Raw genomic sequence first — 54,986 nt, 5'->3', positions numbered from 1 at the left:
ACGGCCCGCTCGACGAGCTGCGGGAACGCGCCGCCACGCGGGTAGCCGCGCTGCACGAGCGGGGTGTGCCGGAGGCACGTCTCTACGGCCACGACCCGACCGACGGCGTGGGCGGGGACGGCGCGTTCTTCCTGCTGCTCGACGAGCCGGAGGTCTACGGGCTGCCGCCCGACCCGGTGGTCACCACCCGGGACCTGCCGAAGATGTGGAAGCGGGCCGGGCTGGCCGCGCTGACCATGGCGGCGGCCGCCGTCGCCGCGTTCGTCGGAGGATCGTCGTGAGCCCGGACCGCCCGGTCGGTGACCTGTTCCGCCGTTTCCGCGAGCGCCTGTCCGCCGAACGCCCCGCCGGGCCGCACGGCGGTCTCGAGCGGCTGAGCGCGGGCCGCGGCAGCGCCGCCGAGCGGGAGAACGGCAGCCGGGCCACCGCGCCCGGTCCCGGGATGGGCCGCACCGACGCGGGCTCCCGCGACGCCGGCCTGCCCCCGCACCCGCCCCGCGACGCGGCACCACGCCGACGCCGCGGCAAGGGCGGCAAGGGCGGCAAGGGCGGCGGGGAGCAGCTCACCGTGCCGCCGGCCGAGTTCACCTCCTACTACGGCCGGCCCGTCCTCAAGCCGCCGGTGTGGCGGTGGGACATCGCCGCGTACCTGTTCACCGGCGGCCTCGCCGCCGGCTCGTCGCTGCTGGCCGCGGGCGGGCAGCTCACCGGCCGTCCGGCGTTGCGCCGCGCCGGCCGGGTCGCCGCGCTGGCCGGGGTCGGCGCGAGCACCTACTTCCTGATCAACGACCTGGGCCGGCCGTCGCGCTTCCACCACATGCTGCGGGTGGCGAAGGTGACCTCGCCGATGTCGGTGGGCACCTGGATCCTCAGCGTGTTCGGCCCGGCCGCCGGGGCCGCCGCGGTCGCCGAGGTGGCCCCGCTGCTGCCCGAGCACGGCGTGCTGGGGCTCGGCCGCCGGCTGCTGCCCCCGGCCGGGCACGCCGCCGGTGTGGTGGCCGCCGTCACCGCGCCGGCGCTCGCCACGTACACCGGGGTGCTGCTGGCGGACACGGCGGTGCCGTCGTGGCACGAGGCGTACCCGGAACTGCCCGCCATCTTCGCGGGCAGCGCGCTGGCCAGCGGTGCCGGTGTCGGGCTGGTGGCCGCGCCCTGCCCGCAGGCCGGCCCGGCGCGGCGTCTCGCGGTCGCGGGCGCGGCGATGGAACTGTGGGGTTCGCACCGGGTGGAGAACCGGCTCGGCCTGCTCAGCGAGCCCTACACGCAGGGCACACCGGGCAAGCTGCTGCGCGCGGGCCGGGCGCTCACCGCCGCCGGTGTCGTGGGCGCGCTGGTCGGCCGCCGCAGCCGGGTGCTGTCCGCGCTGTCCGGCGGCGCGCTGATCGCCGCGTCGGTGTGCACCCGGTTCGGGATCTTCCACGGCGGCGTGGCGTCCGCGCGCGACCCGCGCTACACGGTCGTGCCGCAGCGCGAACGCGCCGACCGGCGGGCCGCCGACCAGGTCTGACACCTCCCCGGGCGGCCGCGCGGCGGCTGTGGTTGACTGCTGCGTGGAGGCGTTCAGGCGGCTGGTGCCCCTCCCGGTCTTCAAAACCGGTGTGGTCCGGGACCCGGGCCAGGCGGGTTCGATTCCCGTCCGTCTCCGCCAAAACCGTTCCCGGGAGTGCACCGATGCGTGAGGTCGACCCGCGACGGCGGGTGCCGCGCACCGACGCGCTGCTCGCCGATCCCGCGCTGGCCGCCGCCGCCGCGACGCTCGGCCGCGACCGGGTCAAGGCCGCGATCGTCCGCGCGCAGGACCGCGCCCGCCGGGGCGAGCTGACCCCCGATCAGGTACGCGACGCGGCGCTGGCCGACCTGCCCGGCCGTACGCCACGCGCGGTGCTCAACGCCACCGGCGTCGTGCTGCACACCAACCTGGGCCGCGCCCCGCTCGCCCCGTCGGCGGTGGACGCGCTGGTCGCCGCCGCCGGGCACACCGACGTGGAGCTGGACCTGCGGACCGGGCGGAGGGCCCGGCGCGGCCGGGAGGCGCTGGACGCGCTCGCCGCCGCGGTGCCCGACGCCGGGGCGGTGCACGTGGTGAACAACGGCGCGGCGGCGCTGGTGCTGGCCGCGACCGCGCTCGCCGCCGGCCGGGAGATCGTGGTCAGCCGCGGTGAGCTGGTCGAGATCGGCGACGGGTTCCGCCTGCCCGACCTGCTGGCCAGCACCGGCGCGCGGCTGCGCGAGGTGGGCACCACCAACCGCACCACCCGCGCCGACTACGAGGCGGCGATCGGCGAGCGGACCGGGTTCGTGCTCAAGGTGCACCCGTCGAACTTCGTGGTCACCGGCTTCACGTCGGCGGTGCCGGTGGCCGAGCTGGCCACGCTCGGCGTACCGGTGGTGGTCGACATCGGGTCCGGGCTGCTCGCGCCGGACCCGCTGCTGCCCGCCGAGCCGGACGCCGCCACCACACTGCGCGCGGGCGCGCACCTCGTCACCGCCAGCGGCGACAAGCTGCTCGGCGGACCGCAGGCCGGTCTGCTGCTCGGCGACGCCGACCTGGTGCAGCGGCTGCGCCGGCACCCGCTCGCGCGGGCGCTGCGGGTCGACAAGCTCACCCTCGCCGCGCTCGCCGCCACCCTGTACGCGCCCACCACACCCACCCGGGACGCGCTGCACGCCGACCCGGTCCGGCTGCGGGACCGGCTGGAGCGGCTGCGGGACCGGCTCGGCGAAGACGGCTGCAAGGCCGAGGTGGTGCCCAGCGCCGCGGTGGTCGGCGGCGGCGGGGCGCCTGGCGTGGAGCTGGACTCGTGGGCGCTGAGCCTGCCCGAGCGGTACGCCGAGCCGCTGCGCACCGGCGAGCCGGCGGTCCTCGGGCGGGTGCTGCAGGGCCGGCTGCTGCTGGACCTGCGCGCCGTGCCGGAGGACGCCGACGACCGGGTCCGCGCGGCCGTGCTGAGCGTGGAGGACTGACCGGCATGTGGGTGGTGGCGACCGCCGGGCACGTCGACCACGGCAAGTCCACGCTGGTGCGGGCGCTGACCGGGATGGAACCGGACCGGTGGGCGGAGGAACGCCGCCGCGGCATGACCATCGACCTCGGCTTCGCCTGGACCACACTGCCGTCCGGCGGCACGATCGCCTTCGTCGACGTACCCGGGCACGAGCGGTTCGTGCCGAACATGCTCGCCGGTGTCGGCCCGGTCCCGGCCGCGCTGATCGTGGTGGCCGCCGACGAGGGCTGGATGCCGCAGTCCGCCGAGCACCTGGCCGCGCTGGACGCGCTGGGCGTGTCGTACGGCCTGCTCGCGGTCACCCGCGCGGACCTGGCCGACCCCGGGCCGGCGACGGCACGCGCCCGCAAGGAGATCGCCGCGACCTCGCTCGGTGAGGTGGAGGCGGTGCCGGTCTCCGCGGTCACCGGCGCCGGGCTGCCCGAGCTGCGCGCAGCCCTGGACCGCCTGACCGCCCGGCTGCCCGACCCGGCCGCCGACGCGCCGGTGCGGCTCTGGGTGGACCGCGCGTTCACCGTGCGCGGCAGCGGCACGGTGGTCACCGGCACGCTCGGCGGTGGCCGGCTGCGCGTCGGCGACGAGCTGGAACTGGCCGCCACCGGGGAGACGGTGCGGGTACGCGGACTGCACTCCCTCGGTGTCGCGCATGCCGAGGTCGAGGCGGTGGCCCGGGTCGCGGTGAACCTGCGCGGCCTGTCCCGGGACCGGGTCGGGCGCGGCGACGCGCTGCTCACCCCGGGCCGGTTCGGGCGCACCGACCTGCTCGACGTGCGGCTGTCCGGCGACCCGGCCGCCGACCTCCCGGCCACGCTCACCCTGCACGCCGGCTCGGCGGCGGTGCCCGCCCGGGTCCGGCCGCTGGGCCCGGACACGGTACGGCTGCGCCTGGACCGCCCGCTGCCGCTGCTGATCGGGGACCGGGCGCTGCTGCGCGACCCCGGCCGGCACCACGTCGCGGGCGGCGTGACAGTGCTGGACGTGGACCCTCCGCCGCTGCGCCGCCGGGGTGCGGCGGCCGCCCGTGCCGCGGTGCTGGCCGGCCTGGACGGACGGCCGGACCTGGCCGGGGAGCTGCGCCGGCGGCGGCTCGTCCGCGCCGGTGACCTGACCCGGATGGGCGTGCCACCGACCGCGACCCCGGTGACCGGGCAGTGGCTGGCCGACCCCGAACACTGGCGGGACCTGGGCCGCCGCCTCACCGAGGAGGTCACCCGGTACGCCGCCGAGCATCCGCTCGCCGCGGGCGTACCCGTCGACGTGCTGCGCCACCGCCTCGACCTGCCCGACCGTGCCCTGGTCACGGCGCTGCTGCGCGCACCGCTGCGGCTGCGCGACGGCCTGGTCACCGCCGCCGGGCAGAACACCCTGCCGGAAGCGGTGGCCCGGGCGGTGGACCGGGTCCGGGCCGAGTACGGCGACCGCCCGTTCCAGGCCCCCGAGGCGCACCACCTGGCCGACCTCGGCCTGGGTCCCCGCGAGATCGGCGCCGCGGTACGCGCCGGCGCGCTGCTGAAGCTCGCCGAGAACGTGGTGCTGCTGCCCGGCGCCCCGGACGACGCGGTACGCGTGCTCGCCGGGCTGCCGCAGCCGTTCACGCTCAGCGCCGCCCGGCAGGCGCTCGGCACCACCCGCCGGGTGGCGGTGCCGCTGCTGGAACTGCTGGACCGGCGCGGCGCCACCCGGCGGCTGCCCGACGACGCCCGCGAGGTGGTCCGCCCGCCGGGCTGAGCCATCCGGCGCCACCGGCCCGAGCCGTCACCTACCGTGACGCCATGGACCCTTCCGCGGTCTGGCGGGACAAGAACCACAAGTGGCGGATCGAGGCGTACCGGGCACCGGATCTGCGGTTCGCCATCTACGCCACGAACGGCCCGACCGAGTCGGCGCCGCTGTGGCTGTTCGGGATGGCCGCGCTGGCCCGCTGGCTGATGACCCACGCGATCTCGCTGGACGACCTGGAGACGGACTGATGGGTGTCCAGGTCGCGCTGGTGCTGGTGCTGATCCTCGTCAACGCCGCCCTGTCCGGCAGCGAGATGGCGCTGGTGAGCCTGCGGGAGGGGCAGTTGCGCCGGCTGGCGCGCTCCGGGCGGGCCGGTGCGCGGCTGGGCCGGCTCACCCGCGAACCCAACCGCTACCTGGCCACCATCCAGCTCGGCATCACGCTCGCCGGGTTCCTCGCCTCGGCCGCCGCCGCGGTGACGCTCGCCGAGCCGCTCGTCGGCCCGCTGGGGTTCCTCGGCGGGGCGGCCCGCCCGGTGGCGGTATTCCTGGTGACGCTGCTGCTGACGTTCCTCACCCTGGTGGTGGGGGAGCTGGCACCCAAGCGGCTCGCCATGCAGACCGCGGAACGGTGGGCGCTGATCAGCGCCGGGCCGCTGGACCTGCTGGCGCGGCTGTCCCGGCCGGCGGTGTGGCTGCTCGGCCGCTCCACCGACCTGCTGGTCCGGCTCGCCGGTGGCGACCCGCGCGCCAGCCGGCAGGAGGTGACCGAGGAGGAGCTGCGGGAGATGCTGGTCAGCCAGCGCGGCCTGTCCGCCCAGCAGCGGGAGATCCTCGCCGGGGCGTTCGACATCGCCGGCCGTACGCTGCGGGAGATCCTCGTCGCGCGCCGCGACGTGACCACGTTGCCCGCCGACCTGCCGGCGGCCGACGCGATGCGGCGGCTCGCGGCCACCGGCCGGTCCCGGGCTCCGGTGATCGGACCCGGCGGGCTCGACGACGTGTGCGGCACCGTGCACATCCGCGACCTGGTCGACGCCGACGGGGCGCGCGTCGGCGACCGGGCCCGCCCGCCGGTGCTGCTGCCGGGCACGTTGCCGGTGGCCGACGCGATGCGGCAGCTGCGCCAGCGGCACGAGCAGCTCGCGCTGGTGGTCGACGAGTACGGCGGAGTGGACGGCCTGGTCACCATGGAGGACCTGCTCGAGGAGGTCGTCGGCGAGCTGTACGACGAGACCGACCGGGACGTGCGCCGCGCCGTGCGGGAGCCGGACGGCGCGCTGCTGCTGCCGGGCGACTTCCCGCTGCACGACCTGCCCGACGTGGGCGTACGGGTCACGTTCCCGCTGTCGCGCGAGTACACCACGGTGGCCGGCCTGGTGCTGGCCGGGCTGGGCCGGCTGCCCGAGGGCTCGGGGGAGCGGGTGCGACTGCCCGGCCTCACCGTCGAGGTGGTCGAGGTGGCCGGACGGGCGATCCGCCGGGTCCGGCTGCGCGGCCCCGCCGTCGGGCGCACCCCCGACTGACACCCGGACGGGGGACAACCGCCCGATCCGCGTCCCGGCCCGCGCCGCCGGTCGTACGGTGCGGGCGTGAAGGACCGAGGAATGCGGACGTTCATCACCGTGCTGGCCGGGCTGGCCGTGATCTACTTCGGCTTCACCGGAAGCCGCGACAGTGGCGGTGAGGGTGGCGTCTCCGGCGGCGTGGTGCTGCTCGCGCTGCTCGCCTCGCTGCTGGCCTGGAACCTGACCAAACCCGGCCCGGCCAAGTAGTCACCGGGCCGTGGCGGCGCTGCGGCTCACCTCGCCCGCCGACTCCTCGCCCAGGGCCACCCGCACCAGCGCCGACGCGAGCCGGCCGAAGTCGGCCTCGCCGACCAGCCCGACCAGGTCGCCGGGGCTCGCCGGCAGGCCCAGCCGCTTCGCCCCGGCCAGCGTGCGCCGGTCGGCGTACGGGCACACGTCCGGCCACACCGACTGCGCCTCGCGCAGGAAGATGTCCGCCCCGGTGGGGCCGATGCCGGGGAATTCGGTGAGCAGCCGACGCAGCACGGCCCGGTCGGCGCCGGCCTCCTTGTGCAGCCGCCGCAGGTCGCCGTGCCAGCGGTCCAGGCAGAGGCGGGCGCCGGTGCCGAGCATGGTCGCGGTCCGCTCGTCGTAGCGCCGGTAGTGGCCCCGGCCCAGCGCGTCGACCCGGTCCTGCCAGCTCGCCGCCTCCATCGCCTGCGGGGTGCGGTAGCCGGCCGCGAACAGCTCCCGGGCGGCGGCCACTGCCACCGAGGCCCGGATCCGGGTGCTCAGCAGCGTGGTGAGCACCAGCAACTGGTAGAGCGGGCCGGGCCGGTCCGCGAGGGCGATGCCGGCCTCCTCCGCGTACGTGCGGGACTGCCGGTCCAGCAGGGCCCGTGCGACGTTGCGATCGTCTGGCATCCACCCGGATTACCCGCCCCGGCCCCGGCCAGACCCCCGGGCCCGTCCGGAATGCGCGGGGCGGCGGCGGGTACGCGGGCGGGGTGCGCGGTCGACGGCCGTGCGCCCCACCGGAAGGAGAGACCCGTGGTCAAGCCGCAGCAGGAGGAACTGCGCCGGAACGACCTCGGCGCCACCAGCCAGGACAGCCGCAAGACGGCCACCCAGGCGGGCGGCCGTTCGCGGAGCCGGGGCACGTCGAACGCGGATGCGGGACGGCCCGTCCCCAGGGGACAGGTGTCGCCGTACGGCCCGGCCGGTGAGCCGGTCGCCGACGACGAGAGCTAACCGCGAGCCGACGTCGGCCGCAGCCGCCGCCAGGTGGCTGCGGCCGACAGCCCGTACGCCAGGTGCGGGATCAGGTCGGAGACCCAGTCGGCGCGGCGCCACGTGCGCGGATCGGTCACGCCGAGCACCGTCATCGAGCCGTCCGAGGTCGCCATCACGCCGCCGCCGAGCAGCACCGTGGCCACCGGCAACGGAATCCGCCGACTCGCCGCGATCACGCCGAACGCGGCGCCGGCGGCGATGCCGGTGGCGTACCCGAGCAGTGGTCCCAGACCGGAGCGGCGGTTCGCCGCCTCGTCGCCGGGGCCCAGGTCGACGTGCGTGACGTCGGCCAGCCGTCCGGCGACCGATTCCGGGGTGCTGCTGGCCGGCCGGGCCCGCAACGCCATGTCGAGGTACGAGACCGCGTTGAGGACGGCGCTGCCGACGGCGCCCGCGATGGCGCCGTCGACAACCGCTGCCGTCCTCACTTCGGGTCACCCGGTTCCCGGTTGCCCTTGGGGCCGTAGGTCCGTTCGCCCCGGACCACGCCGCGTTGCCCCCTGTCGTCCTGGAGGATCCGGTTCGCGACCTGGTTCGCCTCCTTGTCGGACGCCCGTCCGGACTGCTCGACGAGGTCGCGAAGGCGTGCCCGCTGCTTGTCGTACGCGTTGCTGCCCGGCCGTGGTCCTGGCATCTCTGCCTCCTCCGGATCGCTGTCGGCTGACTCAGGCGTCTACCCGCCCGGGCCGGGACCAACCGTTGCGGGCGGACCCGCCGCTCGGCCGGCCGGCGGGTCCGCCGCTCAGTCCGGGGCCCGGACCACCGCTACCGGGCAGGCGGAGCGGTGCAGGATCCCCTGGCTCACCGAGCCCAGCAGCAGCCCGCCCAGCTCGCCCCGGCCCTGCCGGCCCACCACGACGAGCTGGGCCCCGGCCGACGCCGCGGTCAGCGCCGCGACCGGCTTGGCGCGTACCGCCTCGGTGCGTACCGGCAGGTCCGGCCACCGCTCGCCGATCCCGGCGAGCGCCTCGGCGAGCACCCGCTCGCCCTCCTCGGCCTCGTCGTCGCGCCCGCGCCTCGCCGGGCGGGCGTGCACCACGTGCAGCGCGGCGCCGCGCGCGGACGCGGTCTCCGCGGCGAACTCGACGGCGGCGCGCGACAGCGTGGAGCCGTCCACGCCGACCACCACCGGGCCGCCCTCGTGGTCCGTGCCGCGCGCGATCAGGACCGGGCAGTCGGCGTACGAGGCGACCTGCACCGCCACCGACCCGACCACGAGCGCGGCGAATCCGCCCAGGCCCCGGTCGCCGAGCACGACCACGGCGGCGGTGGGGGACTCGCCGAGCAGCACCGCTGCCGCCTCCCCGTCGATGATCTCGCCGGTGATGCGCAGCCCGGGCGACTCGGCCTCGGCCGCCGCGACCGCGTCGGAGACCAGTTGCTCGGCCTGGTTGCGCAGGCCGGCGCCGGGTGGTGACCCGGCCGGCGCGGAGACCGGTACGCGCAGCAACGGCCAGATGAAACCGTGCACCACCCGCAGCGGGCGGTTACGCCGCCGGGCCTCCCGGGCCGCCAGGCGCACCGCCCGGGTCGCCGGTTCGGAGCCGTCCACCCCGACCACCACCGCGGCCCCGTTCGCCGAGTTCACCCGTACCTCCTCGTGGCCGGCGCTCCCGCGGCCAGTATCGCGGCCCGGGTGGCCGGCCCGGGGCGATACCGCGCGGGGTCGCCCGGTGGGTACGCTCGGGTGCAGCGCCCAGGGGAGGGAGCCCCGTCGATGGATCAGCCGGACGGACCGAGCACCGCCCGCATGATCGACTACTGGCTCGGCGGCCGGCACCACCGCCCGGTGGACGTGGCGGCGGCCGCCGCGTTCGAGGCGGCGTACGGGCCCTGTGCGGCGATCTTCCGGTCGTTGCGCGGCTTTCTCGGCCGTACCGTGCGGGCGATGGCGGCCGACGGGGTGAACGGCTTCCTGGTCTTCGGCGCGGGCGTCCCCACCTGCGGCAACGTGCACGAGGTCGCGCCGGAGGCGACGGTCCTCTACACCGACGTGGACCCGGAGACGGTCCGGCTGGGCCGGAGTCTGCTCGCCGGCAGCGACCGGGCCGGGTACGGCTACGGCGACGCCACCGACATCGGGACCGTCGACCGGGCGCTGCTGCACCGTTTCGTCCCGGGCTGGGGGAGACGGCCGGTGGGCGTGGTCTTCCTCGGGCTGGCGGCGTTCCTGGACGACGAGACGCTCGCGCGTACGCTCGACGAGCTGTACCAGGCGGTGGCGCCGGGCAGCCGGCTCGCGATCGACTTCGACACCGAGGAGCTGGCCGGGCACCCCGAGGCGCTGGCGATGATGGGTCCGGCGTTCCGGATGCGGGCGCCCGAGCGGTTCGCGCCGCTGCTGGGCCGCTGGCAGCCGACCGGCGACGGCATCGTGCCGGTGGCGCGGTGGCGGCCGGCGGGTGAGCCGGAGCCGGTGCCGGACGCGTTCCACGGCGCGCTGGCGTTGCGCGAGGCCGGCTGAGCCGGCTGAGCCGGTCGGGTCACGCGCGGCCGAGGCGGGGCGTTCACCGTTCGGGCACCTTCGTATGATGTTTGCCCTGTAGCAATAGTCGTCATCGGAGGATGAGCATGCCGGAGGCGTCCGGATCGGTGTCGCGTGCCCTGCGCACGGCGTCACCCGACCAGCTGGCGGAGACCGCGGACGCGGTGCTGCGCCAGACGCTCGGGGCCGCGCGGGCGGAGGTGTTCGTCGCCGACTACCGCGCCAGCGGGCTCTGGCCGGTGCTCGACCCGGACGTGCCCGACGGCGGCCCGCTGCTGGCCCACAGCGTGGCGCAGCGCTGTTTCAGCAGCCAGGAGCCGGTGCTGGACGTCGTCGAGGACGGCCGCTGCCGCGCCTACCTGCCGCTGTCGGTGTGGGGGGAGCGGCTCGGCGTGCTGATGGTGGATCTGCCCGGCGACCCGGACGCGGCCACTGTGGAGGCGGCCCGCGACGCCGCGGGGGAGCTGGCCGTGGCGATCCGGGCGGCCGACCGGGAGACCGACCGCTACCGGCGCGCCCGGCGGCGGGAGCGGCTGAGCATGGCCGCCGAGATGCAGTGGGATCTGCTGCCGGGGCGCAGCGTACGGATCGGCGACGCGCTGCTCGCCGGGCAGCTCGAACCGGCGTACACGGTGGGCGGCGACCACTTCGACTGGTCGGTGGACGGCGACCGGCTCACCCTCACCGTGCTCAACGGCACCGGCATCGGGCTGGCCGCGTCGATGCTCACGGCGATGACGGTGAACGCCATGCGCAACGCCAGGCGTTCCGGCGGCAGCCTGGTGGAGCAGGCGGAGCTGGCTTCGGACACCATCTACTACCAGCACCGGGGCAGCCGGCACGTGGCCACGCTGCTGCTGGAGCTGGACAGCCGCCGGGGCGTGATGCGGGCGGTGGACGCCGGTTCACCGCAACTGCTGCGGCTGCGCGGGGGCCGCGTCACGCCGATCGCGCTGGAGCAGCAGCTGCCGCTGGGCATGTTCGCCGAGACGCGTTACGACGTGCAGGAGTTCACTCTGGAGCCGGGCGATCGTCTCTTCGTCGTCAGCGACGGGGTGTACGCGGCGGAGCCCGACGACCAGGAGCCGTACGGTATGCGGGCGATGGCGCGCGCGATGCGGTCGACTCGGCTGCAGCCGGCGACCGAGGCAGTTGGTACGGTGATGCGCGAACTGCATGCGTACCATGCCGACGCGGACCTCCGTGACGACGCGGTCGTCGTCTGCCTGGACTGGCGCGGCTCCAGCCGGTCCGGCGACGTGACGGGGCAGTGACGGGGGCGGCGGAGCGGACACGAGCGGGACGATCGCAGGGGACAGCGAGTGGAGCGACCTCCGAATCTTGCCGCGGCCATCGAATCGGCTGCGGAGGCGCTCATCGGTGTGCTCGACTCCGCGACGTCCCGGCACACCGTCAGCGTCTCGCCCACGCAGCTGCGGGTGCTGTCGCTGATCGTGTCGCATCCGGACACCAACGTGAACCGGCTGGCCGAGCTGCTGGACGTGGTCCCGTCGTCGGCGAGTCGGCTCTGCGACCGCCTGGAGGCGGTCGGCCTGCTGCGCCGGGTGGCGGACCCGCGCGACCGGCGGGAGGTGCGGCTGATCCCCACCGCGGCGGCGGAGACGCTGCTGCGCGACCTCCAGGACCGACGGCACCGGGCGGTGCAGGCCGTGCTGGACCGCATGCCCAACCGGGTGCAGCACGAGCTGCTGCTGGCGCTGGTGGCGTTCAGCCAGGCCGCGACGATGACCACCCCGCAGGCCGGCTCGGACTCGACCGCCCGCTCCGCCTGACCTCACACCCCGCCACGCGCACCGTCCCCAGCCGCTCGACTAGTGTCCTAGGATGCCCTAGCGGGTGTGACGGTCCCCACCGTGACACCACTGAGCAACGACGCAGCACGGCACCCGGGGGAGAAGGACGAGCCCGATATAGTGGCAGCGCAACTGGGCGGTCCGTGATCACGACGAGGGCGGGCCGCGTCGGGGAGGTCCCAGCCCGGGATCACAGAGGGCGCCGGCGTCTGACCGGCCGGCAACGCGCACGTCCCTCCAGCGGCCGTTCATCCGGCTGCCGGACCGTGCTGCGAAGGGAGGGTTCGGTGTCGCGTCGGCCGGCTCCATCGGAGCAACCGGATTCCGGGACCACTGTCGTGGGAGACCGCGTCCTCACGCTGCCCAACCTGATCAGCTTCGTCCGGCTCGTCGGCGTGCCGATCTTCCTCTACCTGTTCCTCGTGGTCCGAGCCGACGTCGCCGCCATCGCGGTGCTCGCCGTCGGCGGGACCAGCGACTGGGTGGACGGCTGGATCGCCCGCCGCCTGGGACAGGTGAGCCGGCTCGGCGAGCTGCTCGACCCGCTGGCCGACCGCCTCTACATCCTCGCCACGCTGCTCGCGTTCACCGCCCGGGAGGTGGTGCCGTGGCAGTTCACCGGGGCGCTGCTGGCCCGGGAACTGCTGCTGCTGGTGTCCCTCGGGGTGCTGCGCCGCTACGGCTACGGCCCGCCGCCGGTGCACTACGTGGGCAAGACCGCGACGTTCCTGCTGCTGGCGGCCTTCCCGATCCTGCTGCTGGCCGACGCGGTGCCGGACGCCGGCACCGCTGCCGGGGCGATCGGCTGGGGTCTGGCGTGGTGGGGCCTCGTCCTCTACTGGGTCGCCGGCGCGATGTACGTGGTGCAGGCCGCCCGCCTCGTGCGGGCGCAGCGCGCGGAGGCGGCGGCATGACCACCGCGCCGTCGCGGGACGGGGAGAAGGAGCGCGACCCGTCGACCCGGGTGTACGCGCCGGACTTCCTGACCGAGCTGTTCCGCAATCCGCTGGACCCGGGGTACGGGGACGCGGCGGCGCGCCGCGCGACGGGCTCGGTGTCGCGGGTACGCCAGGTGCTGGGCCGGCCGGTGAGCCTGCTGGTGCTGGCGGTGATCGGGTTCCTGTTCGCGGTGGCGTACCGGGAGACGGTGGCGGATGAGCCGAGCCGCGCGACGGCGCGGGCAGGGCTGGTCGCCGAGATCAAGGGCCGGGAGGCGGAGACCGACCGGTTGACCGAGCGCGCCGAGCAGTTGCGTGAGGAGGTCGGGCGGCAGCGGGACGCGACGTTGAGCGGTTCGCAGGCGTCCCGGTTGCGCACGCTGGAGGCGGGTACCGGCCTGGCCCGGGTGCGCGGGGACGGCGTGGTGGTGCGGCTGGCCGACGCGGCGGCGGATCAGGACGGGGTGACCACCGGTGACGCGGGTCCGTCCCGGGTGCTGTATTCGGATCTGCAGAAGGTCGCGAACGCGTTGTGGGCGGCGGGTGCCGAGGCGGTGGCGGTGAACGGCCAGCGGTTGACGGCGACGTCGACGATCCGGTCGGCGGGTGAGGCGATCCTGGTGGACTACCGGCCGGTGACGGGTCCGTACGAGGTGCAGGCGATCGGGCCGCGGTCGATGCGGGACCGGTTCGACCAGAGCCGGGCGGCGGCGTTGATGCGTGAGGTGGCGCGGACGACGGGTCTGTCGTTCGGGGTGAAGCGGGCCGACGACCTCACCCTGCCGGCGGCGCCGCAGCCGCGGCTACGCTACGCCGAGCCTCCGGCGACCCCGAGTCCGAGCGCGAGTGCGCGTCCCTCGGGTTCGGGTGCCGCCGGTTCGTCGAGTCCCGGGTCGTCCGGCCCGGGTGGTTCTTCCAGCCCCTCGGGAGGTGGCCGATGATCGCGGTGCTGGCGTTGCTCGCCGGTGTGGTGCTCGGGGTGTATCTGGACCCCACGGTGCCGGCGGCGTTGCAGCCGTATCTGCCGATTGCGGTGGTGGCCGCGTTGGACGCGGTGTTCGGTGGGGTGCGGGCGAAGCTGGACCGGATCTTCGACGACAAGCAGTTCGTGGTGTCGTTCATCTCGAACGTGCTGGTGGCGGGGCTGATCGTGTATCTGGGTGACCAGTTGGGCGTGGGCGGTCAGTTGTCCACCGGTGTGGTGGTCGTGCTCGGGGTGCGCATCTTCGGAAATGTGGCGGCGATCCGCCGGCACCTGTTCCGGGCGTAGGTTTGTGGCGATGAGCGAGGAACACAGGGAGACGGGTACGGGGTGGCCGCGGCCGGGGGAGCCGGCGCGGCCGTCGGGTCCGGCCGGTGAGCCGGATCCGCGCCCGGACGCGCCCGATCCGGACGAGTTGAGCCCGTTGGCGCCGGTGGAGCCGATGCCGGACGAGGCGGCGGAGCCCGCGGAGCGGGAGGCGGTGCCGGAGTCCGAGCCGGAGCCGGGTGCGTCGGCCGGGGCGGCGGCGCCGTCGGCGGCGCGGCGGTTCTCGTCGGCGGGCGCGATGATCGCGGTGTTGCTGGCGTTGCTGGGTTTCACGCTGGTGGTGCAGTTCAAGACGACGTCGACGGATCCGACGCTCGCGGCGACGCGGGAGGAGGACCTGGTGCGGATCTCGTCGGATCTGGATTCGCGGGAGCGGCGGCTGCGCCAGGAGATCGAGTTGCTGGAGGAGAGCCAGCGGCAGTTGCGCTCGGGTGAGCAGGGCCGGCAGGCGGCGCTGGAGGAGGCGACGCGGCGGGCGGACGAGCTGGGCATCCTGGCGGGGACGTTGCCGGCGGTGGGTCCGGGTCTTGAGGTGCGGTTCACGGGGCCGGCGAAGGCGGTGTCGTCGACGCGGATCCTGGACGCGGTGCAGGAGCTGCGGGGTGCGGGCGCGGAGGCGATGCAGATCCAGGGTGCGGACGGTACGGCGGCGCGGATCATCGCGTCGACGTATTTCGTGGACGGGCCGGACGGTGCGCTGGTGGTGGACGGGCGGCGGTTGACGGGTCCGTTCACGATCATGGTGATCGGTGATCCGGCGACGATGCGTACGGCGTTGAACATTCCCGGCGGGGTGGTCGCATCGGTGCGGGACGGCGGCGGTAACGTGACGTCCGAGGATCGTGAGGTTGTGGAGGTTTCGCAGCTGCACGCGCCGATCAAGCTGGACCACGCCCGGCCGGTCTCCTGACCGGTCGCGGCCGCGCCGGTTTCTCCGGTGCACCGATGACGAAGGACGCAGTTGGTGATTCCTGAGGATCTGCGGTACACCGCCGAGCACGAGTGGGTGGTCGGTGGTGACGGTGGTGTCGTCCGCGTCGGTATCACGCACTTCGCGCAGGACGCCCTGGGTGACATCGTGTTCGTGCAGCTGCCGGAAGCCGGTGCGGTGGTGGCGGCGGGTGAGTCGCTGGGCGAGATCGAGTCGACGAAGAGCGTGTCGGAGATCTACGCGCCGTTGAGTGGCACGGTGGCGGCGCGCAACGAGGCGCTGGCCGACACCCCTGAGGTGATCAACACGGATCCGTACGGTGCGGGGTGGTTGGTGGAGATCACTCCGGACGATCCGGCGGCGGTCGAGGGTTTGCTGACCGCCGATGCGTACCGCGAGCTCACCGAGAGCTGAGTTCGTGCTGTTCCGGGCGGCGGCGCGGTTCCGCGCGTCCGGTTGCCCTGCATTTCGGCGCTGGCTAGGCTCGCCCAGTCGACCGAGAACCAATAGTTTGAGCGTTGCGGAATGCGCCTTCCCGGGCACGGGGAGCCAGCCGCCGGGTGTGGTGTTGCCCGGCGGCCAGTCCCGCCATTCCCTGACGCCGACCGAACAGATCCGTGAGGTGGTCCCATGACGCGCCCAGACGACGAGTTCCCCCCGCTCGACGTCACTTCGACGCTCAATCTCGGTTCGCTCGACGAAGTGCTGGAGGGGCCGGACACCGATGTGGTGCCGAGCCGGATGTCCGGTTCGTTGCCGCCGGGTATGGCGTTGCTGGTGGTTCGCCGGGGTCCGAATGCGGGTGCCCGGTTCCTGTTGGACCACGATGTGACGACGAGTGGGCGGCACCCGGACAGTGACATCTTCCTGGACGACGTGACGGTGTCGCGGCGGCACGCGGAGTTCCACCGTGACGGTGGGACGTTCACGGTGCGGGATGTGGGCAGCCTGAACGGCACGTACGTGAATCGTGAGCGGGTCGAGGCGGCGACGTTGAGCAACGGTGACGAGGTGCAGATCGGCAAGTTCCGGGTGGTGTTCATCGCCGGTCCGCGCCCGGAGGAGGAGGCCGGCCGGGGGTGAACGAGCCTGCGGCTTCGACGCCGTCCGGGGCGGCGCGTGCGCCTGCGCTGATGAGTATCGGCGAGGTGCTGGCGCAGTTGCGGCCGGAGTTTCCGGACGTCACGATCTCGAAGTTGCGGTTTCTGGAGGCCGAGGGCCTGGTGGAGCCGCAGCGGACGCCGTCGGGTTATCGGAAGTACGGCTGGGACGACGTGGCGCGGTTGCGGTTCGTGTTGACCGCGCAGCGGGATCAGTACCTGCCGTTGCGGGTGATCCGGGAGCAGTTGGCCGAGTGGGACGGGTCTGGTCCGTCGCCGGGGCGGGGGCGGCCGAATCTGGTGGCTGTGGGTCCGGGTGGTGAGGTTCCGGGCCGGGAGCCGGCGGAGTCGGCCGAGTCGTCGGAGGTGCGGCTGGACCGGGCGGGTCTGATCGCTCGTAGTGGTGTGGACGAGTCGACGCTCGCGGAGTTGGAGCGGCTGGGTGTGCTGGTGCCGGATCCGCCGGGGTGGTACGACGCGGATGCGTTGATCATCGCGAGTGCGGTGGCGGGTCTGGCGGCGTACGGGTTGGAGCCTCGGCATCTGCGGGCGTTCCGGTCGGCGGCGGATCGTGAGGTCGGGTTGTTCGCGCAGCTTGTGGCGCCGTTGGCGCGGCAGAGCGATCCGGCGGCGCGGGCGCGGGCGGCGGAGACGGCGCGGGAGTTGGTGGCGTTGTCGCAGCGGTTGCACGCGGCGTTGGTGCGGGTGGGGCTGCGGTCGACGTTGGGCCGGTGAGGTCGGTGCGAGGGGCCGGGTGCTGTGGGCGCCCGGCCCTTCGTCGTGGGTGGCGCGGAAAGATCTGGTCGGCGGAGCGTGTCGTAGGCTTGCCGGGGTATGCCCGTCCGGCGAGGCGTGGTGCACGTAGCGCGTGGGACTCCCGTGTCCTGGTCCGTGTACCGTGCAGGGAAGGGCGCGGTGCAAGGTGACGACGACACGGAGGCGGCGGTGCGCGAGCTGAGCGTGGTCGGAGTTCGGGTGGAGTTGCCCAGCAACCAGCCGATCGTCCTGCTGCGGGAGGTCGAGGGGGACCGCTATCTGCCGATCTGGATCGGTGCGGTCGAGGCGACGGCGATCGCTTACGAGCAGCAGGGGGTCAAGCCGGCCCGGCCGTTGACGCACGATCTTCTGCGGGATGTGCTGGCGGCGTTGCAGGCGCCGTTGCGGGCGGTGGAGATCACCGAGTTGAAGGAGAACGTGTTCTACGCGGATCTTCTCCTCGGTGACGGTGTGCGGGTGTCGGCGCGGCCGAGTGACTCCATCGCGTTGGCGTTGCGGGTGGGTGCTCCGATTCGTTGTGCGGAGCAGGTCCTCAGTGAGGCGGGGATCGTGATCCCGGACGAGCAGGAGGACGAGGTGGAGAAGTTCCGGGAGTTCCTGGAGCAGGTGCGTCCGGAGGACTTCGCGGGTTGAGGTGTCCCGCCCGAGTGGTGGCGCGGCGTGTCGCGGTGTTTCCTGCGGGTGAAGTCCGGGGGGCGGCGTTAGGGTTGCCGTGTCGAGTGGTGCGCGTACGGGGAATCGACGCGGCACCGCCACGGGCGCGGGGAGGTTGGTCCGATGCACGAGCCGCGGGATTCTGGTCCGGGTGCGGAACGGCAGGCGGGTGTGGGGGCCGATCCGGCCGGTGACGGCGAGGTCGGTTACCGGGGTGTGACCGCGTGTTCGGCGGTGGGGATCAGTTACCGGCAGCTCGACTACTGGGCGCGTACGGCGCTGGTGGTGCCGAGTGTGCGCGACGCGTCGGGTTCGGGGACGTCGCGGTTGTACTCGTTCCGCGACCTGGTGGTGTTGAAGGTCGTGAAGCGGCTGCTGGACGCCGGGGTGTCGTTGCAGAACATCCGTAAGGCGATCGAGGCGTTGCGGTCGCGTGGGGTGGACGATCTGGCGGGCATCACGTTGATCTCCGACGGGACGACCGTGTACGAGTGCCGGTCGCCGGAGGAGGTGGTCGACCTGTTGCAGGGTGGCCAGGGCGTGTTCGGCATCGCGATCGGTGGCGCGTTCAAGGAGATCCAGGGTTCGTTGTCGCATCTGCCGGCGGAGCCGGTGGGCGGGCAGGAGCCGGCCGTGCCGGCGGTGGAGCCGGAGCCGGAGTCGGTCGGGGACGAGCTGGCGGCGCGCCGGGCGCGGCGCCGGGCCGGGTGACCTGCGTCGCGTCTCGTTGACGGGATCGCGCCGCGCCCGAAAAAGGGTGCGGTGCGATTCGTGTTTTGGTGACGGGGTGTGGTCCTCCGCCCTGGGTCGGGGCCGGCGGGGAAAGCGGTTCGGGGTGGCCGGGAATCTGCGCAGGTCACGGCATGCGCGCGGGCGATGTCCGAAAAGGACCGTACGCCGTTCGCGATGACGGTTCGTGTCCGGTCTGCCGCGATACGTCAATCGGCTTCGGCCGTTTTGCTCACTGTCCGTGGTTGACAGTTGTCGGGATCCGGACAGGGCGGGCGTGAAGTGCCGTGGCGGGCGCGCTATGGTCCGTTCCGGTCGTCGGCGTGTCGGGATCACGGCGGAACGCTGTGTGACGCCGCGCCGGACGGCGAGCCCCTGCCGCGGCGCTGCCCGCGGACCCCTGGTGGAAGGACCGAGCATGACGGTGACGAGCGAGACCACCCCGATCTCCCACTACGAGCGCATCGGCGGCGCGGCGGCGGTCAAGGCCGCGGTGGAGCTGTTCTACGACAAGGTGCTGGCCGATCCGGATCTGGCCGGCTACTTCTCCGACGTGGACATGGTGGAGCAGCGGCGGCACCTGGCGCTGATGCTGGCGGTGGTGCTGGGTGGTCCGAACGAGTACGCGGGCCGTGGGCTGGCCGAGGCGCATCAGCCGTTGCGCATCACCGGGGAGCACTACGCGAAGGTCGGTGAGCACCTGACCGCGACGCTGGTCGAGCTGGGTGTGCCGGCGGACGTGATCGCCGACGTGCAGGTCGTGCTCGGGCAGGTGCGGGAGCAGGTCGTGTCGGCGGGAGACGCCTGAGCGTGGACGTCGCACGGCTCAAGCAGAGCTGGTCCCTGGTCGCCGCGCACGGCGACCAGGTGCCGCTCTACTTCTATTCGACGCTGTTCCTGGCGCATCCGGAGACCCGGCAGATGTTCCCCACGAACATGGCCGGGCAGCGGGACCGTCTGGTGGCGGCGCTGGGGCACGTGGTGTCCCACGTGGACCAGGTTGACCGGCTCGTCGGGTTCCTGCGGGACCTGGGCGCGGATCACCGCAAGTTCGCGGTGCGCGCCGAGCACTACCCGGCGGTCGGTGAGGCGCTGCTGGCCACGTTGCGGCACTTCTGCGGTGACGCGTGGACCGAGGAGCTGGCCGCCGACTGGACCGCGGCGTACGGGCTCGTGGCGCAGGTGATGACCGAGGGTGCGCAGGCCGCGGAGTCGCAGTCACCGCCGTGGTGGGTGGCGGAGGTGCTGACGCACGAGCAGCGCACGTTCGACGTGGCGGTGCTGACGGTGCGTCCGCAGTACCTGTTGCCGTTCACGGCGGGCCAGTCGATCGGGGTGTCGCATCCGGCGGTGCGGTCGTGGCGGTACTACTCGCCGGCGAACGCGCCGCGCCCGGACGGCACGGTGGAGCTGCACGTGCGGGCCGCGCCGGGTGGTGTGGTGTCGTCGCGTCTGGTGTACGGGTGCGCGGCAGGTGACCAGCTGCACCTGGCCTCGCCGGTGGGGGACCGGTTGACGTTGTGGCAGGCCGGGTCGTCGGATCTGCTGCTGCTGGCCGGTGGTACCGGCTGGGCGCCGGTGAAGGCGCTGGTGGAGCAGGTCGCGGCGGAGGGCTCGGGGCGGCGGGTCGACCTGTATGTGGGTGCCCGTTCGCGGGCGGAGTTCTACGACAGCGAGGCGATCGACAAGCTGGCGGCGACGCATCCGTGGCTGCGGGTGTCGTACGTGGCGGGTGCGGATCCGGTCCGGCCGGGGGAGTCGGTGCGGATCGCCGACCGGGTGCTCGCCGACGGGGACTGGCGGTCGCGGCACGTATACGTGTGCGGGTCCGACGAGATGGTGGGTCATTCGGTGGCGGCGTTCACCGGCGCCGGCTACCAGCCGGGCCAGGTGCATCACGAGGGCTACGGCAAGCACTGGTACGGCCCGGCGTGGCGGACGATGACCGGCGCCGAGGGGCCGGGAACAACGGAGGTGGGCCGGTGAGCGCGAGGAGTGAGCCGGTGAGCGCGGGTCCGATCAGCAGTTACGACGCGCAGCAGGTGTCCGGTCCGGTGCAGGTGCGGTTGACCTCGGACCGGGTCCGGCGGTGGGAGTTCGGGTCGGCGGCGTTCACCCGGCGCGGCTACGACCAGACCGACGTGGACCGGTTCCGGTTGCAGGTGGCCGACGAGCTGGATCTGCTGGCGGCGCAGGTGGCGAACCTGCGGGCGGAGAACGAGCGGCTCAACGACCATCTGGAGCTGCATCGGCACGGGGTGATTCCGAGCGCCGAGGCGGCGGTGGCGCCGGCGGCGAAGGAGGTCAACCTGTTGTCGGCGGCGCAGCGGGAGGCCGAGCAGATCATCGCGCAGGCCCACGACTACGCCCGCCGGGTCGCCGAGTACGCCCGTACCCAGTACGAGAGTTACATGCGGGCGGCGGCGGAGGAGGCGAAGCGGGAGGCGGAGCGGGCGGTGACGGAGTACCGCAGCGCCGCCGGCAGCGGCTTCGACGACTCGGTGGCGACGCGTGAGGCGTTGCGGATCTTCGGCGAGATGATGATCTCGCACATGCAGGCGGCGGCCCGGCACCTCGACGACGGCAGTGAGCAGTTGTCGCGCACGATGGAGCGGATCGCCCGGGAGTTGCCGCAGGGCGGCGGGGGCGCGCCGCAGCCGGCGTTGTCGCGCCACCAGCGCTGATCCGGTGTCCCGGTCCGCCGCGGCGGGCGGGCCGGGACGTACCCGGTGGGTCAGGCGTCGACCGCGGCGACGGCCTCGGCGATGGGGGTGTCTCCGCCGACGAGTTCCAGGGTGTGTCCGGCGGTGGCCGGGGCGTACAGCAGGGCGAGCAGCACCCGGGCCACGTCGGCGCGGCTGATCGCGCCCGATCCGGCGTGCCGGGTCAGGGTGATGCGGCCTTCGGGTTCGTCGTCGGTGAGCCGGCCGGGCCGCAGGACCGTCACGTCGAGGTCCCGCGCGGTGACGTCGTCCTCGGCGGCCTTCTTGGCGCGCAGGTAGGCCGCCCACACGTCGTCGGTGCCCTCGGCGGGCGCGTTGTCCACGCCCATGGAGGAGACCAGCAGGTAGCGGCGTACCCCGGCGCGGACGGCGGCGTCGGCGAGCAGCACGGCGGCGCCGCGGTCGACGGTGTCCTTGCGGGCGGCGCCGCTGCCGGGTCCGGCGCCGGCGGCGAACACGACCGCGTCGGCGCCGGTGAGGTGGCCGGCGAGGGTGGCGACGTCGGTGTGTTCCAGGTCGCAGACGACCGGTTCGGCCCCGGCGGCGCGCAGCGCGGCGGCGTGGTCGGGGTTGCGGATCAGTCCGAGCGCGGTGTCGCCGCGTCCGGCCAGTTCCCGCTCCAGCAGTTTGGCGATCTTCCCGTGCCCTCCGGCAATCACGACGCGCATGCACCCAACGTAGCCCGGGCCCGGCGGCCTCGCCGGACGACCGGCCTCGTCGATCATGAGGTTGGCGGTACGACACGCCGGGCCGGACCGCCGCCAACCTCATGATCGACGGCACCGGGCGGGCGAGCGGTCGGGTGAGCGGGTGGGAGGCGCGGGGCCGGCGAGGGACCATGGACGGGTGAGTGAGGCGTTCGAGGAGTTGACACGGCTGGTGGCCGCCGGTGACGTGGTGGTGCTCAGCGGCGCGGGCCTGTCCACCGAGTCGGGCATCCCGGACTACCGGGGGCCCAGCGGCGCGGCCCGCCGGCACACCCCGATGACGTACCAGGAGTTCACCCGGGATCCGCTGGCGCGGCGGCGGTACTGGGCACGCAGCCACCTGGGCTGGCAGATGATCGCCCGGGCGGAGCCGAACGACGGGCACCGGGCGGTGGCCCGGTTGCAGGCGGCCGGGCTGCTCGGCGGCATCATCACCCAGAACGTCGACGGGCTGCACACCGCCGCCGGCGCCACCGGTGTGATCGAGCTGCACGGCCGCCTCGACGAGGTGACGTGCCTGGACTGCGGCAACGCCACCGGCCGCGACGAGCTGCACCGGCGCCTGTCGGAGGCGAACCCGGGATTCGACGCGCGGGTGGCGCGTGTCAACCCCGACGGCGACGTGGACCTGCCCGACGAGGCGGTGACCGGGTTCCGCACCGCCGACTGCGGCCTGTGCGGCACCGGCATGCTGAAACCGGACGTGGTGTTCTTCGGCGAGACGGTCCCCGCGCCGCGGGTCGCCGACTGTTTCGCGCTGGTCGAACGGGCCCGGGCGCTGCTGGTGCTCGGGTCGTCGTTGACGGTGATGTCGGGGCGGCGGTTCGTGCTGCGCGCGGCCCGCCACGGCATCCCGGTGGCGATCGTCAACCAGGGCGTCACCCGCGGCGACGGGTACGCGGCGCTGCGCCTGGACGCGCCGCTGGGCGCCACCCTGCGGGCGCTGGCCGACCGGTGCGCGGCGGCCCCGGCGCCGGTGTGATCAACCCCCGGGACATGAGCCGGAAACACGCCCGCTGGTAGCGTTGGGGGTGCCGGTACCACCCACGTGGGAGAGACCGTCGATTCGACGGCGCCGAAGGGGCAGATTCTCCCCGGAACCTCTCAGGCAAAAGGACCACGTGGGCAGGCGCTGTGGAGCGCGTCAGCGCGACTCAGGGGGAGGCCGACCCGTCGACCTCGCCCCCATCAAGGAGCGCAGCGCATGACCGCAGAGCAGTTCGCCGACCGGCACATCGGTCCCGGCCGCGACGACGAGCGCCGGATGCTGGAGACCGTCGGATACAGCTCCGTCGACGAGCTGATGGACGCCGCGATCCCCGAGGTGATCCGCTGGCACGGCACCCTGGACCTGCCCGCCCCGGCGAGCGAGCGGGAGGCGATCGCCGAGCTGCGCGCCCTGGCCGCCCGTAACACCGTCGCCGTGTCCATGATCGGCCTGGGTTACCACGGCACGCACACCCCGGCGGTGATCCGCCGCAACGTGCTGGAGAACCCGGCCTGGTACACCGCGTACACGCCGTACCAGCCGGAGATCAGCCAGGGCCGGCTGGAGGCGCTGCTGAACTTCCAGACCATGGTCACCGACCTGACCGGTCTGGCGACCGCGAACGCGTCGATGCTCGACGAGGGCACCGCCGCGGCCGAGGCGATGACGCTCGCCCGCCGCGCGTCCAAGAGCAAGAGCCCGGTGTACGTGGTCGACGCCGACGCGCTGCCGCAAACCATCGCGGTGATCGCCGGCCGGGCCGAGCCGCTCGGCATCGAGGTGCGCGTGCTCGACGTCGAGCGCGACGAGCTGCCGGCGGAGTTCTTCGGCCTGCACCTGCAGTACCCGGGCGCGTCCGGCGCGGTCCGTGACCACCGGGCGCTGGTCGAGGCGGCGCACGGCGCGGGCGCGCTGGTGACGGTGGCGGCGGACCTGCTGGCGTTGACGCTGCTGCGCCCGCCGGGCGAGATCGGCGCCGACATCGCCGCCGGCACCACCCAGCGGTTCGGCGTGCCGATGGGCTTCGGCGGTCCGCACGCCGGTTACCTGGCGGTGCGCTCCGGTCTGGAGCGGATGCTGCCCGGCCGGCTGGTCGGGGTGTCCCGCGACGCCGACGGCAACCCGGCGTACCGGCTGGCGTTGCAGACCCGCGAGCAGCACATCCGCCGGGAGAAGGCGACGAGCAACATCTGCACCGCCCAGGTGCTCCTCGCGGTGATGGCCGGCATGTACGCCGTCTACCACGGCCCGGACGGGCTGCGCGCGATCGCCCGGCGTACCCACGAGGCGGCGGCGCGGCTCGCGGCCGGCCTGCGCGCCGGCGGCGTCGAGGTCGCGGACGTCGCGTTCTTCGACACCGTCACCGCGACCGTGCCGGGCCGGGCCGCGCAGGTGGTGGCCGCCGCGGCCGAACGCAACGTGAACCTGCGGCTGGTCGACGCCGACCGGGTCGGCATCTCCTGCGACGAGACCACCACGCCCGCGCACCTGCAGGCGGTGTGGGCGGCGTTCGGCGTCGACGGGTTCGACGGCGACACCGACGCGGCCCTGCCGGACGGTCTGGCCCGCACGTCGGACTTCCTCACCCACCCGGTGTTCCACAGCCACCACTCGGAGACGGCGATGCTGCGCTACCTGCGCCGCCTGGCCGACTTCGACTACGCGCTGGACCGCGGCATGATCCCCCTGGGGTCGTGCACCATGAAGCTCAACGCCACCACCGAGATGGAACCGATCACCTGGCCGGAGTTCGCGCACCTGCACCCGTTCGCGCCGGACACGCAGACCGCCGGGTACCGGGAGCTGATCGCGCAGCTGGAGGGCTGGCTGGCCGAGGTCACCGGCTACGACGCGGTCAGCGTCCAGCCGAACGCCGGGTCGCAGGGCGAGCTGGCCGGGCTGCTGGCGATCCGCGCCTACCACCGGGAGCGCGGCGAGGGGCACCGCGACGTGTGCCTGATCCCGTCGTCGGCGCACGGCACCAACGCCGCGTCGGCGGTGATGGCCGGCATGCGGGTCGTGGTGGTCGGCTGCGACGCCGACGGCAACGTCGACCTGGTCGACCTCGACGCGAAGATCGACAAGCACCGGGACGCGCTCGCCGCGATCATGGTGACGTACCCGTCGACGCACGGCGTGTACGAGACCGGCATCGCCCAGCTGTGCGCGAAGGTCCACGACGCGGGCGGGCAGGTGTACGTCGACGGCGCGAACCTCAACGCGCTGGTCGGGTTCGCCAAGCCGGGCCGGTTCGGCGCGGACGTGTCGCACCTGAACCTGCACAAGACGTTCTGCATTCCGCACGGCGGCGGCGGCCCGGGCGTGGGCCCGGTGGCGGTGCGGTCGCACCTGGCGCCGTTCCTGCCCGGTGACCCCCTCGGAGCGCGCGCCGACGGGAGGCCGGCGATCGCGGCGGCCAAGCACGGGTCGGCGGGGATCCTGCCGATCCCGTGGGCGTACCTGCGGATGATGGGCGCCGACGGGCTGGCCCGCGCCACCGGCGTGGCGGTCCTCGCGGCGAACTACGTGGCGGCGCGGCTGCGGGCGCACTTCCCGGTGCTGTACGCCGGCAACAAGGGCCTGGTCGCGCACGAGTGCATCCTGGATCTGCGGTCACTGACCAAGGCGACCGGCGTGAGCGTCGACGACGTGGCGAAGCGGCTGATCGACTACGGTTTCCACGCGCCGACGATGTCGTTCCCGGTGGCCGGGACGCTGATGGTGGAGCCGACCGAGAGTGAGGACCTGGCCGAGCTGGACCGCTTCTGCGACGCGATGATCGCGATCCGGGCGGAGATCGACAAGGTCGGCTCGGGGGAGTGGCCGGCGGGGTACAACCCGCTGTCCAACGCGCCGCACACGGCGGCGATGGTGTCGGCCGACGAGTGGCCGCACCCGTACCCGCGGTCGGTGGGCGCCTACCCGGCGGGGGTGGACCGGGCGGGCCGGTACTGGCCTCCGGTGCGGCGCGTCGACGGCGCGTACGGCGACCGGAACCTGGTCTGCTCGTGTCCCGCGCCGGAGGCGTTCGAGGACTGAGCGGCGGACGCCGGGGCGGTGGGCTGTCGCCGCCCCGGCCGGTGCGCGCGCCGGTCATGACCGGCGCGTACGCTCACTGACGCTGCGTGATCGCTCAGGCGACGAGGGCGTGGCGGGCCGGACCCCGGTGCGGGGCGATGGTGCGCCCGTCGGGGAGCAGCTCACCGGTGTCCTCGAAGACGATGACACCGTTGCAGAGCAGGCTCCAGCCCTGCTCAGGGAAGCAGGCGAGGACGCGGGCGGCCTCTCGGTCGGTCGCGTCGGCGGAGGGGCAGGTGGGCTGGTGCTGACACATCGGGTTCTCCGGACTGTGGGGGCACTGTGTCATGGTTCACATGACCAGTGACGCACAGTACCAAGGAAAACTGAGCGGCAACGAGCAAGGATGCGTCTTGTTCACCCAGAATGGGCTGAACGGATGACCCGTAACCGCCCGGACGTCGTGGAAGCGCTCCCACTGGTGGAGGTCGATGCTCCCGGCGCGCCTCCCGGATGCCGCCGGCGGCTCGTCGAGACCGCCCGGCTGCACTGGTCGATCGGCGACGGCGGCGACCCTGCCGACCTGGCACAACGCTTCCTCGCCGCACACGGCGTCGACCGCGACGACCTCGCCCGGCCCGGCCACCACGACCCGGACGCCGCGGTGTGCGGTGCCGCGCTGTACCTGTCCGCCGCCGCCGGCGCGTACGCCATCGGCGTGTCGCCCGGCGCGCCGAGCCCCGCGCCGGCGCTGCCCGACCTGGTCGTGGTCGTCTACCACCACACCGACCGCCCGGCTGCGCCCCGGCCGGCGGCCCCGGCGCCGTGGCGGCTCGGGCCCTGGCGCGACAGCTGGACCCCGGCCGCGCACGCCGACGCCGTCGGCGCGGTCCGCGCCGCCATCGCCCGCGGCGACGTCTACCAGGTCAACGTCGTCGGCCACGCCGCCGCCGGCTACAGCGGCGACCCGCGCCCCGCGCTGGCCCGCCTCGCCGCGCTACCCGGCGCCCGCTACGGCGGCACCCTGCACGGCCCCGGCTGGGCGCTCGGCTGCGCCTCCCCGGAGACCCTCATCGCCGTCGAGCACGGCCGGCTGGTCACCCGCCCGATCAAGGGCACCCGCCCGGCCACCGCCGCCGGACGCCGCGACCTGCTCGCCTCGGCCAAGGAACGCGCCGAGCACGTCATGATCGTCGACCTGGAACGCAACGACCTGGCCCGGGTGGCCCGTACCGGCTCGGTGCGCGTCGACGAGCTGTTCGCCGTACGCCGCTGGTGTGACCTGTGGCAGGCGGAGTCGACGGTGTCGGCGGCGCCCGCCGACGGCCTGGGCCTGGCCGACCTGCTGCGCGCGGTGTGCCCCGGCGGGTCGGTCACCGGCGCACCCAAACACGCCGCCCTGGCCCGCATCGCCGCGCTGGAGCCCGTCGGACGCGGCGCGAGCATGGGCGCGCTCGGCTGGGTCGGCCCCGACCGCCTCGACCTGGGCCTGACCATCCGCACCGCCGCCGCCGACGGTGACCTGCTGCACCTGTGGGCCGGCGGCGGCATCACCTGGGACAGCGACCCGGCCGCCGAGGTCGCCGAGGCCGCCGCCAAGGCCGCCCCGATCCGCGCCCTGCTCGCCGGCTGACGGGCTGTCCGGCGGCTCGGCCTCCGCGGCGGCGGCCCGGGCGCTGGCGGGCGCGCGCGGCGGCTCGGGAGCTCGCGGGCCGGTGGCGGCCGCGTGCGGCGGCTCAGCCGGCGGCGGCGAAGGAGTCCAGGGCGGCGACCACGCGCTCGCTCATGCCGTGCCCGCCGCCGTGGCCGCCGGACTCCACGATCTCCAGCCGCGCGTCCGGCCAGTCCCGGGTCAGCTGCCAGGCGATGTCCGGCGGGCCGCTGACGTCCAGCCGTCCCTGCACCAGCACCCCCGGAATGCCGGCGAGGCGGCCCGCGTCGCGCAGCAGCTGCCCGTCGGGCAGGAAACCCCGGTTGGCGAAGTAGTGCGTCACCAGTCGGGTGAACCCGTACCGGAAGACCGGGTCGGCGAACCGGGGGCTCGGCGCGTAGCCGCCGGCCAGGGACACGTGCACGTCCTCCCAGTCGCACCAGTCCCGCGCCGCCTGGTCCCGCACGCCCGGGTCCGGGTCGGCGACCAGCCGGGCGTACGCGGCGGACAGGTCGCCGTCGTGGTCGGCCTCGGGCGCGCCGTCGCGGAACCGCGCCCACTCCTGCGGGAAGACCCGGCCCATGTCCCGGGTCACCCACTCGATCTCGCGGGTGGTGTTGGCGACCACGCTGAACAGCACCAGCGCGCTGACGCGATCCGGGTGCCGCTGCGCGTACGCCAGGGCAAGGGACGACCCCCACGACGCGCCGCACAGCAGCCACCTGTCGATCCCCAGGTGTACGCGCAGCGCCTCCATGTCGGCCAGCAGATGCGCGGTGGTGTTCACCGACAGGTCGGTGGCCGGATCCGACGCCGGGGGAGTGCTGCGCCCGCAGCCACGCTGGTCGAACAGCACGATCCGGTAGGCGGCCGGGTCGAACAGCCGCCGCCAGGACGCGCCCGCCCCGGAGCCGGGCCCGCCGTGCACCACGAGCGCCGGCCGCCCGTCCGGGTTGCCGCACGTCTCCCAGTACACGCGCTGCCCGTCGCCGGCGTCCAACATGCCGTGCGCGTACGGCTCGATCGGTGGATACATCAGTGGCCTCCTCGAGTCAGATACAACAGCGCTGTTACATTAGTGGACGTGACCGCCCCCGACCGCGACGCCCTCGGCACCCTGCTACGCCACGTCCTGGACGTCCTCGACGGCGACGTCGCCGCCGTCCACGACCGGCTCGGCCTCACCGACTACCGGCCCCGCTACTCACCAGTCGTGCGCGCGCTCGTCGCCGACGGCCCGCTGCCCATCCGCGACCTCGCCGCCCGCGTCGGCGTCACCCACTCCGCCGCCAGCCAGACCGTCGCCCAGATGCGCCGCGCCGGCCTCGTCGACCTGCGCCCCGGCACCGACGCCCGCCACCGCATCGTCACCCTCACCGACCGCGCCCGCGCCCTGCTGCCCGCCGTCGAAACCGAATGGGCCGCCACCACCGCCGCCGTACGCCACCTCGACACCGAACTGCCCGTGCCGCTCGCCGACGAGCTGTACGCCGTCCTCGACGCCCTGCGCCGCCGCCCCCTGCGCGACCGCATCGCCGACACCGGACTCCTCGACACCCCACCGGACACCCGGAACCGGTAAGCAACGGATAGCCTTCCGGACATGACTATGCGCCCCATCCGGATCATCGGCGACCCCGTGCTGCGCACCCCCAGCGAACCCGTCACCGCCTTCGACGCCGAACTGCGCGCCCTCGTCACCGACCTGATGGACACGCTGCTCGGCGCACCCGGCCGCGCCGGCGTCGCCGCACCCCAGATCGGCGTCAACGCCCAGGTGTTCGTCTACGACGCCGACGGCCACCGCGGCCACATGGTCAACCCCACCCTGGAGGTGTCCGACGAACTCCAGGACGACGAGGAAGGCTGCCTGTCCATCCCCGGCCTGTACTTCCCGACCCCCCGCGCGCTGCACGCCACCGTCCACGGCTACGACCAGCACGGCGAACCGCTCACCGTCACCGGCAGCGGCTTCCTCGCCCGCGCCCTGCAACACGAGACCGACCACCTGCGCGGACGCCTCTACGTCGACACCCTGCGCGGCGACACCCGCCGCCGCGCCCTGCGCGAGATCCGCGCCGGCCGATTCGACTCACCCAGCCGCGGCCGCTGACGTCAACGCGCACTCGGTGAACCCGGCCACCCGGGAGAACCCCAGCCGCTCGTACAGCCGCACCGCCGCCGCGTTGTCCGCCCGCACGTTCAACGTCACGTGATCCACCGACGCGCGCAGCCGGGCGCACAACGCCGCCACCACACCCGCACCCAGACCCCGGCCCCGCACATCCGGATGCGTCGTCACGTTCCCCAGCGCCGCCACCCGCCAGCGCGGCGAGAACACGTGCACCCCCGCCACCGCCACCAGCCGGCCCCGCTCCCGCACGCCCACGTACTGGCCCGTCTCCAGCATCCGCGCATCGAACCAGTTCCCCGGATACGCCAACGCGTACAACCCGGAAAGCTCCGCCGCGTCCGCCGGACCCAACGGCTCACCCACCGCCGGCACCGCCGCCAGCCGCCCCGGATCCGTCAGCACCATCCGGTGATGCGCCGCCGCCTCCGACACCACGAACCAGCGCGACACCACCGCCTCCAGCCCGGGGGACAGGTGCGCCCACATCCGCGCCGGGAACACCGGCGCCGCCTCCGCCAGCAACCCCGCCAGATCCGCCACCCGATCCGGCGCCGCGAACGCCAGCAACGTCGGCAACTCCACCCCGTGATACAGCAGCACCACCTGGTCGTCACGCCGGAACCACGACGTGCACGGCCAGAAGAAGTCGTCCAGATCACCCAACTGGTACGCGTGCAGCACCGGATCCCGGCCCAGCAGACCCGCCAGCACCGCCCGGTCGTGCTCCGCCCGCACCGCCACCGCGATCAGCCCGCCATCCACTGGTCGTAACCCAGCCGGGCCACCAGCGCCAGCACCACCACCAGCAGCACCACCCGCACGAACCCGGCACCCCGCCGCAACGCCATCCGCGCGCCCACCGCCGCCCCCACCACGTTGCACACCGCCATCGCCGCGCCCAACGCCCACCACACGTGCCCGGTCAACCCGAACACCACAAGCGCACCCAGATTCGTGCCCGCGTTCACGACCTTCGCCATCGCCGAGGCGTGCACGAAATCCGAACCCAGAATCGCCGTGAACGCCAGCACCAGAAACGTCCCCGTACCCGGCCCGATCAACCCGTCGTACAGGGCGATCCCCACACCGGCCACCGCCACCGCCACCACCACCCGCTTCGGGGTCCGCCGCTGCGGCGACGCCACCACACCCAGCGACGGCCGCGCCAGCACGAACACCGCCACCGCCACCAGCACCACGAGCACCACCGGCCGGTACGCGCTACCCGGCACCGCACCCGCCAACGCCGCACCCAGGCCCGCCGTCAACACCGCCAACCCGGCCGCCGGACCCGCCACCGCCCAATCCAGCTTCGTACGCCGCGCATACGTCACCGCCGCCGTCGACGTACCGAAGATCGCCGCCAGCTTGTTCGTTCCCAACGCCGTCGCCACCGGCACACCCGGCGCCGCCACCAGCAACGCCGGCAACAACAACAGACCGCCGCCACCCACCACCGCGTCCACCCACCCGGCCAGCAGGGCAGCGCTCAGCAACGTCGTCAACGACAGGGCATCCACCGCCGCATTCTGCCCACGCCACCACCAGCCACGACGCCGCCTGTGGCCAGCCTCACCGCCCCCGGCGACGCCGCAACCACACCCCCACCGACCCCACCGCCACGAACACCAGCATCGAACAGCACAACAGTTTCAGCACCCGGCAAGACTCCCACGACGACGTAGGGTGTCCAGGTGCGCCTGGCCACCTTCAACCTGCTGCACGGCCGATCCCTCACCGACGGGCTCGTCGACCCCGACCGGCTCACCGCCGCCGTCACCGACCTCGACGCCGACGTCCTCGCCCTGCAGGAAGTCGACCGCGACCAGACCCGCAGCGGCAAACTCGACCTCACCGCGGTGGCCGCCCGCGCCCTGCACGCCGACCACCACCGCTTCGCCGCCGCCGTCGTCGGCACCCCAGGCGAACAGTTCCGCCCCCTCACCCACGACGACGACGGCCACGGCGAACCCCTCTACGGCATCGGCCTCATCAGCCGCCACCCCGTCCGCTCCTGGCAGGTCACCCGGCTGCGCGCCGCCCCCGTCCGCTCACCCATCTACGCACCCGGTCCCGGCGGCGGACTCGTCCTGCTCCGCGACGAACCCCGCGTCGTTCTCGCCGCCGTCCTCGACACCCCCCACGGCCCGCTCACCGTCGCCGCCACCCACCTGTCCTTCGTGCCTGGCTGGAACGTCTGGCAGCTACGCCGCGTCGTCCGCGTCCTGCGCACCCTGCCCGCACCCCGGATCCTGCTCGGCGACCTCAACCTGCCCGCCGGGCCCGCCGCCGCGATCACCCGCTGGCAGCCCCTCGCGCGGCGCCCCACCTACCCGGCCGGACAACCCCGCGTCCAACTCGACCACATCCTCGCCGACCGGCACGCCCTCGACCGGCTACCGGCCGTCACCGCCGTCCACACCCCGCTGGCCACCATCTCCGACCACCGGCCCCTCGTCGTCGACCTCGGCTGACCACTCAGCCCAGACCACTCTGCCGCCGCGCCGCCTCCACCGCGTTACGGAACAACATCGCCACCGTCGTCGGACCCACCCCGCCCACACGCGGCGTGATCGCCCCCGCCACCTCGGCGCACGACTCGTCCACGTCCGGCAGCAGCCGCCGCCCCTCGTACCGCACCCCGCCGCCGACCACCACCGCACCCGGACGCACATGCTCCGGCCGCACGATCCCCGGCACCCCCGCCGCCGCGATCAGGATCTCCGCCCGCCGCGTGTACCGCGGCCAGTCCGCCACCCCCGTGTGCACCACCGTCACCGCCGCGTTCGCCGTCGGCCGCTTCTGCGCCAGCAACATCGCCAACGGCCGCCCCAACGTCGCACCCCGGCCCAGAATCACCACCTCCCGGCCCGCCACCGGCACACCATGGAACGCCAGCAACGCCTCGATCCCCGCCGGCGTACACGGCAACGGACCCGGCAACCCCAACGCCAGCCGGCCCATGTTCACCGGGTGCATCCCGTCCACGTCCTTGTCCGGATCCAGCACCGCCAACGCCCGGTCGTAGTCCAGATGATCCGGAATCGGATACTGCACCAGCACCCCGTGCACCGTGGCGTCCGCGTTGAAATCCGCCAGCACCGCATGCAGATCCGCCTGCGACGCCGACGCCGGCAGATGCACGTGCGGCGACGCGAAACCCAGCTCCGCCGCCTGACGCTGCTTGATCCGGATGTAACCCGCGCTCGCGTCGTCGTCACCCACCAGCACCGTTGCCAGCGCCGGCGTCACCCCCGCCGCACACAGCTCCGCCACCGACGCGGCGACCTCCGACAACACCCGCTCCGCCACCGGAGCACCCGGCAACAACCGCGCAGAAGACATACGACACCTCGCCCGCGGAGGCCCAGGCGGTCGACCCCCACGACGAGCTCCCCGATGGTTCACCCATCCCCGTGCCGCCAGTCGCGTTCCCCCTCAGCCTGCCACAGCCTCCGCCGCCACCGCATCCACCACCGCCTGCCACCCCGGCAACGCCGCCAGCACCGCGTCCGCCCGCCGCCGCCGATCCGCCGCCGACGCCACCCCCAGGTCCGCCAGCACCGCCCCGAACGCCCGCTCCCGCTCCGGCGCCACCGCTCCCAACACCACATGACACCGCGCGTACGTCACCAGCACCCAGAACATCGCCTCCCGATGCCGGCCCGCCGCGATCAGCTCAGCCGCACCGTCGAACACCACCGGCCGGCCCGCCGCACCCAGATCCGCCCCGAACGCGAACCCCTCCCGCGGCAACCGCGACGCCTCGTCGAACACCACCGCCAGCCCGTCCAGGTGCTCCCGCACCCGCGACGCGTCCACACCCGCCCCGCCACCGTCGAGCGTGTCCAGCAACCCCGCATACCGATCCGCGAACCCGAACCGCGACAACACCCGATCCGCCCGCACGTACCGCCGCCGCACCGTCGGATCCGCCAGCCCCGCCACCGCCGGCCACACCGCCAGCAACGAGGTCGGAAACACCCACGCCAGCACCTGCTCCGCCACCGGCGCCGAACCGCCCACCGCCCCCAGCCCGCCCTCGATCCGCCGCCGCACACCCGCACACCGCGCCCGCACCCACACCGGATCCGCGAACCCCGCCGCCACCCGCTCCCGCACCGCACCCAGCCGGCCCGACGGATCCGCGATCACCCCATCGGTACGGAACATCGGCGCGAACACCCACGACCCCAGCACATCCTCCGGGCCGCCCAACTCCTCCCACGTGACCGTGCTGACCTCCAGCAGCACCCCCCGGTGCACGAACTTGCCCACCTTCACACCGGGCTCCCGGCGCACCAGCAACACGTCCACGTCCGACCACACCGGCAGCAGCGCGTCGCCCGGCAACCCCACAGTCGACCCGCTGAACAACGCCCCCTCGATCGACGGATCCGCCCGCATCCGCTCCCGCACCCACCCGACCGCCACCGCACGCGCCGCATCCACCCGCATCCGGCCGATCCTGCCAGCGCACCACCCCTCGCGCCGACCGTCCCGCCGCGGCGCCAACCCCGACAACGCCCGATTGGTACGGTTCGCCGCCACCGCCGCCCGCTGCTGACCCGCCGTCACCTCGATGTACGTCTGCGACGACGCCAACGACGCATGCCCCAGCAACCGCATGATCTCCGCCGCGCTCGCCCCGTCCTCCGCCAGCCGCGTCGCGAACGTGTGCCGCAACGCGTGCAACCGCGCACCCCGCGGCACCCGGTCACCGATGCCCGCCCGCCGGTAACACGACTCCACCAGGTACTGCAGACCGCCCCGCCGCAACGCCTCACCCTGACGGTCCACCAGCAACGGCGAGTCCGGCCGCACACTGCGCGTCCCGAACCGGTGCCGCCGGCTGTCCAGGTAACCCGCCAGCACCCGGTCCACGGCGTCGTCGATCGGCACCGTACGCGGCCGCCCGCCCTTACCCGCCACGTCCACCCGCCGCTCGCCGTCGCGCCCGGCCACCGACGACACCCGCAGCGCCAGCAGCTCCGACAGCCGCAATCCCGCGCACAACGCCAGCGCCAGCACCGCCAGGTCGCGCTCCGGCCACGGATCGCGCTGCCGGCCCTCCGCGCGCGCCACCGCCGACAGCAGCTCCTCCGGGGTGTCCTCGCCCCGCAACGGCTTGGGCCGGGGGAGAGGCGTGCGGGGCCGCCCCACCGCCGGCATCGGATTTCCCGGTACGACACCCTCGGCCACCAGGAACGTGAAGAAGCTGTTCCATGTCGACCAGGCGCGGTGGACCGACGCGGCGGCGCGGGGAGCGGCGAACCGCGCGAACGCCGCGCGCATCACGCGGGGGGAGAGGGCGCTGACCGCCAGCCGGTCCAGGGGGAGGGGAGTGGTGTCACCGTCCGCCGCGACCAGCTCGGCCACCGTGGTCAGATCCCTGCGGTACGCGGCCAGGGTGTGCGGGGAGGGCTTCCGGGTGGCCCGGGCGGTCAGGAACTCCTCGATCAGAGCACTTACCGTTTCGTCCGGTTTGTCATGCATAAGGGATATTATGCATGATTCTCGCGTTCCCGCCAGAAGTGGCCGCCGGGGGAGAGTGGCCCAATCCCGCCTTCGAGTCGACGCGCCCGTTCGGTGTCAGCAAGAGGGAGGTGGGGACCCCAATGCGGGCGGTCGCGCAGACAGTGCCCGGACCAGCGTCGACCCGGCACCCAGTCACAGCGCAACCGCCACCGGGGCAGGTGCGGGTCAGGCACCCTCCGCCCGCCTCGCCGGCTCGCCCGACCCGTCGATCATGAAGTTGGCGGTGACAAAGTGGACGCCGACTGCCGCCAACCTCATGATCGACGAGGCGTGGGGGCGTGCGAGAGGCGTGCCGGCCGCGGTGCGCGTGACCGAGCCCGACGCGTGGTTCGTGCTGCGACAGCGCTACGAGCACGCCAGCGGCTCGACGTCGCCGACCGGCCACACGTCGGTCCGGATGTCCCTGCGCCGACGGCATGCGTTCACCGCGGTCGGCGGTCGCACGCTCCGGGTGCGCCCGGGGAGGCCCTCACACGGGTTACTTGACATAATGTGCATTATCGAACCTGGACGCCGGAGGGGCTCAGGAGGGCTTGGCGTCCTCGTCCGCGGCGCTGAGAGCGTCCGATATCGCTTTGAGGACGTCGTCCAGCCGGGGCTCGCCGTCTCCGGCCGGCGCTGCGGGCCGTCGTCGCGCGAGTGCCGCGTCGACCTCTGCCTTGAGCGCCTGCCGCTGCGACGCGTCGCCCGAGTCGAGCGCCTTCTGCGCTCGCGGCATCAGCTCGGCCAACACGTTCAGCCCATCCAGGTCCGGCGGGGTGCCCGGCGCGTCGTGCCGGTGCGGAACTTGCTGCCGCGCGTCGGTGAAGCGGCTTCCCCCGAAGTGGGCCAGGGCGGCTGCCACCTCACCCGGCGGCTGCCGCACCTGGTCGAGATGGATGAGCACCAGAGCCGGCCGGCCGTCGACGGGGCTGCGGCCGGTGAGCCTGCGGTCGATGGTCGATGCGGTGGCCGGCACCAGCACTACCGATGCGGCTCTCTGTTTCCGGCCACCGGACGGCAGCGGCTGGTCGAGGACGACCGAGTCGATCTCGGCCCACGCCACCAGCCGGTTGAGCCCGGCGACGCGCAGGTCCAGTCCGTCGGCTCCGATGCGGAACCGGAACGGCCTGAGCTGGTAGGCGACGAACACGCCGGCCGCCAGCAGCCAGAGAAGGACGAGAACCCACCTCACGGTTGACGAGGGCGTCAGGTACAGCAGCGGGGCCACGCCGACGGCGAAGATCGCGAGGCCGCTCCACAGCGTCTGTCGGGTCTTGTGCAGCTCCATGCCGGACCTCATCCCTTGTGGCCGGTGACGGGAAGGGCCCTACATGGTGGCACGGGCGCGGTGTTCTGGTGATCATCCGAACGTCCCGGCGCGGTTCGGAGGAACAGAACCGGCGCCTCTCCCCTCCTCCCCCTCCCGGGCGTCCTCGACCGGCCGCAGGTCCGGCATGGCGCGCGCGGCGGGCACGGTGGTCAGGCGCCGACGTAGTCGGCGAGGTGTTCGCCGGTGAGCGTGGAGCGGGCGGCGACGAGGTCGGCCGGGGTGCCCTCGTAGACGATCCGTCCGCCGTCGTGCCCGGCGCCGGGACCGAGGTCGATGATCCAGTCGGCGTGTGCCATGACGGCCTGGTGGTGCTCGATGACGATGACGGACTTCCCCGCGTCGACGAGCCGGTCGAGCAGGCCGAGCAGCTGGGCCACGTCGGCCAGGTGCAGGCCGGTGGTGGGCTCGTCCAGGACGTACACGCCGCCCTTGTCCCCCATCCGGGTGGCGAGCTTGAGACGTTGCCGTTCCCCGCCGGACAGCGTGGTCAGCGGCTGACCGAGCGTGAGGTAGCCGAGGCCGACGTCGGCGAGCCGGTCGAGGATGGTGTGGGCGGCCGGGGTGCGGGCCTCGCCGTCGCTGAAGAACGTCTCGGCCTCGTTGACGGACATGGCGAGGACCTCGCTGATGTCTCGGCCGCCGAGGCGGTATTCGAGGACGGCCGGCTGGAAGCGCTTGCCCTCGCAGTCCTCGCAGGTGCTGGCGACGCCGGCCATCATGCCGAGGTCGGTGTAGATGACGCCGGCGCCGTTGCAGGTCGGGCAGGCGCCTTCGGAGTTGGCGCTGAACAGGGCGGGTTTCACGCCGTTGGCCTTGGCGAAGGCCTTGCGGATGGGGTCGAGCAGGCCGGTGTAGGTGGCCGGGTTGCTGCGGCGGGAGCCGCGGATGGCGGTCTGGTCGACGCTGACGACGTCCTCTCGCTTGGCCAGTGAGCCGTGGATGAGGCTGCTCTTGCCGGAGCCGGCGACGCCGGTGACCACGACCAGGACACCGAGGGGGATGTCGACGTCGACGTCGCGCAGGTTGTGGGTGCGGGCGCCGCGGATCGGCAGGGCGCCGGTGGGCGTACGCAGCTTGTCCTTGAGGGTGGCGCGGTCGTCGAGGTGGCGGCCGGTGGTGGTGTCGCTGGCGCGCAGCCCGGCGACGGTGCCTTCGTAGCAGATGGTGCCGCCGGCGGTGCCCGCGCCGGGGCCGAGGTCGACGACGTGGTCGGCGATCGCGATGGTCTCGGGTTTGTGTTCGACGACCAGGACGGTGTTGCCCTTGTCGCGCAGCTGCAGCAGGAGGTTGTTCATGCGGGCGATGTCGTGCGGGTGCAGCCCGATGGTGGGTTCGTCGAAGACGTACGTGACGTCGGTGAGGGACGAGCCGAGGTGGCGGATCATCTTGGTGCGCTGGGCCTCGCCGCCGGAGAGGGTGCCGGCGGGGCGGTCGAGGCTGAGGTAGCCGAGGCCGATCTCGACGAAGGAGTCGAGGGTGTCCCCCAGTGCCTTGAGCAGCGGGCCGACGGAGGGTTCGTGCAGGTCGCGTACCCAGGTGGCGAGGTCGCTGATCTGCATGGCGCAGGCGTCGGCGATGTTGATGCCGTTGATCTTCGAGGAGCGGGCTTCCGGGGCCAGGCGGGTGCCGTCGCAGTCGGGGCAGGTGGTGAACGTGACGGCGCGTTCCACGAAGGCGCGGATGTGCGGCTGCATGGCGTCGACGTCCTTGGCGAGCATCGACTTCTGGATGGCCGGGATGAGGCCGGTGTAGGTGACGTTGATGCCGTCGACCTTGATCTTGGTGGGTTCCTTGTGGAGCAGGTCGCTCAGCTCGCGCTTGGTGTAGTCGCGGATGGGCTTGTCCGGGTCGAACAGGCCGCTGGAGCGGAAGATGCGGCCGTACCAGCCGTCCATGCTGTAGCCGGGGATGGTGATGGCGCCCTCGTTGAGCGACAGCTTCTCGTCGTAGAGGACGGTGAGGTCGAAGTCGGTGACGGCGCCGCGGCCCTCGCAGCGGGAGCACATGCCGCCGAGGCGGTTGAAGGTGCCCTTCTGGGTCTGGGTCTTGCCGGGGCCGCGGTCGACGGTGATGGCGCCGGCGGCGCGGACGGAGGGGACGTTGAACGAGTAGGCGTTGGGCGGGCCGATGTGGGGGTCGCCGAGGCGGCTGAACAGGATGCGCAGCATCGCGTTGACGTCGGTGGCGGTGCCGACGGTGGAGCGGGGGTCGGCGCCCATGCGTTCCTGGTCGACGATGATGGCGGTGGTGAGGCCTTCGAGGACGTCGACCTCGGGACGGGACAGGGTGGGCATGAAGCCCTGGACGAAGGCGCTGTAGGTCTCGTTGATGAGGCGCTGGGACTCGGCGGCGATGGTGCCGAAGACCAGCGAGCTCTTGCCGGAGCCGGACACGCCGGTGAAGACGGTGAGGCGGCGTTTGGGTATTTCGACGTCGACGTTGCGCAGGTTGTTCTCGCGGGCGCCGTGGACGCGGATGACGTCGTGGCTGTCGGCGTGGTGCAGGCCGGTGGTGGCCTTGCTCATGGTGTCTCCGTCCGGTGTTGCGGGTGTCAGTCGAGCCAGCGGCCGTCGCGCATCAGGGTGCGGCCGGGCAGCTCGTCGGCTTCGCGCCAGGCCTGGATGCGGCGTGGCGTGACGCGGTACCAGCGGTAGGGCGTGGTCAGGGTACGGGGATCGAAGCCGGTCCGGGTGGCGAAGCGGTCCCCTCGTTCGGTGGGCAGGGCGTCGATGGCGAGGGTTTCCACGTCGCCGTCGATCATGGTGACGTCGCGGGTGGGGCCGATGCCGATGCGGACGCGGCCGGTGGCGAGGTTACGGCCGGTGGGGCTGTCGGCCGGGGTGGCGACCAGCAGCGTGTCGCCGTCCCAGTCGAACGACAGCGGCACGAGGTACGGGGTGCCGTCGGGGTCGGCGGTGGCGACCCAGCAGTCGACGTCGTGGTCGAGGCGGTGGGTGGTGTCCTTGCGGCGCTGGGCGCGGGGGCGGGGTGCGTCGGTCATGGTTCAGCGCAGCTCGTTGATGCGGATGAGGTTGCCGGTGGGGTCGCGGAAGGCGCAGTCGCGGACGCCGTAGGGCTGTTCGGTGGGTTCCTGCACGACGTCGGCGCCGCTTGCCTGGAGGCGGTCGAACAGGCTGTCGAGGTCGTCGGTGGCGAGGGTGAGCGCGCCGTAGCTGCCCTTGGCGATGAGTTCGAGGATGGTGCGGCGTTCGTCGTCGGTGATGCCGGGGTCGGCGGCCGGCGGGTGCAGGACGATGCTGGTCCCGGGCTGGTCGGGTGGGCCGACGGTGAGCCAGCGCATGTCCTGGTAGCCGACGTCGTTGCGCAGTTCGAAGCCGAGGACGTCGCGGTAGAAGGCGAGGGCGTCGTCGGCGCCTGTGTGTGGCAGGAACGCGTAGTGGATGGTGATCGTCATGGTGGTCACGCTAACGGTGGGCGGCCAGGGCGGGCTTCTCGATTTCTGATCGGTCGGCTGGCCTGCTTGATGAGGCACGGGGGTGGTTCGGCGGTGTCGGGCACGTGGCGGGCGCGGTAGGCGCTGGGTGGTTCGCCGACGAGTTCGGTGAAGCGGGTGCTGAAGGTGCCCAGGGACTGGCAGCCGACGGCGAAGCAGACATCGGTGACGCTGAGGTCGCCGCGGCGCAGCAGGGCCATGGCGCGTTCGATGCGGCGGGTCATCAGGTACGCGTACGGGGACTCGCCGTAGGTCTGGCGGAACTGGCGGCTGAGGTGCCCGGCGGACATGTGTTCGCCGCGGGCGAGGGCTTCGACGTCGAGGGGTTTGGCGTATTCGCGGTCGATGCGGTCGCGGACGCGGCGCAGCCGGGTCAGGTCGCGCAGGCGCTGGGCGAACGCGGGGTCGTCGGTGACCGGGTCCGGTGGCACGTCCGCATCTTGCCTGCTCGCCGGTGGGGTCGTCCACCTGTTCGAGCGGCGAGTCGCCGCCGGGTGCACCCGGCGGCGTCGCGGCGACGGCGGGTGCACCCGGACCGGGGTCAGCGCAGCCGGCGGGCGGTGAAGCGGGTGGGCGGGTCGGCGATGGCGTCCTGGGTGGCGACGAGTTGCAGTTCGCGGGTGCCGGCTTCGAGGGTCGCCTCGAGTACCGCGTAGATCGAGTTGGTGGTGCGTTCCAGCGCGGTCGGGGGTGAGCCGGTGGTGGCGAGGTGGGCGAGGTAGAGCGCGGCGGTGACGTCGCCGCCGCCGTTGGGGGCGATGGGCAGCAGCGGGGTGGTGACGGCCCAGGCGCCGTCGTCGGAGACGGCGATGACTTCCAGGTGCCCGGCGGGCAGGTCGCCGTGCAGGACGCTGGTGACCAGGACGTGGCGGGGGCCGGTGGCGCGCACGGTGTCGACGGCGGCGAGCAGGTCGTCCAGGGTGTCGGTGGTGCGGCCGGCGAGGAACTCCAGCTCGAACTGGTTGGGGGTGACGATGTCGGCGTGCGGGACGACGGTGTCGCGCAGGTACTCGGGGATGCCGGGGCGGACGAACATGCCGCGGCCGACGTCGCCCATGACCGGGTCGCAGCAGTAGACGGCGGCCGGGTTGGCGGCCTTGACCTGGGCGACGGCGTCGAGGATGACGGCGCCGACGGCGGGGTCGCCCTGGTAGCCGGAGAGCACGGCGTCGGCGGTGCCGAGCACCCCGCGGTCGGCGATGCCGGCGATGACGTCGGCGACGTCGGTGGGGGCGAGCAGGGGGCCGCGCCAGGCGCCGTAGCCGGTGTGGTTGGAGAAGTGCACGGTCAGTACCGGCCAGACCTCGTGTCGGAGGCGTTGCAGCGGGAACACGGCGGCGGAGTTGCCGACGTGGCCGTAGGCGACCGACGACTGGATGGACAGGATCTTCACCCGGTCATCGTCGCATCTCCCGGTGTGGTGACGGGTAGTCGTGGTGCGATGACGGGCGGGCGCGGCGGTGACCGTTCGGCTCACGGTTCCGACCGCCGGGCGCGGGGCGGGTTTGGGCGCAGCGTGTGGTGGGGGCATGAACTCCGGTGGTCTCGCCTTCTGGACGGAGGAAGCAACGATGCTTTCCGCACTCGATCGTCGGCACACCGTCGCGCCGCCGGGGTACAGCCGCTGGCTGATCCCCCCGGCGGCGCTGGCGATCCATTTGTGCATCGGGCAGGTGTACGCGACGAGCGTGTACAAGAACTCCCTTATCGCGCATTTCGACACGAGTCAGACGGCGATCGGGGTCATCTTCAGCATCGCGATCGTGATGCTGGGGCTTTCGGCCGCGGTGGCCGGTACGTGGGTGGAGGCGAACGGGCCGCGTAAGGCCATGTTCGTCTCGGCGTGTTTCTGGGCGGCGGGGTTCCTGGTCGGGGCGCTGGGCATCGCGACCGGGCAGCTGTGGCTGCTGTACCTGGGGTACGGGGTGCTGGGCGGGGTCGGTCTGGGGATCGGGTACATCTCCCCCGTCTCCACGTTGATCAAGTGGTTCCCGGACCGGCCGGGTCTGGCGACCGGGTTGGCGATCATGGGGTTCGGTGGCGGGGCGATGGTGGCCTCTCCCCTGTCCCGGCAGCTGTTGTCGTTCTTCGACTCGGGTTACGACCCGTCGAACAGCGGTTCCACGGCGTCGGGGTCGGCGCTGGTGTGGCTGTTCGTCACGCTCGGCATCGGCTACTTCGTGATCATGATGTTCGGGGTGTTCAACGTGCGGGTGCCGGCGCCGGACTGGCGCCCGGCCGGGTTCGACCCGTCGCAGGTGGCGGAGAAGCCGCTGGTGACCACGGCGAACGTGTCGGCGGCCAACGCGGTGAAGACGCGGTCGTTCTGGCTGCTGTGGGTGGTGCTGTTCTGCAACGTGACGGCCGGCATCGGCATCCTGGAGCAGGCCAGCCCGATGATCCAGGACTTCTTCCGGGACAACGGGACCTCGGCGGTGTCGGTGGCGGCGGCCGGCGGGTTCGTGGGGCTGCTGTCGCTGTTCAACATGGCGGGCCGGTTCGTGTGGTCGTCCACGTCGGACGTGATCGGCCGCAAGCCGATCTACATGGTGTATCTGGGTGTGGGCATGGTGCTGTACCTGCTGCTGGCCCTGGTGGGGCAGACCGCGACGGCGTTGTTCGTGCTGCTGGCGTCCGTGATCCTGTCGTTCTACGGCGGTGGGTTCGCGACGATTCCGGCGTACCTGCGGGACCTGTTCGGCACGTTTGAGGTGGGCGCGATCCACGGCCGGCTGCTGACCGCGTGGTCGGCGGCGGGGGTGGCCGGGCCGCTGATCGTCAACGGGTTCCTCGACGCGCAGGGTGAGCCGGGCACGTTGACCGCGGCGGCATACCGGCCGGCGCTGTTCACGATGGTCGGCGTGCTGGCGGTGGGGCTGGTGGCGAACGTGCTGGTGCGGCCGGTGCCGGAGCGCTACCACGAGCCGGCGTCGGGTCGGGACGGAACAGCACCGGGTGCGACGGAGAGGAGCGGATCGTGAACGAGCACAGCGGTGGCGGGCAGCTGGTTCGCCTGGTGGTGTCGTGGCTGGTGGTGTCGGTGCTGCTGGGCTACGGCGTGGTGCAGACGGTGATCACGGCGGCGAAGCTGTTCACCGACTAGGAGACGCGACGCGGCGGCCCGGGGGCGGAACCCCCGGGCCGCCGTCGTGTCAGAGGCCGCCGCCGACGCGCAGGACCGCGCCGGTGGTGTACGAGGCGTCCGGGCCGAGCAGGTACGCGATCGCGCCGGCGACCTCCTCGGGTTCCCCGGCGCGGCCCATCGGGATCCGGCCGGCGGCGGTGTCGGGGCGGTCGGGCGCGCCGGAGCGGGCGTGGATGGTGGTGCGGATGATGCCGGGGGCGACGGCATTGACGCGGATGCCGCGCGGCGCGAGTTCCTTGGCGAGCCCGACGGTGAGGGTGTCGGTGGCGGCCTTGACGGCGGCGTAGTGGACGTACTCGCCGGGTGAGCCGAGCGTGGCGGCCACCGAGGAGACGTTGACGATGGCGCCGCCGTCGGTGAGCCGCCGGGCCGCCTGCTGGGCGCACAGCACGTACCCGATGAGGTTGACGTCGACGACGTCGCGCAGGTCGTCGACGCGCAGGTCGGTGAACGGGCCGATCGGGCTGGTGACGCCGGCGTTGTTGACCAGGCCGGTGAGCGGACCGAGCCGGTCGGCGGCGTCGAAGATGCGGCGTACCTGCTCGGGGTCGCATGTGTCGGCGGCGACGGTGACCGCGCGGCGGCCGGCGGCGCGCACGTCGGCGGCCACGGATTCGGCGGCGGTGTGATCGGTGCGGTAGCCGATGACCAGGTCGTGCCCGTCGGCGGCGAGCCGGCGGGCGGTGGCCGCGCCGATGCCGCGCCCTCCCCCGGTGACGATGGTGACGGAGGTCAATGCCCTTCTCCCCTGCCTGGCGGTGGGGGCGACGTTACCGTGGGCGGGACCATCCGGGGTGGAGAGGACTGTCACATGGGGCGCGCGTTGGTGCTGGGTGGCGGCGGGGTGACCGGGGTGGCCTGGGAGCTGGGTCTGCTGGCCGGGCTCGCCGGGCACGGGCTGCCGTTGGACGAGGCGGATCTGGTGGTGGGCACGTCGGCCGGGTCGGTGGTCGGGGCGCAGGTGCGTTCGGGTACGCCGGTGGCGGAGTTGTACGCGGCGCAGTTGCGGCCGCCGCGCGACGAGGTGCCGGCCCGGCTCGGGGCGGGGGTGCTGTTGCGCTGGGCGTGGGCCGGCGGGCGGGGCCGGGACGCGGCGCGGGCCCGGGCGCGTATCGGCGCGATGGCGTTGTCGGCGCGTACCCCGTCGGAGCAGTCGCGGCGGGCGGTGATCGCGGCCCGGTTGCCGTCGCCGCAGTGGCCGGCGGCGCGGCTGCTGGTCACCGCCGTGGACGCGGCGTCGGGTGAGTTCGTGGTGTTCGACGCGGACAGCGGGGTGCCGCTCGTGGACGCGGTCGGCGCCAGTTGCGCGGTGCCGGGGGTGTGGCCGCCGGTCACCGTCGGCGGCCGGCGTTACGTCGACGGCGGGGTCCGCTCGCCGGTGAACGCGGACCTGGCGGCCGGGTGCGATCGGGTGGTGGTGCTGGCGCCGACGAGCGCGGCGGTGGGTCCGATGCCGCGGCTGTCGGCGCAGGTGGCGGCGTTGCGGGAGGCGGGGGCGCGGGTGGCGGTGGTGGCGCCGGATCGGGCGGCGCGGACGGCGATCGGCCGCAACGTGCTGGATCCGGCGCGGCGGGCGGCGTCGGCGCGGGCGGGTTTCGCGCAGGCCGACGCGGTGGCCGCCGAGGTGGCCGGGGTGTGGCGGTGACCGCGATCAGGAGCCGGTCAGGCGCGCCAGCCGCCGGTTGAGGTAGCGCTGTTCGGGCAGGCTGCCGGTCAGCCGCGCGGCCAGCCGGTAGTGCTCGGCGGCGGCCTGCGCGTCGCCGTCGAGTTCGAGCAGGTGGGCGCGCACGGCGTGCAGCCGGTGGTGGCGGCGCATCGCCGGGTCGGCCAGCAGCGGTTCGAGCAGCGCCAGCCCGACGTCTGGGCCGTGCGCCATGGCCACGGCGACGGCCTGGTTGAGCGTGACGAACGGGCTGGGGGCGACCCGGCTCAGCATGTCGTAGAGGACGCTGATCTGCAGCCAGTCGGTGTCGCCGAAGGCCCGTGCCTCGGCGTGCACGGCGGCGATGGCCGCCTGGAGCTGGTAGCGGCCCACCGGGCCGTGGGGCAGGGCCCGGCCGAGCAGCGTGACGCCCTCTTCGATGAGGTCACGCCGCCAGCGGGCGCGGTCCTGGTCGGCCAGCGGCACGAGGTCACCGGCGGCGTCGGTACGGGTGGGTGAGCGGGCGTGGGTGAGCAGCATCAGCGCCAGCGCGCCGGTGACCTCGTGGTGGTCGGGCAGCGCGGCGTGGACCTGCCGGGTGAGGCGGATCGCCTCCTCGGCGAGTTCCACGTCGACGAGCTGGTCACCGGAGGTGCGGGTGTAGCCCTCGCTGAACACCAGGTGGCACACGTCGAGCACGGCTGCCACCCGGTCGGGCAGCGCGTCCGGTGGCGGCATCGTGAACCGGGCGCCCGCCTCCCGCAGCGTCGCGCGGGCCCGGCTCAGCCGCTGGGTCATGGTCCGGGCCGGCACCAGGTAGGCGGCGGCGATCTGCTCCACCCGCAGTCCCGCCACCGCGCGCAGGGTCAACGCGACCTGGGAGGGGCGGCTCAGCGCCGGGTGGCAGCACAGGAACAGCAGCCGCAACGTGTCGTCGGCGCCGGTCACGGGCGTGTCGTCGTCGACGGGTGGTACGACGCCGGCGCCGGGTTGCCGGACCGCGTCGAGCCGCTCGCGGCGGGTCCGGGCCTCCTCGGCGCGCATCCGGTCGATCAGGCGCCGTGCGGCGACCTGGATGAGCCAGGCGCGGGGTTCGTCGGGGACGCCGGTGAGCGGCCACCGGGCGGCTGCGGCCTCCGCCGCGTCCTGGACGGCGTCCTCGCAGGCGTCGGGTTGCCCGTAGCGGCGCAGCAGCGCGGCGCGGACGTGCGACGCCTCCCGGCGCCACACGTCCGCGAGCGCCGCGGACTCACTGATCGGAGCCGCCCGGCCACATCAGGGGCCGCAGCTCGACCGTCTCGCCCGGGCCGGCGAACTTCGCGGCGACGGCCTCCGCGCGGGCCTGGTCCTCGACGTCGATCAGGAAGAAACCGGCGAGGTGTTCCTTCGCCTCGGAGTACGGGCCGTCGGTGGCCAGCGGTGCGCCGTCGGCCCACCGGTAGAGCCGCGCGGTACGGGGGTCGGCGAGCGCCTCGCCGACGACCAGTTCCCCGTTGGCGTGCAGCTCGGTCATCACCTGCTCGAAGTCGGCGTTGAGCCGGTCGCGTACCTCGGCGGGCAGCTCCTGGTGGGCGGCGAGGTATTCGGAGGTGGGGTGGCCCCACGGCTCCGGGTTGGAGTGGATCATGATCACGTACTTCACTGTCTGCCCTTCGCGTCGTGCGGCGGTGCCTCCCCGCCGCTCGCCAGGTACGACGGAGCGGGATCGCCGATGTCTACATATCCTCACGTCATGAGTGACGCGGTGGGTGTCGGTGACCTGGTCGAGGATTTCACGCTGCCGGACGAGACGGGCACGCCACGGCGGCTGTCGGAGTTCCTGGCCGCCGGGCCGGTGGTGCTGTTCTTCTACCCGGCGGCGATGACGCGGGGCTGCACGGCGCAGAGCTGCCACTTCCGGGACCTGGCGGCGGAGTTCGCGGCGGTGGGCGCGCAGCGCGTGGGGATCAGCCGGGATCCGGTGCAGCGGCAGGCCGAGTTCGCCCGCCGGCACGGGTTCGACTACCCGCTGCTGTCCGACGCCGACGGGTCGGTCGCGCGGGCGTTCGGGGTGCGGCGGCGGCTGCCGCTGGGCGCGCTGAGCACCCGGCGGATGACGTTCGTGATCGGCGCCGACCGGCGGGTCCTCGCCGTGGTGCACAACGAGCTGAACATGAACGAGCACGCCGACGCGGCGCTGCGGGCCCTCGGGGGCTGATCATCGAGGTGTCGCAGCCGGCTGGTATCAAGGCTGCGTCAAACAGGTGTACGGAAGAGGGCGTGATGGCGGGTCAGGGTTTGTCCACTGACGAGGTTCAGGGAATCCGGGAGGCCCTTGCGGCGGGCCGCAAGCCCCGGGTGGTGTTCACCGAGGCGGCCGGGCAGATGGCCGGGCAGCTCGGGCAGGTGGTGGAGCTGACCGACCCGGAGGCGTCGGAGGAGTTCGTGGTGGTGCGGTTCGGCCGCGACGAGCTGCCGTTCTCCCCCGCCGACGTGGCGATCGCCCCCAAGGGCGCCGGGCGGCGGCCGGCCACCGAGGCGAAGCCGGAACCGGAGCAGCCGCCGGCCGCGCCGGAGCCCGCGTTCGTGCTGGACACCCCGCGGGTGCCGGCGCCGCGGCGGGAGGAGCCGAAGACCGAGGCGCCGCCGGCGGAGCCGAAGCCGGCGAAGCGGGCGGTGAAGGCCGCCAAGCCGAAGACGCCGCCGGGGCTGACCGTGACGCTCGCGTACGCCGAGGGCGAGTGGACGGTGGCCGCGCAGCAGGGCGCGAAGGCGCTGGCACGGCCGTACGTGGTGAAGCCGGCCGAGGCGCTGCGGATGGTGGCGCTGGTGGACGTACCGGGGGTGCAGGAGGCGGTGGAACAGATCCTGGCCGCCGAGCGGGCCGAGGCCGAGCAGCAGGCGGAGAAGCTGCGCGCCGAGCTGGCCGAGATCGAGGCGCGACTGGCGGAGCTGCGCGAGGCGCGCTGAACGCCCCGCGGGGCCGGTGCGACCCCCTCGCACCGGCCCCGCGTACCCCTGCGCCCACAGGTCGATCAGTGTTGCGGAATGTTCTGTACCCCGATTCGGCGGCGGAACACCCAGTACGTCCAACCCTGGTACGCCAGCACGATCGGCGTGAAGATCACCGCCACCCAGGTCATGATCTTCAAGGTGTACGGGGTGGACGCCGCGTTGGTGGCCGTCAGCGTGCCGGCCACGTCCAGGGTGGACGGCATCACGTTCGGGAACAGCGCGGCGAACAGCGTCGCCACGGCCAGCGCGATCGCCACGGCGGTGCCGGTGAACGCCCAGCCCTCCCGGCGTACCTTGGCCGCGGCCAGACCGCCGAGCAGGGCGAGGGCGGCGCCGACGGCGAGCACGACGGCGGCGGCGCTGGAGCGGATGGTCAGCGACCAGCTCAGGAACGCCACGGCGGCCACGGCGGTGCCGACACCGAGCTTGACGGCGAGGGCGCCGGCGCGCTCCCGGATGTCACCGGTGGTCTTGAGCGCCAGAAACACCGCGCCGTGGGTGAGGAACAGCCCCAGCGTGGTCAGGCCACCGAGCAGCGCGTACGGGTTGAGCAGGTCGACCAGGCCGCCGACGTACTCGTGGTCGGCGTCCAGCGGCACGCCGCGGAAGATGTTGGCGAACGCCACGCCCCACAGCACCGCCGGGATCGCCGAGCCCCAGAAGATGGCCTGGTCCCAGCGGCGCTTCCAGGACGCCTCGGGCCGCTTGTGGCGGTACTCGAAGGCGACACCGCGGGCGATCAGGGCCAGCAGGATCAGCAGCAGCGGCAGGTAGAAGCCGGAGAACAGGGTGGCGTACCACTCGGGGAAGGCGGCGAACATGGCGCCGCCGGCGGTGATCAGCCACACCTCGTTGCCGTCCCAGACCGGGCCGATGGTGTTGATCAGGACGCGGCGCTGCCGGTCGTCGCGGCCGAGCACCGGCAGCAGCATTCCGACGCCGAAGTCGAAGCCTTCGAGGATGAAGTAGCCGGTGAAGAGCACCGCTACGAGGAGAAACCAGACGGTAGTCAGTTCCACGGTTGGGCTCCGGGGTGTCAGTAGGCGAACGCCAGCGGGCGCTCGGCGTCGTCGGTGTCGTCGTCGTCGGTCTGCGGGGTGACGTCCGGGACGCCGGCGCGGGCGTAGCGGACCAGCAGTTTGAACTCGACCACCGCGAGGACGGCGTAGATGAGCGTGAACGCGGTGAAGGAGGTGAGCACCTCGGTGAGGGAGACACTGCGGGACACGCCGTCACGGGTGAGCATCTCGCCGAAGACGATCCACGGCTGGCGGCCCATCTCGGTGAAGATCCAGCCGAAGGAGTTCGCGAGCAGCGGCAGCACGGGCATGACCAGGCCGGCGCGCAGCAGCCACTTGCTGGTGGGGGTGCGGCCCTTGCGCTGGCTCCAGAGCACCAGCAGCGCGATCGCGGCGGCGGCCAGCCCGAAGGCGATCATGAAGCGGAAGCTCCAGTAGGTGACAGGGATGATCGGGGCGTAGTTGCCGGGGCCGTACTGGCTGGCGTACTGGGCCTGCAGGTCGTTGATGCCCTGCACGGTGCCGTTGGGGTCGCCGGTGCCGAGGAACGACAGCAGGTACGGGATCTTGACGGCGAACAGCTCGCGGCTGCCGTCCAGGCTGCCGACGGTGAGCACGGAGAACGAGGCGGGGCTCTCGGTGGTGTAGAGGCCCTCCGCGGCCGCCATCTTCATCGGCTGCACCTCGGTCATGATCTTGCCCTGGATGTCGCCGGTGAGGATCACCAGCGCCGAGGAGACCAGGACCGTCCAGGAGCCGAGCTTGGTGGCGAAGCGGTACGCGCCGGTGTCGGCGCTGTCGCGGTTGCGCATCACGTGCCACAGGCCCACGGTCACCATCAGCGACCCGGCGACCAGGAACGCGCCGGCCAGCGTGTGCGGGAAGGTCACCAGGGCGACCTTGTTGGTGAGCACGGCGACGAAGTCGGTCAGCTCGGCGCGGCCGCTCTCCGGGTTGATCCGGAAGCCGACCGGGTTCTGCATGAACGAGTTCGCGGCGAGGATGAAGTACGCCGACAGGTTGGTGCCGATCGCGGCGGCCCAGATCGAGGCCAGGTGCAGGCGCTTGGGCAGCCGGTCCCAGCCGAAGATCCACAGGCCGATGAACGTGGACTCCAGGAAGAACGCGACAAGGGCCTCGATGGCCAGCGGTGCGCCGAAGATGTCACCGACGAAGCGGGAGTAGTCGCTCCAGTTCATGCCGAACTGGAACTCCTGCACGATGCCGGTGACCACACCCATCGCGAAGTTGATCAGGAACAGCTTGCCGTAGAACTTGGTGAGTTTGAGGTACCGCTCGTTGCCGGTGCGGTGCCACATGGTCTGGAGGATCGCCACCAGCACGGACAGGCCGATGGTCAACGGCACGAACAAGAAGTGGTAGACGGTGGTGACACCGAACTGCCAGCGGGCGACGTCCAACGCGTCCACCAGAAAACCCCCAGCTGTGCATACTACGAGACGTAGTAGATACTACTCGTCGTCGTAGCGAAAGCAGCAGGGCCGCAGGGCCCCACCCGGCCCAGGACCAATGACCCTGATCACCCTTGCCGGAGGACCTGCCGGTCCCGGGATCACCGTGGCGGGTGAACGGGTCGCTGCGGCTCGTGCGACCATCCAGCACTGATGAACAGCACCCTCTGGCGCGCGCCGCTGCTGTGGCGGGGCGCGCAGACGCTCGCCCGCGCCGCCGTCGGGCTGGTCGGCCGGCTGGAGGTCACCGGCGACGTGCCCGACGCGCTGCGCCACGGCCCGCTGATCCTGGCCGCCAACCACATCAGCCCGTTCGACCCGGTCGTACTCGCCGCCGCCTGCCGGGTCCGGCGCGTCGCGCCCCGGATCATGGCCACCGGCGGACTGTTCCGCACCCCGGTGATCGGGGCGCTGATGCGCCGCGCCGGGCACATCCGCGTCGACCGCGGCACCGCCGCCGTGCACCGCTCCCTGGAGGTCGCCGCCCAGGCCGTGGCCGGCGGCTCGGTGGTGCTCGTCTACCCGGAGGGACGCATCGGGCTCGACCCCGGCATGTGGCCCGAGCGCGGCAAGACCGGCGCCGCCCGGCTCGCGTTCGCCAGCGGCGCCGCCGTCGTACCGGTCGCCCAGTGGGGCTCGCACGAGGTGCTGCCGTACCGCGCGCCCAAGGGAATGCTGCGCGGCGTGGCGCGGGCGCTCGTGCGCCGGCCCGTCATCCGGGTGCACTTCGGCGCCCCGGTGGCGATCGACGACCTGCGGTCGGGCTCCCCCGGCGCGGCCCGGCAGGCCACCGACCGGATCATCGACGCGATCACCGAGAACCTGGTCCCGCTGCGCCCCGACGAGCCGGACCTGCCGCGTCACGTCGACCCCGGGCGGCCGGTCGACACCGCCCGGGCGCACCGCCGCCACCGCGCCGGCTGACGCATCCCGGCCCCGGTCGCGGGTATCAAGTCCCCGCACTCCCGAGGCGGAGAGGACCCGGCCATGACCGCTGTTCGCGCACTCGTACTCAACTGCACCCTGAAGCGCTCACCGGCGACGTCCAGTTCGCAGGTGCTCGGTCAGGAGGTGCTCGACGCGCTGGCCGATCAGGGCGTCGACGGCGAGATCGTCCGCGTCGTCGACCACGACGTGCGCTTCGGGGTCTCCGTCGACGAGGGCGACGGCGACGGCTGGCCCGCCATCCGCGCCAAGCTGCTCGCCGCCCAGATCCTGATCATCGCCACGCCGATCTGGCTCGGCCAGCCCGCGTCGGTGACCAAGATGGTCCTCGAACGGCTGGACGCCGAGCTGTCCGAGACCGACGAGCAGGGCCGCCTGCGCACCTACGGCAAGGTCGCCGGGGTGGCGGTGGTCGGCAACGAGGACGGCGCGCACCACACCATCGCCGAGGTGCAGCAGGCGCTCAACGAGGTGGGGTTCACCTGCCCGGCCGCCGGGGCGACCTACTGGGTCGGGGAGGCGCTGCACAAGACCGACTACGTCGACGCCCGCCCCAAGCCCGACACGACCGGCCGCACCACCGCCGCGCTGGCACTCAACAGCGCCCACCTGGCCCGGCTGCTCGCGGAGCGCCCCTACCCGCCGCCCGGAACCCGCGAGGCGGCCGCCGGCCCCAGCGCCCAGCCCGGCTGACCCCGCGCCCCGACCGCGCCGGCCGCGCCCGCTGGCCGCCGCCGATCTTACACTCGGTGCCCGGGCAAACCCGGCAATCCGCCCTTCACGAGGGCTACAAGTGCAAGATCGGCGAGGCGCGGCGCGGCGGGGGCGAGGTGGGGTGGGGTGGGGGTCAGGGGGTGGCGCGCAGGCGGGCGTCGAGCGCGTCGAGGTCGGGGACGAACCACACCTGGTCGTGCCGGTTGGACTCGGCCACCAGCGCCCGTAGCGCGCCGCTGCGTTCCAGGTGCTCGGAGATGTCCCCGACGATTGCCAGGCGCAGCCGGTAGTTGACGAACTTCTGCATCACCTCACCGGCGAAGCGGGTGCCGAGGGCGAAGAAGTCGGGGTCGAGCCGGGCGGCCGGCACCGCCACCACGGTCGCGCCGAGGAACGCCGCGCCGATGAGGTCCAGCGCGTCGCGTTCGGTGGCGATCGGCGGGCCGTCCGGGTCGCAGACCAGCACCTGCTCGCCGGCGCGCTCCTGCATCAGGTCAGCCACGGCCGCGCTCCCCGCCGCCGAGCAGGCCGTTGCCGCCGTCGAGCACCCCGTCGAGCAGGCGCAGCAGGTCAGCGGTGGCGGTGAGGTCGCCCAGGATCACGATGGTCATGCGGTGCCGCTCCTCGTCGTGGACCGTCTGCACCCGCAGCGGACGGTCCGGGTCGTGGTGGGTGTTCACACCGGCCAGCACCAGCGTGCCGAGCCGGTCGGCGGCGGCCCGGTCGACGCCGTCGAGCCGCACGACGCTCGACACCTCCGCCCCCGGCGCCGGCGCGGCCGGGGCGGGCCGGCCGGTCAGCGCGTCCAGGTCCGCGCGGGCGATCCGGTACTGCTTGCCGATCCGCGTCGCCCGCAACCGACCGGAGCGGATGTAGCCGCGCACGGTGCGCACGTGCAGGCCGAGCAGGTCGGCGACCTGCTCCACCGAATACATATCGTTACTCATCGCACCCTATCCTAGCCACGATAGGTAAGGATAGGTAATTTCACCTCCCGGCCATGTGATCGCCAACCTGGACGGGCATACTGCCCGCGTGCAGCCCCGTCCCGGCTACCTCGACGCGCCCGCGCCGCTGGCGTTCGCCCACCGCGGCGGCGCGGCCGACGGCGACGAGAACACCGCCGCCGCGTTCGCCCGCGCCGTCGCTCTGGGCTACCGGTACGTGGAGACCGACGTGCACGCCACCGCCGACGGCGTACCTGTGGTGTTCCACGACCCGACGCTGCGCCGGGTCACCGGCGAGCCGGGCCGCATCGCGGACCTGCGCTGGGCCGACCTGTCCTCGGTACGCGTCGGCGGCGCCGCGCTGGTGCCCCGCCTGGACGAGGTGCTCGGCGCCTGGCCGCAGGTGCGGTTCAACATCGACGTGAAGTCCGACGAGGGCGTGGCGCCCACCGTCGCCACCGTGACCCGGGCCGGCGCGGGCGACCGGGTGCTGCTCGCCTCGTTCAGCGACGCCCGGCTGACCCGGCTGCGGGCGCTGGCCGGGCCGACGGTCGCGACCAGCCTGGGCATGCGCGGCGTGGCCCGGCTGCGGCTGGCCTCGCTGCACGGACGGCCGCTACGACTGCCCCCGTCCGTGGTCGCCGCGCAGGTGCCCGTCTCCTTCGGGCGGGTGCCGGTGGCGGACCGGCGGTTCCTCGCGTACTGCCACCGGATCGGGTTGCAGGTGCACGTCTGGACGATCGACGAACCCGCCCAGATGCACCACTTACTTGATCTTGGGGTGGATGGCATCATGACCGATCACGTCAGCGTGCTCCGTGACGTCTACCGCAGTCGCGGCCACTGGGCCGCCTGAGCCCCCGAGGACGACCCCCGATGGCCGATACGGTCACCCCCGCCGTCGCCGACCCCGCCGGACCGGGCAGCACCCGCCGCGAGCGCACCGGCTGGTACTTCTACGACTGGGCGAACTCCGCGTTCCAGACCACAGTCATCACCGTCTTCCTCGGGCCGTTCCTGACCACCGTCACCGAACTCGCCGCCGGCTGTGAACTGGGCGCGGACAGCTGCGACGGCGCCGTGTACCCGCTGGGCATCAAGGTCGCCGCCGGCTCGTTCTACCCGTACCTGATCTCGCTGTCGGTCTTCCTCACCGTGTTCGTGCTGCCGGTGATCGGCGCGATCGCCGACCGGTCGAAGCACAAGAAGCGGCTGCTCGCCGCCGCCGCGTTCACCGGCGCGGGCGCGACCATCGCGTTCGCGTTCGTCACCGGCGAGCGCTACCTGCTCGGCGGCGCGCTGTTCCTGATCGCGAACATCTCCTTCGGCGCCGCCGTCGTCGTCTACAACTCGTTCCTGCCGCAACTCGGCGGCCCGGACGAACGCGACGGCATCTCCAGCCGCGGCTGGGCCATCGGCTACCTCGGCGGCGGTCTGCTGCTCGCGCTCAACCTGGTCGCCGTCACGATGCTCAGCGAGGAGGGCAACGCCCAGCGCACCCTCGACCTGGCCCGCTGGTCGATCGTGTCGGCGGGCGTGTGGTGGGCCGCGTTCACCCTGGTCCCGCTGCGCTGGCTGCGCGAACACCCCACCGCCGCCGCCCTGCAGGCGGGCGGCAACGTGCTCACCGACGGGTTCCGGCAGCTCGGGCGCACGCTGCGCGAGATCAAGGCGTACCCGCTGACGCTGTTCTTCCTCCTCGCGTTCCTGGTGTTCAACGACGGCATCCAGACTGTCATCACCCTCGCCAGCCAGTACGGCACCGAGGAACTGCGGCTGGACCAGAGCACCCTGATCGTGACCATCCTGCTGGTGCAGTTCCTCGCCTTCGGCGGCGCGCTCGCCCTCGGCGCGCTCGCCAAGCGCATCGGTGCCTGGAAGACGGTGCTGCTGTCGCTGGTGCTCTGGACCGGTGTGATCATCGCCGCGTTCCGGCTGCCGGCCGAGGCGCCCGTACCGTTCATGATCCTCGGCGGCTGCATCGGTCTGGTGCTCGGCGGCAGCCAGGCGCTGAGCCGGTCGCTGTTCAGCCAGCTCATCCCGGCCGGCAAGGAGGGCGAGTACTACGGCTTCTACGAGATCAGCGACAAGGGCACCAGCTGGCTCGGCCCGCTGGCGTTCGGCCTGGTCTTCCAGTTGACCTCGTCGTACCGGGTGGGTCTGGTCTCGCTGCTGATCTTCTTCGTGGTCGGGTTCGCGCTGCTGGCCGCCGTGCCGATGCGCCGGGCCATCATCGCCGCCGGGAACACCCCGCCCCGGGTGCTCTGAGCCGCCGCGCCGTCCGGCCTGTGGATCATCGCGGGCCTGATCGGGCGGCGT

The 54,986-nt window shown here is 73.4% G+C and carries 61 protein-coding genes, 1 tRNA gene, 1 pseudogene and 2 riboswitches (1 of these 65 only partly in view); of the genes and pseudogenes, 39 read left to right on the top strand and 24 right to left on the bottom strand.

The genetic code is table 11. From position 1 onward, the window contains the following. The 8 genes from ACQP26_RS15965 to ACQP26_RS15930 form a co-directional block, all read left to right on the top strand. Window positions 1-281: the 3' portion of a 4Fe-4S dicluster domain-containing protein gene (locus ACQP26_RS15965; protein WP_433493225.1), read on the top strand. It extends 763 nt beyond the left edge of the window; the window shows 281 of its 1,044 coding nt (coding positions 764-1,044); its start codon lies off the left edge, out of view; the stop codon is at window positions 279-281. Then, window positions 278-1,507, top strand: a complete 1,230-nt coding sequence (gene nrfD, locus ACQP26_RS15960) for an NrfD/PsrC family molybdoenzyme membrane anchor subunit (RefSeq protein ID WP_433493224.1) — start codon at window positions 278-280, stop codon at window positions 1,505-1,507. Before ACQP26_RS15965 ends, nrfD begins: the two co-directional genes overlap by 4 nt. A gap of 45 nt (window positions 1,508-1,552) precedes the next feature. Then, window positions 1,553-1,648: transfer RNA gene (locus ACQP26_RS15955), tRNA-Sec, on the top strand. A gap of 23 nt (window positions 1,649-1,671) precedes the next feature. After that, the gene (selA, locus tag ACQP26_RS15950; RefSeq protein ID WP_269706034.1) at window positions 1,672-2,964 is read left to right on the top strand and encodes an L-seryl-tRNA(Sec) selenium transferase; all 1,293 of its coding nucleotides are present in this window, start codon (window positions 1,672-1,674) and stop codon (window positions 2,962-2,964) included. Window positions 2,965-2,969: 5 nt separating this feature from the next. Further along, the gene (gene selB / locus ACQP26_RS15945) at window positions 2,970-4,733 is read left to right on the top strand and encodes a selenocysteine-specific translation elongation factor (RefSeq protein ID WP_433493223.1); all 1,764 of its coding nucleotides are present in this window, start codon (window positions 2,970-2,972) and stop codon (window positions 4,731-4,733) included. Window positions 4,734-4,777: 44 nt separating this feature from the next. Further along, window positions 4,778-4,975, top strand: a complete 198-nt coding sequence (locus ACQP26_RS15940) for a hypothetical protein (RefSeq protein WP_030503909.1) — start codon at window positions 4,778-4,780, stop codon at window positions 4,973-4,975. Continuing rightward, window positions 4,975-6,252 (top strand): hemolysin family protein, encoded by a 1,278-nt coding sequence (locus ACQP26_RS15935; protein ID WP_433493222.1) that lies wholly within the window; start codon window positions 4,975-4,977, stop codon window positions 6,250-6,252. The genes ACQP26_RS15940 and ACQP26_RS15935 overlap by 1 nt, the downstream gene beginning before the upstream one ends. Window positions 6,253-6,318: 66 nt before the next feature. Next, window positions 6,319-6,501, top strand: a complete 183-nt coding sequence (locus ACQP26_RS15930; protein WP_194803387.1) for a hypothetical protein — start codon at window positions 6,319-6,321, stop codon at window positions 6,499-6,501. Here the strand turns inward: ACQP26_RS15930 and ACQP26_RS15925 are convergent, their stop codons facing one another. Further along, a complete protein-coding gene (locus ACQP26_RS15925; protein ID WP_269706039.1) occupies window positions 6,502-7,158 on the bottom strand; it encodes a hypothetical protein in 657 nt (218 codons plus the stop codon). A 126-nt stretch (window positions 7,159-7,284) separates the two neighbouring features. On the opposite strand from ACQP26_RS15925, the gene ACQP26_RS15920 reads away from it, so the two are divergent. Further along, window positions 7,285-7,485, top strand: a complete 201-nt coding sequence (locus ACQP26_RS15920) for a hypothetical protein (protein WP_269697006.1) — start codon at window positions 7,285-7,287, stop codon at window positions 7,483-7,485. Here the strand turns inward: ACQP26_RS15920 and ACQP26_RS15915 are convergent. The 3 genes from ACQP26_RS15915 to ACQP26_RS15905 form a co-directional block, all read right to left on the bottom strand. After that, window positions 7,482-7,955, bottom strand: coding sequence for a hypothetical protein (locus ACQP26_RS15915; RefSeq protein WP_433493221.1), 474 nt, complete (start codon window positions 7,953-7,955; stop codon window positions 7,482-7,484). The genes ACQP26_RS15920 and ACQP26_RS15915 overlap by 4 nt on opposite strands. Beyond that, window positions 7,952-8,161, bottom strand: coding sequence for a hypothetical protein (locus ACQP26_RS15910; RefSeq protein WP_013286381.1), 210 nt, complete (start codon window positions 8,159-8,161; stop codon window positions 7,952-7,954). Before ACQP26_RS15910 ends, ACQP26_RS15915 begins: the two co-directional genes overlap by 4 nt. Before the next feature lie 108 nt (window positions 8,162-8,269). After that, on the bottom strand, window positions 8,270-9,115 hold the full coding sequence (locus ACQP26_RS15905) for a universal stress protein (RefSeq protein ID WP_281577807.1): 846 nt from the start codon (window positions 9,113-9,115) through the stop codon (window positions 8,270-8,272). 129 nt (window positions 9,116-9,244) lie between these two features. Between ACQP26_RS15905 and ACQP26_RS15900 the strand changes: the two genes are divergently transcribed. The 15 genes from ACQP26_RS15900 to ACQP26_RS15830 all read left to right on the top strand — a co-directional run bounded on the left by ACQP26_RS15900 (window position 9,245) and on the right by ACQP26_RS15830 (window position 20,948). Then, window positions 9,245-9,991: an SAM-dependent methyltransferase gene (locus tag ACQP26_RS15900; protein ID WP_433493220.1), complete on the top strand. Its 747-nt coding sequence runs from the start codon at window positions 9,245-9,247 to the stop codon at window positions 9,989-9,991. A gap of 107 nt (window positions 9,992-10,098) precedes the next feature. Further along, window positions 10,099-11,286, top strand: a complete 1,188-nt coding sequence (locus tag ACQP26_RS15895; RefSeq protein ID WP_433493219.1) for a PP2C family protein-serine/threonine phosphatase — start codon at window positions 10,099-10,101, stop codon at window positions 11,284-11,286. Between the two features lie 48 nt (window positions 11,287-11,334). Beyond that, window positions 11,335-11,805 (top strand): MarR family winged helix-turn-helix transcriptional regulator, encoded by a 471-nt coding sequence (locus tag ACQP26_RS15890; RefSeq protein ID WP_269706051.1) that lies wholly within the window; start codon window positions 11,335-11,337, stop codon window positions 11,803-11,805. 308 nt (window positions 11,806-12,113) lie between these two features. Continuing rightward, window positions 12,114-12,740: a CDP-alcohol phosphatidyltransferase family protein gene (locus ACQP26_RS15885; protein WP_433493218.1), complete on the top strand. Its 627-nt coding sequence runs from the start codon at window positions 12,114-12,116 to the stop codon at window positions 12,738-12,740. After that, window positions 12,737-13,705, top strand: coding sequence for a DUF881 domain-containing protein (locus ACQP26_RS15880; RefSeq protein WP_433493217.1), 969 nt, complete (start codon window positions 12,737-12,739; stop codon window positions 13,703-13,705). Before ACQP26_RS15885 ends, ACQP26_RS15880 begins: the two co-directional genes overlap by 4 nt. Next, window positions 13,702-14,034 carry a small basic family protein gene (locus ACQP26_RS15875; RefSeq protein WP_007071104.1) on the top strand — a complete coding sequence of 111 codons (333 nt, stop codon included), beginning with the start codon at window positions 13,702-13,704 and terminating at the stop codon, window positions 14,032-14,034. The genes ACQP26_RS15880 and ACQP26_RS15875 overlap by 4 nt, the downstream gene beginning before the upstream one ends. A 10-nt stretch (window positions 14,035-14,044) precedes the next feature. Beyond that, window positions 14,045-14,983 carry a DUF881 domain-containing protein gene (locus tag ACQP26_RS15870; protein ID WP_433493216.1) on the top strand — a complete coding sequence of 313 codons (939 nt, stop codon included), beginning with the start codon at window positions 14,045-14,047 and terminating at the stop codon, window positions 14,981-14,983. A gap of 54 nt (window positions 14,984-15,037) precedes the next feature. After that, window positions 15,038-15,418, top strand: coding sequence for a glycine cleavage system protein GcvH (gcvH, locus tag ACQP26_RS15865; RefSeq protein ID WP_269706058.1), 381 nt, complete (start codon window positions 15,038-15,040; stop codon window positions 15,416-15,418). Window positions 15,419-15,634: 216 nt separating this feature from the next. Next, complete coding sequence (gene odhI / locus ACQP26_RS15860; RefSeq protein ID WP_007071101.1) at window positions 15,635-16,087, top strand: oxoglutarate dehydrogenase inhibitor Odhl; 453 nt, start codon at window positions 15,635-15,637, stop codon at window positions 16,085-16,087. A 50-nt stretch (window positions 16,088-16,137) separates the two neighbouring features. After that, a complete protein-coding gene (gene ftsR, locus ACQP26_RS15855; RefSeq protein WP_269706060.1) occupies window positions 16,138-16,839 on the top strand; it encodes a transcriptional regulator FtsR in 702 nt (233 codons plus the stop codon). A gap of 210 nt (window positions 16,840-17,049) precedes the next feature. Then, complete coding sequence (locus ACQP26_RS15850; RefSeq protein ID WP_088647333.1) at window positions 17,050-17,514, top strand: bifunctional nuclease family protein; 465 nt, start codon at window positions 17,050-17,052, stop codon at window positions 17,512-17,514. 144 nt (window positions 17,515-17,658) lie between these two features. After that, window positions 17,659-18,246, top strand: coding sequence for a MerR family transcriptional regulator (locus ACQP26_RS15845; protein WP_269706062.1), 588 nt, complete (start codon window positions 17,659-17,661; stop codon window positions 18,244-18,246). 436 nt (window positions 18,247-18,682) lie between these two features. Next, a complete protein-coding gene (locus ACQP26_RS15840) occupies window positions 18,683-19,072 on the top strand; it encodes a group I truncated hemoglobin (RefSeq protein ID WP_269706064.1) in 390 nt (129 codons plus the stop codon). 2 nt (window positions 19,073-19,074) lie between these two features. Then, on the top strand, window positions 19,075-20,250 hold the full coding sequence (locus ACQP26_RS15835; RefSeq protein WP_433493215.1) for a globin domain-containing protein: 1,176 nt from the start codon (window positions 19,075-19,077) through the stop codon (window positions 20,248-20,250). Window positions 20,251-20,267: 17 nt separating this feature from the next. Then, complete coding sequence (locus ACQP26_RS15830; RefSeq protein ID WP_281577815.1) at window positions 20,268-20,948, top strand: DivIVA domain-containing protein; 681 nt, start codon at window positions 20,268-20,270, stop codon at window positions 20,946-20,948. Between the two features lie 50 nt (window positions 20,949-20,998). On the opposite strand, the gene ACQP26_RS15825 is transcribed toward ACQP26_RS15830, so the two are convergent. Continuing rightward, window positions 20,999-21,655 (bottom strand): NAD(P)H-binding protein, encoded by a 657-nt coding sequence (locus ACQP26_RS15825; RefSeq protein WP_281577816.1) that lies wholly within the window; start codon window positions 21,653-21,655, stop codon window positions 20,999-21,001. A 178-nt stretch (window positions 21,656-21,833) separates the two neighbouring features. On the opposite strand from ACQP26_RS15825, the gene ACQP26_RS15820 reads away from it, so the two are divergent. Both ACQP26_RS15820 and gcvP read left to right on the top strand, forming a co-directional pair. Continuing rightward, on the top strand, window positions 21,834-22,676 hold the full coding sequence (locus tag ACQP26_RS15820) for an NAD-dependent protein deacetylase (RefSeq protein ID WP_269706071.1): 843 nt from the start codon (window positions 21,834-21,836) through the stop codon (window positions 22,674-22,676). A gap of 57 nt (window positions 22,677-22,733) precedes the next feature. Continuing rightward, window positions 22,734-22,824, top strand: a riboswitch (glycine riboswitch). Between the two features lie 74 nt (window positions 22,825-22,898). Next, window positions 22,899-25,721, top strand: a complete 2,823-nt coding sequence (gcvP, locus tag ACQP26_RS15815) for an aminomethyl-transferring glycine dehydrogenase (RefSeq protein ID WP_433493214.1) — start codon at window positions 22,899-22,901, stop codon at window positions 25,719-25,721. A 94-nt stretch (window positions 25,722-25,815) separates the two neighbouring features. Here gcvP and ACQP26_RS15810 read toward each other — a convergent pair whose 3' ends face one another. Further along, window positions 25,816-26,016, bottom strand: coding sequence for a DUF5999 family protein (locus tag ACQP26_RS15810; RefSeq protein WP_013286363.1), 201 nt, complete (start codon window positions 26,014-26,016; stop codon window positions 25,816-25,818). 123 nt (window positions 26,017-26,139) lie between these two features. Here ACQP26_RS15810 and ACQP26_RS15805 point away from each other — a divergent pair, with 123 nt between their 5' ends. Continuing rightward, the gene (locus tag ACQP26_RS15805; RefSeq protein WP_433493213.1) at window positions 26,140-27,333 is read left to right on the top strand and encodes a chorismate-binding protein; all 1,194 of its coding nucleotides are present in this window, start codon (window positions 26,140-26,142) and stop codon (window positions 27,331-27,333) included. 103 nt (window positions 27,334-27,436) lie between these two features. Here ACQP26_RS15805 and pip read toward each other — a convergent pair whose 3' ends face one another. Further along, window positions 27,437-28,387, bottom strand: a complete 951-nt coding sequence (gene pip / locus ACQP26_RS15800; protein WP_433493212.1) for a prolyl aminopeptidase — start codon at window positions 28,385-28,387, stop codon at window positions 27,437-27,439. A gap of 48 nt (window positions 28,388-28,435) precedes the next feature. On the opposite strand from pip, the gene ACQP26_RS15795 reads away from it, so the two are divergent. Together ACQP26_RS15795 and def are read left to right on the top strand one after the other, a co-directional pair. Further along, window positions 28,436-28,933, top strand: coding sequence for a MarR family winged helix-turn-helix transcriptional regulator (locus ACQP26_RS15795; RefSeq protein WP_433493211.1), 498 nt, complete (start codon window positions 28,436-28,438; stop codon window positions 28,931-28,933). A gap of 21 nt (window positions 28,934-28,954) precedes the next feature. Continuing rightward, window positions 28,955-29,464 (top strand): peptide deformylase, encoded by a 510-nt coding sequence (gene def / locus ACQP26_RS15790; RefSeq protein WP_281577821.1) that lies wholly within the window; start codon window positions 28,955-28,957, stop codon window positions 29,462-29,464. Here def and ACQP26_RS15785 read toward each other — a convergent pair. Together ACQP26_RS15785 and ACQP26_RS15780 are read right to left on the bottom strand one after the other, a co-directional pair. Further along, the gene (locus ACQP26_RS15785) at window positions 29,444-30,247 is read right to left on the bottom strand and encodes a GNAT family N-acetyltransferase (protein ID WP_433493210.1); all 804 of its coding nucleotides are present in this window, start codon (window positions 30,245-30,247) and stop codon (window positions 29,444-29,446) included. The genes def and ACQP26_RS15785 overlap by 21 nt on opposite strands. Further along, window positions 30,232-30,951, bottom strand: a complete 720-nt coding sequence (locus ACQP26_RS15780) for a sulfite exporter TauE/SafE family protein (RefSeq protein ID WP_433496149.1) — start codon at window positions 30,949-30,951, stop codon at window positions 30,232-30,234. Before ACQP26_RS15780 ends, ACQP26_RS15785 begins: the two co-directional genes overlap by 16 nt. Window positions 30,952-31,179: 228 nt before the next feature. Between ACQP26_RS15780 and ACQP26_RS15775 the strand changes: the two genes are divergently transcribed. Then, complete coding sequence (locus ACQP26_RS15775; RefSeq protein ID WP_269706085.1) at window positions 31,180-31,959, top strand: endonuclease/exonuclease/phosphatase family protein; 780 nt, start codon at window positions 31,180-31,182, stop codon at window positions 31,957-31,959. A gap of 4 nt (window positions 31,960-31,963) precedes the next feature. On the opposite strand, the gene ACQP26_RS15770 is transcribed toward ACQP26_RS15775, so the two are convergent. From ACQP26_RS15770 to pdxY, 8 genes and pseudogenes are all read right to left on the bottom strand, one after another. Further along, window positions 31,964-32,830 (bottom strand): bifunctional 5,10-methylenetetrahydrofolate dehydrogenase/5,10-methenyltetrahydrofolate cyclohydrolase, encoded by an 867-nt coding sequence (locus tag ACQP26_RS15770; RefSeq protein WP_433493209.1) that lies wholly within the window; start codon window positions 32,828-32,830, stop codon window positions 31,964-31,966. A 13-nt stretch (window positions 32,831-32,843) separates the two neighbouring features. Next, window positions 32,844-32,925: riboswitch (ZMP/ZTP riboswitch) on the bottom strand. 1,072 nt (window positions 32,926-33,997) lie between these two features. Then, a pseudogene (locus ACQP26_RS15765) lies at window positions 33,998-34,981 on the bottom strand (tyrosine-type recombinase/integrase); the annotation flags it as partial. 565 nt (window positions 34,982-35,546) lie between these two features. Then, entirely contained in the window at window positions 35,547-36,293 is a 747-nt protein-coding gene (locus ACQP26_RS15760; protein ID WP_433493208.1) for a hypothetical protein, read from the bottom strand. Between the two features lie 191 nt (window positions 36,294-36,484). Further along, window positions 36,485-38,860 carry an excinuclease ABC subunit UvrA gene (locus ACQP26_RS15755; protein WP_269706094.1) on the bottom strand — a complete coding sequence of 792 codons (2,376 nt, stop codon included), beginning with the start codon at window positions 38,858-38,860 and terminating at the stop codon, window positions 36,485-36,487. 26 nt (window positions 38,861-38,886) lie between these two features. After that, the gene (locus ACQP26_RS15750) at window positions 38,887-39,336 is read right to left on the bottom strand and encodes a pyridoxamine 5'-phosphate oxidase family protein (protein ID WP_269706096.1); all 450 of its coding nucleotides are present in this window, start codon (window positions 39,334-39,336) and stop codon (window positions 38,887-38,889) included. Window positions 39,337-39,339: 3 nt separating this feature from the next. Then, complete coding sequence (locus ACQP26_RS15745) at window positions 39,340-39,750, bottom strand: VOC family protein (protein ID WP_269706099.1); 411 nt, start codon at window positions 39,748-39,750, stop codon at window positions 39,340-39,342. Between the two features lie 5 nt (window positions 39,751-39,755). Next, window positions 39,756-40,220: a helix-turn-helix transcriptional regulator gene (locus tag ACQP26_RS15740; protein ID WP_269706102.1), complete on the bottom strand. Its 465-nt coding sequence runs from the start codon at window positions 40,218-40,220 to the stop codon at window positions 39,756-39,758. Window positions 40,221-40,330: 110 nt separating this feature from the next. After that, the gene (gene pdxY / locus ACQP26_RS15735; RefSeq protein WP_433493207.1) at window positions 40,331-41,182 is read right to left on the bottom strand and encodes a pyridoxal kinase PdxY; all 852 of its coding nucleotides are present in this window, start codon (window positions 41,180-41,182) and stop codon (window positions 40,331-40,333) included. 178 nt (window positions 41,183-41,360) lie between these two features. On the opposite strand from pdxY, the gene ACQP26_RS15730 reads away from it, so the two are divergent. Further along, window positions 41,361-42,770 (top strand): OFA family MFS transporter, encoded by a 1,410-nt coding sequence (locus tag ACQP26_RS15730; protein WP_269706106.1) that lies wholly within the window; start codon window positions 41,361-41,363, stop codon window positions 42,768-42,770. Further along, on the top strand, window positions 42,767-42,892 hold the full coding sequence (locus tag ACQP26_RS15725; RefSeq protein WP_269706107.1) for an MFS transporter small subunit: 126 nt from the start codon (window positions 42,767-42,769) through the stop codon (window positions 42,890-42,892). The genes ACQP26_RS15730 and ACQP26_RS15725 overlap by 4 nt, the downstream gene beginning before the upstream one ends. 49 nt (window positions 42,893-42,941) lie before the next feature. On the opposite strand, the gene ACQP26_RS15720 is transcribed toward ACQP26_RS15725, so the two are convergent. After that, the gene (locus ACQP26_RS15720; RefSeq protein WP_281577828.1) at window positions 42,942-43,670 is read right to left on the bottom strand and encodes an SDR family oxidoreductase; all 729 of its coding nucleotides are present in this window, start codon (window positions 43,668-43,670) and stop codon (window positions 42,942-42,944) included. Between the two features lie 75 nt (window positions 43,671-43,745). On the opposite strand from ACQP26_RS15720, the gene ACQP26_RS15715 reads away from it, so the two are divergent. Next, entirely contained in the window at window positions 43,746-44,579 is an 834-nt protein-coding gene (locus ACQP26_RS15715) for a patatin-like phospholipase family protein (protein ID WP_281577829.1), read from the top strand. Window positions 44,580-44,585: 6 nt separating this feature from the next. Here ACQP26_RS15715 and ACQP26_RS15710 read toward each other — a convergent pair whose 3' ends face one another. Then, on the bottom strand, window positions 44,586-45,806 hold the full coding sequence (locus ACQP26_RS15710) for an RNA polymerase sigma factor (RefSeq protein WP_433493206.1): 1,221 nt from the start codon (window positions 45,804-45,806) through the stop codon (window positions 44,586-44,588). Between the two features lie 19 nt (window positions 45,807-45,825). Then, complete coding sequence (locus ACQP26_RS15705; RefSeq protein ID WP_269706116.1) at window positions 45,826-46,218, bottom strand: YciI family protein; 393 nt, start codon at window positions 46,216-46,218, stop codon at window positions 45,826-45,828. A 90-nt stretch (window positions 46,219-46,308) separates the two neighbouring features. Here ACQP26_RS15705 and ACQP26_RS15700 point away from each other — a divergent pair, with 90 nt between their 5' ends. After that, window positions 46,309-46,773: a peroxiredoxin gene (locus tag ACQP26_RS15700; RefSeq protein WP_433493205.1), complete on the top strand. Its 465-nt coding sequence runs from the start codon at window positions 46,309-46,311 to the stop codon at window positions 46,771-46,773. A 65-nt stretch (window positions 46,774-46,838) separates the two neighbouring features. Further along, window positions 46,839-47,525, top strand: coding sequence for a hypothetical protein (locus ACQP26_RS15695; protein ID WP_281577832.1), 687 nt, complete (start codon window positions 46,839-46,841; stop codon window positions 47,523-47,525). A 65-nt stretch (window positions 47,526-47,590) separates the two neighbouring features. On the opposite strand, the gene cydB is transcribed toward ACQP26_RS15695, so the two are convergent. Together cydB and ACQP26_RS15685 are read right to left on the bottom strand one after the other, a co-directional pair. Beyond that, window positions 47,591-48,589, bottom strand: coding sequence for a cytochrome d ubiquinol oxidase subunit II (gene cydB, locus ACQP26_RS15690; RefSeq protein WP_433493204.1), 999 nt, complete (start codon window positions 48,587-48,589; stop codon window positions 47,591-47,593). A gap of 17 nt (window positions 48,590-48,606) precedes the next feature. Continuing rightward, window positions 48,607-50,019 carry a cytochrome ubiquinol oxidase subunit I gene (locus ACQP26_RS15685; protein ID WP_194803384.1) on the bottom strand — a complete coding sequence of 471 codons (1,413 nt, stop codon included), beginning with the start codon at window positions 50,017-50,019 and terminating at the stop codon, window positions 48,607-48,609. 195 nt (window positions 50,020-50,214) lie between these two features. On the opposite strand from ACQP26_RS15685, the gene ACQP26_RS15680 reads away from it, so the two are divergent. Next, a complete protein-coding gene (locus ACQP26_RS15680; RefSeq protein WP_433493203.1) occupies window positions 50,215-50,985 on the top strand; it encodes a lysophospholipid acyltransferase family protein in 771 nt (256 codons plus the stop codon). Window positions 50,986-51,048: 63 nt separating this feature from the next. Continuing rightward, window positions 51,049-51,699 (top strand): flavodoxin family protein, encoded by a 651-nt coding sequence (locus ACQP26_RS15675; protein WP_269706130.1) that lies wholly within the window; start codon window positions 51,049-51,051, stop codon window positions 51,697-51,699. A 154-nt stretch (window positions 51,700-51,853) separates the two neighbouring features. Here the strand turns inward: ACQP26_RS15675 and ACQP26_RS15670 are convergent, their stop codons facing one another. Further along, entirely contained in the window at window positions 51,854-52,222 is a 369-nt protein-coding gene (locus ACQP26_RS15670; RefSeq protein WP_269706132.1) for a DUF4180 domain-containing protein, read from the bottom strand. Then, complete coding sequence (locus tag ACQP26_RS15665; RefSeq protein WP_269706134.1) at window positions 52,215-52,667, bottom strand: helix-turn-helix domain-containing protein; 453 nt, start codon at window positions 52,665-52,667, stop codon at window positions 52,215-52,217. Before ACQP26_RS15665 ends, ACQP26_RS15670 begins: the two co-directional genes overlap by 8 nt. An 88-nt stretch (window positions 52,668-52,755) precedes the next feature. On the opposite strand from ACQP26_RS15665, the gene ACQP26_RS15660 reads away from it, so the two are divergent. Then, window positions 52,756-53,523: a glycerophosphodiester phosphodiesterase gene (locus ACQP26_RS15660; protein ID WP_269706136.1), complete on the top strand. Its 768-nt coding sequence runs from the start codon at window positions 52,756-52,758 to the stop codon at window positions 53,521-53,523. 20 nt (window positions 53,524-53,543) lie between these two features. Then, complete coding sequence (locus ACQP26_RS15655; protein ID WP_269706138.1) at window positions 53,544-54,935, top strand: MFS transporter; 1,392 nt, start codon at window positions 53,544-53,546, stop codon at window positions 54,933-54,935. The last annotated feature ends 51 nt before the right edge of the window (window positions 54,936-54,986 follow it).

Origin of the sequence: Micromonospora sp. CA-248089, assembly GCF_050948515.1 — a bacterium.
GTDB lineage: Bacteria > Actinomycetota > Actinomycetes > Mycobacteriales > Micromonosporaceae > Micromonospora.
Note: the sequence above shows the minus strand (reverse complement) of the source record. Positions and strands in the feature narration are given on the sequence as shown.

Coding starts and splice junctions, on each gene's coding strand:
- selA (WP_269706034.1), top strand. CDS start 1,672: ATGCGTGAGGTCGACCCGCGACGGCGGGTGCCGCGCACCGACGCGCTG.
- selB (WP_433493223.1), top strand. CDS start 2,970: ATGTGGGTGGTGGCGACCGCCGGGCACGTCGACCACGGCAAGTCCACG.
- ACQP26_RS15940 (WP_030503909.1), top strand. CDS start 4,778: ATGGACCCTTCCGCGGTCTGGCGGGACAAGAACCACAAGTGGCGGATC.
- ACQP26_RS15935 (WP_433493222.1), top strand. CDS start 4,975: ATGGGTGTCCAGGTCGCGCTGGTGCTGGTGCTGATCCTCGTCAACGCC.
- ACQP26_RS15925 (WP_269706039.1), bottom strand. CDS start 7,158: ATGCCAGACGATCGCAACGTCGCACGGGCCCTGCTGGACCGGCAGTCC.
- ACQP26_RS15910 (WP_013286381.1), bottom strand. CDS start 8,161: ATGCCAGGACCACGGCCGGGCAGCAACGCGTACGACAAGCAGCGGGCA.
- ACQP26_RS15900 (WP_433493220.1), top strand. CDS start 9,245: ATGGATCAGCCGGACGGACCGAGCACCGCCCGCATGATCGACTACTGG.
- ACQP26_RS15895 (WP_433493219.1), top strand. CDS start 10,099: ATGCCGGAGGCGTCCGGATCGGTGTCGCGTGCCCTGCGCACGGCGTCA.
- ACQP26_RS15880 (WP_433493217.1), top strand. CDS start 12,737: ATGACCACCGCGCCGTCGCGGGACGGGGAGAAGGAGCGCGACCCGTCG.
- ACQP26_RS15875 (WP_007071104.1), top strand. CDS start 13,702: ATGATCGCGGTGCTGGCGTTGCTCGCCGGTGTGGTGCTCGGGGTGTAT.
- ACQP26_RS15870 (WP_433493216.1), top strand. CDS start 14,045: ATGAGCGAGGAACACAGGGAGACGGGTACGGGGTGGCCGCGGCCGGGG.
- odhI (WP_007071101.1), top strand. CDS start 15,635: ATGACGCGCCCAGACGACGAGTTCCCCCCGCTCGACGTCACTTCGACG.
- ftsR (WP_269706060.1), top strand. CDS start 16,138: ATGAGTATCGGCGAGGTGCTGGCGCAGTTGCGGCCGGAGTTTCCGGAC.
- ACQP26_RS15845 (WP_269706062.1), top strand. CDS start 17,659: ATGCACGAGCCGCGGGATTCTGGTCCGGGTGCGGAACGGCAGGCGGGT.
- ACQP26_RS15840 (WP_269706064.1), top strand. CDS start 18,683: ATGACGGTGACGAGCGAGACCACCCCGATCTCCCACTACGAGCGCATC.
- ACQP26_RS15825 (WP_281577816.1), bottom strand. CDS start 21,655: ATGCGCGTCGTGATTGCCGGAGGGCACGGGAAGATCGCCAAACTGCTG.
- gcvP (WP_433493214.1), top strand. CDS start 22,899: ATGACCGCAGAGCAGTTCGCCGACCGGCACATCGGTCCCGGCCGCGAC.
- ACQP26_RS15810 (WP_013286363.1), bottom strand. CDS start 26,016: ATGTGTCAGCACCAGCCCACCTGCCCCTCCGCCGACGCGACCGACCGA.
- ACQP26_RS15805 (WP_433493213.1), top strand. CDS start 26,140: ATGACCCGTAACCGCCCGGACGTCGTGGAAGCGCTCCCACTGGTGGAG.
- pip (WP_433493212.1), bottom strand. CDS start 28,387: ATGTATCCACCGATCGAGCCGTACGCGCACGGCATGTTGGACGCCGGC.
- def (WP_281577821.1), top strand. CDS start 28,955: ATGACTATGCGCCCCATCCGGATCATCGGCGACCCCGTGCTGCGCACC.
- ACQP26_RS15770 (WP_433493209.1), bottom strand. CDS start 32,830: ATGTCTTCTGCGCGGTTGTTGCCGGGTGCTCCGGTGGCGGAGCGGGTG.
- ACQP26_RS15760 (WP_433493208.1), bottom strand. CDS start 36,293: ATGGAGCTGCACAAGACCCGACAGACGCTGTGGAGCGGCCTCGCGATC.
- ACQP26_RS15755 (WP_269706094.1), bottom strand. CDS start 38,860: ATGAGCAAGGCCACCACCGGCCTGCACCACGCCGACAGCCACGACGTC.
- ACQP26_RS15750 (WP_269706096.1), bottom strand. CDS start 39,336: ATGACCGACGCACCCCGCCCCCGCGCCCAGCGCCGCAAGGACACCACC.
- ACQP26_RS15745 (WP_269706099.1), bottom strand. CDS start 39,750: ATGACGATCACCATCCACTACGCGTTCCTGCCACACACAGGCGCCGAC.
- ACQP26_RS15730 (WP_269706106.1), top strand. CDS start 41,361: ATGCTTTCCGCACTCGATCGTCGGCACACCGTCGCGCCGCCGGGGTAC.
- ACQP26_RS15715 (WP_281577829.1), top strand. CDS start 43,746: ATGGGGCGCGCGTTGGTGCTGGGTGGCGGCGGGGTGACCGGGGTGGCC.
- ACQP26_RS15700 (WP_433493205.1), top strand. CDS start 46,309: ATGAGTGACGCGGTGGGTGTCGGTGACCTGGTCGAGGATTTCACGCTG.
- ACQP26_RS15695 (WP_281577832.1), top strand. CDS start 46,839: ATGGCGGGTCAGGGTTTGTCCACTGACGAGGTTCAGGGAATCCGGGAG.
- ACQP26_RS15680 (WP_433493203.1), top strand. CDS start 50,215: ATGAACAGCACCCTCTGGCGCGCGCCGCTGCTGTGGCGGGGCGCGCAG.
- ACQP26_RS15675 (WP_269706130.1), top strand. CDS start 51,049: ATGACCGCTGTTCGCGCACTCGTACTCAACTGCACCCTGAAGCGCTCA.
- ACQP26_RS15665 (WP_269706134.1), bottom strand. CDS start 52,667: ATGAGTAACGATATGTATTCGGTGGAGCAGGTCGCCGACCTGCTCGGC.
- ACQP26_RS15655 (WP_269706138.1), top strand. CDS start 53,544: ATGGCCGATACGGTCACCCCCGCCGTCGCCGACCCCGCCGGACCGGGC.